This is a genomic window from Rubrivirga sp. SAORIC476 (genome assembly GCF_002283555.1).
Lineage (GTDB): Bacteria > Bacteroidota > Rhodothermia > Rhodothermales > Rubricoccaceae > Rubrivirga.
In genome coordinates, this window is the sequence record NZ_MVOI01000006.1 from 912,636 (window position 1) to 970,306 (window position 57,671).

The 57,671-nt window shown below is 71.2% G+C and carries 40 protein-coding genes (2 of these 40 cut by a window edge); 24 read left to right on the plus strand and 16 right to left on the minus strand.

The features are described from left to right. The 12 genes from B1759_RS15340 to sdhC all read right to left on the minus strand — a co-directional run. Window positions 1–1,610: the 5' portion of an ABC transporter ATP-binding protein gene (locus B1759_RS15340; protein ID WP_095515927.1), read on the minus strand. 283 nt of this gene lie to the left of the window's left edge; 1,610 of the gene's 1,893 nt are visible here — the first part of the coding sequence; it begins with the start codon at window positions 1,608–1,610; its stop codon lies beyond the left edge, outside the window. A 96-nt stretch (window positions 1,611–1,706) separates the two neighbouring features. After that, the gene (locus tag B1759_RS19815; RefSeq protein ID WP_158225296.1) at window positions 1,707–3,593 is read right to left on the minus strand and encodes a choice-of-anchor I family protein; all 1,887 of its coding nucleotides are present in this window, start codon (window positions 3,591–3,593) and stop codon (window positions 1,707–1,709) included. Window positions 3,594–3,693: 100 nt separating this feature from the next. Next, complete coding sequence (locus B1759_RS15350; protein WP_095515928.1) at window positions 3,694–4,455, minus strand: creatininase family protein; 762 nt, start codon at window positions 4,453–4,455, stop codon at window positions 3,694–3,696. A 2-nt stretch (window positions 4,456–4,457) separates the two neighbouring features. Next, window positions 4,458–5,378, minus strand: a complete 921-nt coding sequence (locus tag B1759_RS15355; protein WP_095515929.1) for a ribonuclease Z — start codon at window positions 5,376–5,378, stop codon at window positions 4,458–4,460. Window positions 5,379–5,636: 258 nt separating this feature from the next. Beyond that, window positions 5,637–8,426, minus strand: a complete 2,790-nt coding sequence (locus B1759_RS15360) for a hypothetical protein (protein ID WP_143537419.1) — start codon at window positions 8,424–8,426, stop codon at window positions 5,637–5,639. A 149-nt stretch (window positions 8,427–8,575) separates the two neighbouring features. Next, window positions 8,576–11,350, minus strand: a complete 2,775-nt coding sequence (locus B1759_RS15365; protein ID WP_143537420.1) for a T9SS type A sorting domain-containing protein — start codon at window positions 11,348–11,350, stop codon at window positions 8,576–8,578. Window positions 11,351–11,509: 159 nt separating this feature from the next. Next, window positions 11,510–14,062, minus strand: a complete 2,553-nt coding sequence (locus tag B1759_RS15370; protein WP_095515932.1) for a T9SS type A sorting domain-containing protein — start codon at window positions 14,060–14,062, stop codon at window positions 11,510–11,512. Window positions 14,063–14,208: 146 nt separating this feature from the next. Further along, window positions 14,209–15,900, minus strand: coding sequence for a T9SS type A sorting domain-containing protein (locus B1759_RS15375; RefSeq protein WP_095515933.1), 1,692 nt, complete (start codon window positions 15,898–15,900; stop codon window positions 14,209–14,211). A 132-nt stretch (window positions 15,901–16,032) separates the two neighbouring features. After that, the gene (locus B1759_RS15380) at window positions 16,033–16,743 is read right to left on the minus strand and encodes a succinate dehydrogenase iron-sulfur subunit (RefSeq protein WP_095516013.1); all 711 of its coding nucleotides are present in this window, start codon (window positions 16,741–16,743) and stop codon (window positions 16,033–16,035) included. 184 nt (window positions 16,744–16,927) lie between these two features. Continuing rightward, complete coding sequence (sdhA, locus tag B1759_RS15385; RefSeq protein WP_095515934.1) at window positions 16,928–18,673, minus strand: succinate dehydrogenase flavoprotein subunit; 1,746 nt, start codon at window positions 18,671–18,673, stop codon at window positions 16,928–16,930. A gap of 78 nt (window positions 18,674–18,751) precedes the next feature. After that, on the minus strand, window positions 18,752–19,354 hold the full coding sequence (locus B1759_RS20040) for a hypothetical protein (protein ID WP_198948918.1): 603 nt from the start codon (window positions 19,352–19,354) through the stop codon (window positions 18,752–18,754). Between the two features lie 4 nt (window positions 19,355–19,358). Then, window positions 19,359–19,760, minus strand: a complete 402-nt coding sequence (gene sdhC, locus B1759_RS15395; RefSeq protein ID WP_095515935.1) for a succinate dehydrogenase, cytochrome b556 subunit — start codon at window positions 19,758–19,760, stop codon at window positions 19,359–19,361. Window positions 19,761–19,930: 170 nt separating this feature from the next. Here sdhC and B1759_RS15400 point away from each other — a divergent pair, with 170 nt between their 5' ends. The 3 genes from B1759_RS15400 (at window position 19,931) to B1759_RS15410 (ending at window position 26,056) form a co-directional block, all read left to right on the plus strand. Next, entirely contained in the window at window positions 19,931–20,485 is a 555-nt protein-coding gene (locus B1759_RS15400) for a sigma-70 family RNA polymerase sigma factor (protein ID WP_198948920.1), read from the plus strand. Window positions 20,486–20,536: 51 nt separating this feature from the next. Continuing rightward, a complete protein-coding gene (locus tag B1759_RS15405; protein WP_095515937.1) occupies window positions 20,537–23,008 on the plus strand; it encodes a serine/threonine-protein kinase in 2,472 nt (823 codons plus the stop codon). Window positions 23,009–23,092: 84 nt separating this feature from the next. Beyond that, window positions 23,093–26,056, plus strand: coding sequence for a binary toxin-like calcium binding domain-containing protein (locus tag B1759_RS15410; RefSeq protein ID WP_158225297.1), 2,964 nt, complete (start codon window positions 23,093–23,095; stop codon window positions 26,054–26,056). A 73-nt stretch (window positions 26,057–26,129) separates the two neighbouring features. Here B1759_RS15410 and B1759_RS15415 read toward each other — a convergent pair whose 3' ends face one another. Next, window positions 26,130–27,281, minus strand: coding sequence for a citrate/2-methylcitrate synthase (locus B1759_RS15415; RefSeq protein WP_095515939.1), 1,152 nt, complete (start codon window positions 27,279–27,281; stop codon window positions 26,130–26,132). Window positions 27,282–28,021: 740 nt separating this feature from the next. Between B1759_RS15415 and B1759_RS20045 the strand changes: the two genes are divergently transcribed. From B1759_RS20045 to B1759_RS15455, 7 genes are all read left to right on the plus strand, one after another. Continuing rightward, window positions 28,022–31,180 carry an Rne/Rng family ribonuclease gene (locus tag B1759_RS20045; protein ID WP_198948922.1) on the plus strand — a complete coding sequence of 1,053 codons (3,159 nt, stop codon included), beginning with the start codon at window positions 28,022–28,024 and terminating at the stop codon, window positions 31,178–31,180. Between the two features lie 62 nt (window positions 31,181–31,242). Beyond that, window positions 31,243–31,560, plus strand: coding sequence for a hypothetical protein (locus B1759_RS15430; RefSeq protein WP_198948924.1), 318 nt, complete (start codon window positions 31,243–31,245; stop codon window positions 31,558–31,560). Beyond that, on the plus strand, window positions 31,557–32,372 hold the full coding sequence (locus tag B1759_RS15435) for an MBL fold metallo-hydrolase (RefSeq protein WP_095515940.1): 816 nt from the start codon (window positions 31,557–31,559) through the stop codon (window positions 32,370–32,372). Before B1759_RS15430 ends, B1759_RS15435 begins: the two co-directional genes overlap by 4 nt. Then, window positions 32,369–32,872, plus strand: coding sequence for a GNAT family N-acetyltransferase (locus tag B1759_RS15440; protein WP_198948925.1), 504 nt, complete (start codon window positions 32,369–32,371; stop codon window positions 32,870–32,872). Before B1759_RS15435 ends, B1759_RS15440 begins: the two co-directional genes overlap by 4 nt. Window positions 32,873–33,010: 138 nt before the next feature. After that, a complete protein-coding gene (gene aroQ / locus B1759_RS15445) occupies window positions 33,011–33,454 on the plus strand; it encodes a type II 3-dehydroquinate dehydratase (protein ID WP_095515941.1) in 444 nt (147 codons plus the stop codon). After that, a complete protein-coding gene (gene murJ / locus B1759_RS15450) occupies window positions 33,454–35,361 on the plus strand; it encodes a murein biosynthesis integral membrane protein MurJ (protein ID WP_198948927.1) in 1,908 nt (635 codons plus the stop codon). Before aroQ ends, murJ begins: the two co-directional genes overlap by 1 nt. A 139-nt stretch (window positions 35,362–35,500) precedes the next feature. Continuing rightward, window positions 35,501–36,262 carry a M48 family metallopeptidase gene (locus B1759_RS15455; RefSeq protein WP_158225298.1) on the plus strand — a complete coding sequence of 254 codons (762 nt, stop codon included), beginning with the start codon at window positions 35,501–35,503 and terminating at the stop codon, window positions 36,260–36,262. Between the two features lie 64 nt (window positions 36,263–36,326). Here B1759_RS15455 and B1759_RS15460 read toward each other — a convergent pair whose 3' ends face one another. Together B1759_RS15460 and B1759_RS15465 are read right to left on the minus strand one after the other, a co-directional pair. Continuing rightward, the gene (locus tag B1759_RS15460; RefSeq protein WP_095515943.1) at window positions 36,327–37,025 is read right to left on the minus strand and encodes a hypothetical protein; all 699 of its coding nucleotides are present in this window, start codon (window positions 37,023–37,025) and stop codon (window positions 36,327–36,329) included. Window positions 37,026–37,056: 31 nt separating this feature from the next. After that, complete coding sequence (locus B1759_RS15465; protein ID WP_143537422.1) at window positions 37,057–37,284, minus strand: hypothetical protein; 228 nt, start codon at window positions 37,282–37,284, stop codon at window positions 37,057–37,059. 246 nt (window positions 37,285–37,530) lie between these two features. Here B1759_RS15465 and queA point away from each other — a divergent pair, with 246 nt between their 5' ends. The 7 genes from queA to B1759_RS15505 all read left to right on the plus strand — a co-directional run bounded on the left by queA (window position 37,531) and on the right by B1759_RS15505 (window position 47,088). Next, window positions 37,531–38,580, plus strand: a complete 1,050-nt coding sequence (gene queA, locus B1759_RS15470) for a tRNA preQ1(34) S-adenosylmethionine ribosyltransferase-isomerase QueA (protein ID WP_095515945.1) — start codon at window positions 37,531–37,533, stop codon at window positions 38,578–38,580. Window positions 38,581–38,842: 262 nt separating this feature from the next. After that, window positions 38,843–41,500, plus strand: coding sequence for a polysaccharide biosynthesis tyrosine autokinase (locus B1759_RS15475; protein ID WP_095515946.1), 2,658 nt, complete (start codon window positions 38,843–38,845; stop codon window positions 41,498–41,500). A 66-nt stretch (window positions 41,501–41,566) separates the two neighbouring features. Continuing rightward, window positions 41,567–42,097, plus strand: coding sequence for an SLBB domain-containing protein (locus tag B1759_RS15480; RefSeq protein ID WP_095515947.1), 531 nt, complete (start codon window positions 41,567–41,569; stop codon window positions 42,095–42,097). A gap of 76 nt (window positions 42,098–42,173) precedes the next feature. After that, window positions 42,174–43,526 carry a hypothetical protein gene (locus tag B1759_RS15485; RefSeq protein WP_095515948.1) on the plus strand — a complete coding sequence of 451 codons (1,353 nt, stop codon included), beginning with the start codon at window positions 42,174–42,176 and terminating at the stop codon, window positions 43,524–43,526. Beyond that, a complete protein-coding gene (locus B1759_RS15490) occupies window positions 43,517–44,929 on the plus strand; it encodes an O-antigen ligase (RefSeq protein ID WP_095515949.1) in 1,413 nt (470 codons plus the stop codon). Before B1759_RS15485 ends, B1759_RS15490 begins: the two co-directional genes overlap by 10 nt. Window positions 44,930–44,966: 37 nt before the next feature. Continuing rightward, complete coding sequence (locus tag B1759_RS19395; protein ID WP_158225299.1) at window positions 44,967–46,139, plus strand: glycosyltransferase family 4 protein; 1,173 nt, start codon at window positions 44,967–44,969, stop codon at window positions 46,137–46,139. A 1-nt stretch (window position 46,140) separates the two neighbouring features. Beyond that, on the plus strand, window positions 46,141–47,088 hold the full coding sequence (locus B1759_RS15505) for a glycosyltransferase family 2 protein (protein WP_158225300.1): 948 nt from the start codon (window positions 46,141–46,143) through the stop codon (window positions 47,086–47,088). Window positions 47,089–47,092: 4 nt separating this feature from the next. Here B1759_RS15505 and B1759_RS15510 read toward each other — a convergent pair whose 3' ends face one another. Next, entirely contained in the window at window positions 47,093–48,127 is a 1,035-nt protein-coding gene (locus B1759_RS15510) for a hypothetical protein (protein WP_095515951.1), read from the minus strand. A gap of 122 nt (window positions 48,128–48,249) precedes the next feature. Here B1759_RS15510 and B1759_RS15515 point away from each other — a divergent pair, with 122 nt between their 5' ends. The 7 genes from B1759_RS15515 to B1759_RS15540 all read left to right on the plus strand — a co-directional run. Next, entirely contained in the window at window positions 48,250–49,227 is a 978-nt protein-coding gene (locus B1759_RS15515) for a stage II sporulation protein M (protein ID WP_095515952.1), read from the plus strand. After that, on the plus strand, window positions 49,220–50,275 hold the full coding sequence (locus B1759_RS19400) for a hypothetical protein (RefSeq protein ID WP_143537424.1): 1,056 nt from the start codon (window positions 49,220–49,222) through the stop codon (window positions 50,273–50,275). Before B1759_RS15515 ends, B1759_RS19400 begins: the two co-directional genes overlap by 8 nt. A 200-nt stretch (window positions 50,276–50,475) precedes the next feature. Continuing rightward, a complete protein-coding gene (locus B1759_RS15520; protein WP_143537425.1) occupies window positions 50,476–51,156 on the plus strand; it encodes a DUF4129 domain-containing protein in 681 nt (226 codons plus the stop codon). Next, entirely contained in the window at window positions 51,153–52,457 is a 1,305-nt protein-coding gene (locus B1759_RS15525) for a DUF4350 domain-containing protein (RefSeq protein ID WP_095515954.1), read from the plus strand. Before B1759_RS15520 ends, B1759_RS15525 begins: the two co-directional genes overlap by 4 nt. 49 nt (window positions 52,458–52,506) lie before the next feature. Next, window positions 52,507–53,709: a MoxR family ATPase gene (locus tag B1759_RS15530; RefSeq protein WP_198948929.1), complete on the plus strand. Its 1,203-nt coding sequence runs from the start codon at window positions 52,507–52,509 to the stop codon at window positions 53,707–53,709. Window positions 53,710–53,869: 160 nt separating this feature from the next. Next, complete coding sequence (locus B1759_RS15535) at window positions 53,870–55,165, plus strand: DUF58 domain-containing protein (protein ID WP_198948931.1); 1,296 nt, start codon at window positions 53,870–53,872, stop codon at window positions 55,163–55,165. Between the two features lie 277 nt (window positions 55,166–55,442). Further along, window positions 55,443–57,671, plus strand: partial view of a M4 family metallopeptidase gene (locus B1759_RS15540; protein WP_095515956.1) — the 5' portion only. It continues 198 nt past the right edge of the window; the window shows 2,229 of its 2,427 coding nt (coding positions 1–2,229); its start codon is at window positions 55,443–55,445; its stop codon lies off the right edge, out of view.

Below are 57,671 nucleotides of genomic sequence, written 5' to 3' on the forward strand. Positions count from 1 at the left end.
AGGGTGCGGACGAACGACAGCAACTGGCGCTGGCCGAGGGAGAGCGTCGCCCCGCGCTCTCCCACGTCAGACGCGTAGCCCTCGGGCAGGCGCTCGATGAATCGGTCGGCCCCCACCAGACGGGCGGCCTCGGCGACGCGCTTGACGGACACGTTGGGGTCGCCGAGCGTCACGTTCTCGGCGATGGAGCCGGAGAACAGGAACACGTCCTGGAGCACGAGTCCGACCTGTCGGCGGAGCTCGGCGAGTGGGAGGTCGCGCACGTCCACCCCGTCCACGGTGATGCGTCCCTGCTGCGGCTCGTAGAAGCGGAGCAGCAGCGACAGGATGGTCGTCTTGCCGGAACCCGTCGCGCCTACGAGCGCCAGCGTCTGCCCCGGCTCGCACGTGAACGAGACGTCGCGCAAGACCCAGTTCCAGTCGGGGGGAGAGGCGGAGCCTGGGGACCCTGCCAGAGGGCCGCGGTCGCTCGGCGCGTCCTGCATCCCGCGTCCCTCGTCCTCGCTCTTGGCCTCCGGAAGCCGCTCGTACGCGAACCAGACGTTCTCGAATGCGATGCGACCTGCGGCACGGCCCCCGGCGAGGTGCGTCGGCGCCTCCGGATCGGGCAGCGACTGGTCGTCGTCGAGGAGGTCGAAGACGCGCTCCGAGGCGGCGAAGGCGGCCTGGATCGAGTTCAGCTGGTCCGACAGGTTGCGGACGGGCTCGAAGAACAGCCGCACGTACTGCACGAACGCGATCAGCGTGCCGATCGAGACGGCCTCGCGCATCGCCTCGGTGCCGCCGAACCAGATCACAAGCGCCAGCGCCGCCGACGCGATGATGTCTACGACGGGGTAGAAGAGCGCGTAGTAGTACACCGTCTGGACATGCGCGTCGCGGTGCGCCGCGTTGACCTCTCCGAAGCGGCGCTGCTCCTCGGGCTCGCGGCCGAAGATCTGGACCACGCTCATGCCCGTGACGTGCTCCTGGAGGAACGCGTTCATGCGCCCGACCTGCTTGCGGGTCTCGCGATAGGCCGCCCGCATCTTGCGCCGGAAGACCTCCGTCGCCAGGACCATCGGCGGGAGCGCGACGAGAGCCATCAGCCCCAGCTCGAGGTCGAGCGAGAGCATGAAGTAGCCGATGAACATCAGCCGGGCGAGGTCTCCCAGCATGGTCACGGCGCCCGCCGAGAGTAGGTCGGCCAGGGCCTCGATGTCGCTGGTGGCCCGCGTGATGAGCGTCCCGATGGGCGTCTTGTCGAAGAACGCCAGCCGCTGCCGCTCGATGAACCGGAAGACGCGCGTCCGCAGGTCATACAGCGCGTGCTGCCCGATCCACTGGGTGAGGTAGCCGAGCGCGAAGTAGGCCAGCCCCTCCGCCACCAGCACGGCCCCGATCAGCCCGACGATCCGAATCAGGCCGGGTACGTCGCCGGGGATGATGAAGTCGTCGACGGCGGTCTGGACCAGCCGCGGCCGGAGCGGCCCCAGAAACGCGACGACGAACGTCAGCGAGAGCGCCGCAGCGACGTGCCAGCGGTACGGCCACAGCAATGCCCCGAGGCGTCGGACGAGGCCGCGCGGGGGGCGCCAGGCGGGAGCGGTCTGGGAGGGGTCGTCGGCCACGGCGCAAGCTACCCCGCCGCACCCGGCCGCGGTTCCTCGCGGGAGCGGTCCAGGGGCGCCCGCCTCGTCGCCGCAGCCGAGGCGGGCGCCACCGGACTATCGGACGAGCGTGAAGCGGCTCGTCTGCGTCTCCCACACGTCCCCCACGCGGGCCGTCACGCGGGCGTGGTAGACGCCCGAGGCCAGCCCAGCCGTCGGGGCGTCGACGGTGGAGAGGCCCGCGGGGAACGCCTGCGTGCGGCGCCCGACCTCGCGGCCGAGCGCATCGACGATCACCACGTCCACCTCGGCGGGCGCGTCGAGGGTGAACGCGAGGCGGGGCGTACGGCCGGGGTTCGGACGGGCCGGGGCGAGCGCCAGCAGGGCGTCGGAGGCCGGGGCGCCTGCGCGGTCGGTCCCGCCGGAGCCCAGCCCCCACACGGTGACGGTGCCGCTGATCTCGTTGGAGGTGACGAGGAGGGCCTGCCCGGTCGGGCTCTCTGCGGCCGAGATGAACGCCAGGCCCTCGGGGCCGAGATCGCCCGCGGCCGGGTTGATCGAGCCGTCCGGAAGCTGCACGTCGACGCCGAAGTTGCGGTTGATGAGGAGGCCCGCGTAGGTCGGCGCGAGCGGATCCGACACGTCGTAGAGGATGACGGCGCTGACGCGCTCCAGCCCGACGAAGGCGAACGTGCGGCCGTCCACCTCGCCCACCACGACGCCCTCCGGCTCGGGGCCTTTGTCGTCCGAGCGGTTGTCGAAGGTGTCGTTCTCGTCGTTGGTCGCGTTGAAGGCGTCCTCCGGGAGCACCTCCTTCGAGATCAGCAGCGCGATCTGGCGCTCGATGTCGTCGCCGGAGTCCCAGACGCGCACGCCGTCGGCGGCGTGGATCGAGAGCGAGCGGGCGCCGAAGGCGAAGAAGGACTCCACGTCGCCGTCACCGTCCGAGTCGCCCATCGTGGTCGTGGTGGTGAGGCGGCCGAGGCGGGCATCGTCCTGGAGGAACGCTGCGTCCGGGATCGCCACCGGGTCGGCCGCGAGGTCCTTGATGCGGGTCTCCTCCGAGTAGCCGTCGTAGTCGCGGGCATCGCCCTCGTTGGCCGTGAACACGTACGTCGCGCCGCCGATGCTGTACGCCGCGATGCCGTCGGGCTGGTACATGCCGTAGACGGGCCACGTCGAGATGGCGATGTCGTCGTCGCGGTTGGACGGGTCGAGGGCGTTGCCGGCGAGCGCGTGGTTCTTGTAGCCGAGCGGCAACAGGTCGACGGCTCCGGTCGCGAGGTCGACGACCGCGAGCGCGTTGTTTTCCTGGATCGAGACGTAGGCCGTCGTACCGTCGGGGCTGACGGCGGCGAACTCGGGCTCCAGGTCCTGCGCCACCGAGGCACCCGGCCCGAAGATGCGGATTTGCGGATCGAGCGTTCGCGTGCCGCCCACGTTGAAGTCGGCGAAGCCGACCGTCGTCACGGCCGCGCCCGCGACGCCGCTGGACAGGTCGATGAGCGAGATCGAGCCCTCGGGGTCGACGGTGTAGTCGTCGTTCGGCTCACCCTCGTTGGCCACGACGACGGTGCTGCCGTCCGGGGAGAACGCCACCGCATCGGGCAACGCACCCACACCGACGGTTCCGAGGAAGGCGCCGCTCACGTCGAAGAAGGCGACGACGCCAGGGTCGGTCTTGGGGGCGGCCTCGACGGCGACCGCCACGATGCCCTTGGCGACGGCGACGCTGTTGGCAGAGGCGCCGTAGGGCGTCACGTCGAGGGTGAACGCGAGCGTGAGGTCGGCCGGGTCGGAGGCGTCGAGCACGACCACCTGCGCCTCGGCGGCGTTGACGAAGAAAAGCCGCTGGGTGGCGGCGTCGAAGGCGACGATCTCTGCAGCGCCTTCGTCGAAGAGACCCGTGGCGTAGGTACCAAGGCGGGTGGCCTCGAGCGGCTGGGCGGCGACCGGAAACAGGCCGGCGGTGAGGACGAGGAGGAGAGCGTAGCGGACGAGCATGCGGGCGGGGGACAGGGGAGCCCTGAGCCTATCCCGCCCTGTCGGATCGTCCAGTTATCCAAGCGTTATCCAGTCGTTACTGGACCGTGACTCCCCTGCGCTACGCGTACGGGTCGACCGGGTCCATGGCGGCCAGTTCCACCAGGTAGTCCGCGATGCGTCGGGCCGCCGCGTCGACGAACGCCGCGCCTCGCTCGGGCGTCGCGGCGCGCGGGTCCCCGACGCCTGTGTCGGCCGTCATCTTGCGCCAGTCGCGGGGCGACCACGCCCAGCCCTCGCGGAGGGCAGCCACACGGAAGGGCCGCTCGGCGCCGTCGCCCGCCTCAGCGAGGGGCCGGACGAGGTCGGGGCGGACGTGCATCATCGCGCTCGTCTCCAGTTCGCCGGCGTGGTCGCCCGGCGTGTCGAAGTAGTTGTCGGCGGGTACGGTGCGCCACCAGTCGAGCGCGCTCAGGAAGACCTCCGTCTGCCCCTGGATCTCCCGCAGGATCGGCTTGAAGTCGTTGCCGCCGTGTGCGTTGACGATCACCAGCCGGGCCACGCCCGCCGCCTCCAGGCTCCGCACCACGTCCGCGATCACGAGACGCTGAGTCGGTGGGCTGAGGTCGATCACCGGTCCCAGCCCGAGCTGCATCGCGTTGGCGCCGAACGGGATCGTGGGGAGGACGACCACGCGTGCGCCGCGTGCGGACGCCAGGCGTCCCGCCTCCAGGGCCAGCGCCTCGGCGAGGAGGGTGTCGGTGGCATACGGGAGGTGCGTGTTGTGCGGCTCCGTCGCCCCCCACGGCAGCACGGCGACCTCGAAGGCCGCGTCGCGGGCCTGGGGCCACGTCAGATCGGACAGGCGAAACGGCGGGACCATCGTCAGCGACGCACCTCGTAGCGGGCCAACTCCTCGGCGGCCTCCGTCACCGGGAACACCTGCCGCGCCTCGTCGACGAGCAGGCCGGTGTCGGCGTAGCGGGCGGAGAAGTGGGTCAGCAGGAGGCGCTTCGCACCGGCGTCGCGGGCGACCTGGGCGGCCTGCCGAGCGGTGGAGTGGCCCACCTCGGCTGCGCGGGCGGCGTGCTCGTCGGTGAACGTGGCCTCGTGGAGCAGAAGGTCCGCGTCGCGGGCGAGAAGGCGCCCCCCCTCGCAGGGGACCGTGTCGAGCACGTAGGCGAACGCCGCGCCCGGCCGCTCGGGCCCCACGAGCCCGTCCGGGGAGACGAGCGTCCCGTCGTCCAGCGTGACTGCCTCGCGGCGCTTCAGCGCCTCGAACTGCCAGCCCTCGGTGATGCCCGCCGCGCGGGCGCCCTCGCCGTCCAGCGAGCCCGGCCGGGTCCGCTCCTGGTAGCGGAAGCCTGCGCAGAAGACGCGGTGCTCGATGGGCCGCGCCTCGATGGTCACGTGCTCGTCCTCGTACACGACCTCGTGCTCGAAGCCGTCCGCCAGTTCGCGGTACGTGACCTCGAACGGCAGCCCGTCGGTACGGATGCCCGGCATGGCGTGCAGCATCTCCCGGAGCCCGGTCGGCCCGACGATCAGGAGCGGGTCGGTGCGCTCCAGCAGCGCCAGCGTCGTCACGAGGCCGGGGAGGCCGAACACGTGGTCGCCGTGGAGGTGCGTGATGCAGATGGCGCTCAGCGTGCCGCGCGTCAGCCCGCCGCGCACGAGCTGGAGCTGGGTCCCCTCGCCACAGTCGAACAGCACCATCTTCCCGTCCCGGCGGAGGAGGGTCGCGGCGAGATGCCGGGTGCGGGTGGGAACGGCAGAGCCGACGCCGAGCGGGATGACTTCGAACACGGACCGAGGGGTGTGGGAGGCGCGGTCAACCCGGCGCGAGCGGAGGGGTTCGGGGCTGGCCGCGCTCGCGCCGATGCGGTTCCTCGGCGTTCGCCTGACGGCGCGGCGTCACAAAACAACCCGCCCGACGGTTTCCCATCGGACGGGCTGGCAAGCAGGGAGGTCCCTGTCTTAAGAGTCACCGGCGGGGCCGGTGCTGCTCCACAATACGACCGACCGGCGGCATTCGTGCCCGACTTGCCACCGAGGCGGACGAACTCATCGGAGGACGGTGAGCGTCTGCGTGAGGCGCTGGTCGTCGGCGTCGAGCACGAGCACGTAGACGCCCGCAGCCAGCGAGGACGCGTCGAGGCGAGCCTCGTACGGACCTGCCTCGTAGGGGGCCTCGGCCAGGACGGCGACCTCGCGGCCGAGCACGTCCACCAGCCGAAGCCGGACCGTCGCGGAGATCGGGAGGGCGAACGGGACGGTGGCGGCACCCACGACCGGGTTCGGCTGGACCGCCAGCGTCGGCTCATCGATGGGCTCTGGGACAGGAGTCGGCTCGGGGGACGCCTCCTCCGGTGCGGGCGACGGGTCGGTGGTGTAGAACCGGATCACGGTCCCCGCCAGCCCGTCGATGTCGACGCCGCCGGCATTCTGCTCCAGCACGAATCGCTGGAGGGGGCGCCCGCGGTCGAAGTCGATCTCGCTCGATGCGGCGGCAGTCGCCGGGTCCGTCGGACACTGGTTCGGGTCGGCCGCGACGACCGGCGCGATAGCCTCCTCCCACGCCGCGTAGTCCTCGACGGCGTAGTAGGCGTAAATGCGCTGGGTGGTGGGACCTGTGCCGTTTTGCGACGGGCCGCCGTACTCGAACACGCACTCGTCCGGGCCGTCGGCGAAGAGGACGGGCACCATCTGGATGTCGTCGTCCGGGTCATTGTCTGTACCCGGCGGCGTCACGCCGATGTCCCAGACCTCGAACGGCACCGGGACGGCGACGCCGGACGTGAGGCCGTAGTAGGCGACCGAGCCTGCCTCGGTGAAGCGGATCTCGTAGTCGCGTGGCGCAAACGCAGGGAGCGACGCTTCTGGCCCCGTCCCGATCGCGGTGCCGATGTAGTCGCCGGTGCTGTTGTGCGACTGGTAAATCCCGTTGGCCCCGATCTGGGCGCAGCCGACCGTGGACTGGGCCTCGGTTCCGCATGGGTCGGCTCCGCCGGGGCCGACGACCTCCACGAACGCCAGCCCGAGGCCGGCGACGGTGAGGGCCTCGGGGATGTACACGTAGCGGAAGTAGGAGAAGCTGCGCGCCGGAGGGGCCGGGCCGTCACCGCCCCAGTTCGTCGCCTGGACGGTCCAGTACGAGGTTCGCATGTTGAAGGGCAGCCCCTGGGCGGGCACGGTGTGGCTGGTGCCTCGCGTATAGATCGAGCGCGTGCTGTCCGGCATCGCACCGAGGCGGAGGTGATAGCCTTCTGCGCCCTCGACGGCGGTCCAGGAGAACATGAGGCTGTCCGGCAGGGCCTCGTCGTAGTCGGCGCCGTCGTCCGGTGCGAGGAGCATCGGCGAGGCGGGCAGCGGCGGCGGGGGCGTGTAGGCGACGCTGGCGGAGCGGATCGCCGTCGTACCGCCCGCGTCGTAGGCGGCCTGGACCGCGTCGCTGATGTCGAACAGCCGCGCGACGTTGTGGAAGCGGGTGCGGTCGGGGCTGCCTGGTCCGTCCCGGAGGCCGCCCTCCGCGAAGAGCAGGGCGAGGTCCACGCGGCGGCTCTCGCCCGGCGCGAGCGTCTGGGCGGGGGTGTTCAGCAGGGACGACATCTCGGAGCGCGTCCCGGAGGGCGACCGCGGCTGCTCCTGCGTCCAGTAGCGTCGGCGGATCACGTCGCCGTCGAAGCGCCAGCGCGTCACGTCAGTGCTGTCGGGGTTGTAGCCGAAGCCGCCGCGCGTCTGGGGCGTGCCGTCGCTCCAGAGGCTCGCCTGGGCGTTGCGCATGGCCGACGGGCGGTCCAGGTCGGGCGCGTTCGGGAAGTCGAACATCTCGTCGTCGACCCAGACGGTGCCGTACGCGCCGCTCAGGAGGTCCAGGCCGAGGGCGGGCGGCGACGTGCCGTAGTGTTTGTCGATCTCGGTTCTGTTGTACGAGATCAGCATCTCCCGGTCCGCGTCCGAGGCGAGGAAGTCATCGCCGTAGGCCCCGATCTGGGGGACGAGGAAGAAGGACACGCGGGCGTCGTCGATGGGCACCGGGCTCCGGTTGATGACCGTGAACTCGTAGACCGTCGACTGAGAGATCGCGAGGTCGGAGGCGTCGAACGCGACCGCGAGCACCTGGACCTCGATCTGGAGCGGATCGCCCTGGGACCGGATGTGCGGCCCTGCGTTGTCGTTCATGACCCACCACGCCGCCTGATCGCCGACCAGGTCGGGCCGTTCGCCCGCCGCCAGGTTCAACGTCGCTCCCTCGCCCGGAGTGAGGCTGTAGCCGAGGTCGCCGGGGCCGAGTGTCAGGCGCGGCTCGGACGCATCGCGCCGGTCGTTGCCGTTCACGTCGACGAAGTAGGGCGCCCCGTGGGCGATGGGCCAGCCGATCAGGTCGGGGTTGGTGAGCGGACCCACCCCGTCGGCCGTGACGCTGCGGAGGTCGTCGAAGGACACGCGCCAGATCCGGTCGAAGGCGGCGCAACGCTCGGGCGTCGTCTCGCCGTCGCCGTCGAGCGGGCCAGGCCAGAACTCCCAGTTGCCGTACGTCGCGCCTGCGATGTGGGCGGCGCCCTCGACCTCGCCACCGACCCACAGGTTGAGCGAGAACAGCGCGCCCGCCGACTCGACGCCCGGCGTGTAGGGGACGGTGTACGTCGCGGTGCTCTCACGGCGGAACAGGGTGCCGGTCGTGTAGAGCGCCGCCCGCACGTCGCCGACGTCGAGGAACTGCTCGGCGGTGCCGTACGCGCAGTCGCCGGCCGCGAGAGCCGCGGGAACCGCCGATGGCAGCGTCCGCTCCTGCGCCCGCGCGCCGCTGGCGATCCAGGCGGCGACGAGCGAGAGCAGAAGAAGTCGAGTCATCGAGGTCATCGGCCGACGCGAACGTCTGTGCGGACAACGTACGATGTCTCTAAATCCCCTGAGGGAAGGGCACCCATAGATGCACCGCGCCCCGCCCGGAGAGACCGGGCGGGGCGCGGGAGTCGGTCGGCCTCGGGGCCGAGGCGGCGCTAGCGGACGACCGTGATCGACTGCGAGGTCCGCTGCCCGTCGGCGTCGAGGACGAGCACGTAGACGCCCGCCGCGAGGCCGGTGGCGTCGAGCGTCGCCGAGTGATCGCCGGCGGCCTGGAGGCCGTCGGCGAGGACGGCGACCTCACGGCCAAGCACATCCACCACGCGCAGGCGCACCGGGCCCGCCTCGGCGAGCGTGTAGGGCACCGTCGCGGTGGTCGTGACCGGGTTCGGGTGGGTGGCGACCCGCAGGGCCTCGGCCCGGGCCAGGCTCGGCGCCACGAGCGGCGTCGGGTCGGTGGTGTAGAACCGGATCACGGTTCCCGTCAGGCCGGAGATCTCGGCACCCGCCTGCTCCAGCTTGAAGCGCTGGAGCGGGCGCCCACGGCTGAAGTCGATCTCGTTCGATGCGGCGGCAGTCGCCGGGTCCGTCGGGCACTGGTTCGGGTCGGCCGCGATGACCGGCGCGATGGCCGCGGCCCACGTCGCATAGTCGCCGACCGGGTAGTAGGCGTAGATCCTCTGGGTGGTCTCCCCGATGCCGAACACCGTCGGGTCCTGGTAATCGAACGTGCACTCGACGCCGCTGTCGGGGAAGAGGTTGGGGATCATCTGCACATCGTCCAGCGGGTCATTGATGGCCCCCGGCGCGGTCACGCCGATGTCCCAGACCTCGAAGGGCACCCAGATGGCCACGCCGGTCGTGAACGGGTAGTAGGCGTAGGAGCCCGCCGCCGTAAACCGGATCTCGTAATCGTTCGGAGCGAAGTCCGCAAGGCTGACCTCGGGGCCGGCGCCCACGGCCGTTCCGATGTAGTCGCCGGTGCCGTTGAACGAACTGAAGATGGCGTTGCCGCCGACCTCGCTGCACCCGAACGTTGAGCCCGCGTCGGGCCCGCACGGGTCGGCGCCGCCGGGGCCGACCACCTCGACGAAGGCCGGGGAGCCGTTCGACAGCAGCAGGACGCTCGGGTTGTAGATGTTGTAGGTGTAGGTGAACGGGAACGAGGTCCGGCTCTCGCCGCCCCAGTTCACCGCGCGGACGCCCCACCGGGTCTGCGCCTCGCCCTGCGGCAGCTGGGTGGCCGCGTCCAGGGTGAGGGAGGTGGCGGGCGCCGCGACCGTATACTCGGTCCCGTTGCCGAAGTCGAGCACGTAGGCGGCCGCGCCGGGGACCGCGGTCCACTCGAAGGTGACCGAGGCGGGCTGCGTGGTCTCGAAGTCGGTGCCGTTGGCTGGGGAGACCAGCGTGGGACGGTCCGGACGAGCCGGGGCGGCGCCGTACGTCACGGAGGCATCGCGGATGCCGCGCGTGCCGTCCGCGTCGTAGGCCGCCTGGACGGCGTCGCTGATGTCACGCAGGCGCGAGACGCTCGCGAGACGGGTCCGCGCCCGCGCGCCGGCTGCGAACAGGATCGCGACATCGACCTGGCGGCTCTCGCCGGGCGCCAGCGTCAGGGCGGGGGCGTTGACCACGATCCGGCGGTCTCCCGCTTCGCGCTGCGGCTCGCCGACGACGGGCTGCTCCTCCGTCCAGAACTCGAAGCCCAGCGGGTCTCCGTCGAAGGCCCACGTGGTCACGTCCGAGCTGCCGGGGTTGTAGCCGTCCCCTCCTCGGGTGATGGGCTCGCCGTCCTTCCAGAGACTCTGCTGCGCCAGCCATGCGGCGACGCGGCGGTCGTCCTCCACGCTCGGGTCGCCCGTCACACCACCGTTGTTGGTGAATGCGATGGTGCCCGCCGCGGAACTGAGCAGGTCGATGCCGATCGCAGGGGTAAAGGCGCCGTAGCCCCCGGCGCCTTCGTCGTCCTCGTCGGCGTTGTAGGCGAAGCCCATCCCGCGGGCGGCGTCGGAGCCGACGTAGTCGTCACCGAAGTTGCCGATGTCGGGGTCGCTCCAGAGCGACACGCGCGAGTCGATGATCGTGTTCGTGCCGCGGTTGTGGATGGTGTACTCGTAGACGGTCGCCGTCGAGACGGCCACATCGGGCGTGGTGAAGCCGTAGGCCAGGACCTGGACCTCGATGCCGAGCGGCTGGCTTCCCGACCAGTTGTGGAGGTTGCCGTTGTCGTTCATGACCCACCACGCGGCCTGGTCGCCGACGAGGTCGGGGCGCTCACCGGCGGCGAGGTCGAGGACGGCGCCGCCGCCGAGGGTGAGGCTGTAGCCTGCGTCGCCGGGGCCGAGCGCGATCCGCGGCTCGGAGGCGTCGCGGCGGTCATTGCCGTTGGTGTCGACGAAGTAGGGCGCGCCCTGGGCGATGGGCCAGCTCAGCAGGTCCGGGTTCGTCTGAGCGGTGATCCCGCTGCGGCCGTACGCGGCCAGGTCTCGGACGGAGACCCTCCAGATCTTGTCGAAGCTCGCGCAGCGGCTCGCGGTGGTCTCGCCGGTGGCGTCGAGCGGGCCGGGCCAGAACTCCCAGTTGCCGTACGTCGAGCCTGCGAATCGGGGGGCGCCATCGACCTCGCCGCTCACCCAGAGGCCCGCTGCGAACAACGCATTGGGCTCAGCGGTTGCGTTCCGGGCGTCGTACGGGGCCTCGTAGATGGCGCCGCCGCCTCGCCAGAAGAGGCCGCCCATGTTGTAGACCTGAGCGCGCACGCGCCCGATGTCGAGATCCGCGGTCGCGGCGCCGAGGTTGCAGTTCGCTGCCGCGGAAGCCACGGAGGCTGAGGGCGCGGCGCGGTGGACCGTCTTCTGCGCGCGAGCGGGGAGGGCGATCACAAGTAAGAATCCAAGCCCCCAGAGGGCGAGGCGTAGCGTGTGTGTCATGGTGAGAAGCGTGTGGATGAGTGGGCGCTTCAACCTATGTGGCTGGCTTCCGGGTGGACTGGTACAAACAGACTGTTCCCCGGATGGGGCAGCGGGTTCTGCCCTCCACGCCTACCCCACGCGCGTCACCCCGGTCGCCTCGGTGCCGAGGTGGCCGGATCAGCGCACGACCGTGATCGCGCGCGAGACCCGCTGGCCGTCGGCGTCGAGCACGAGCACGTAGGTGCCGGGCGCCAGCGAGGCCGCGTCGAGCCCAGCCCGGTGCTCTCCCTCCGGTTGCGTCTCGTCTACCAGCACCATCACCTCGCGGCCGATCACGTCCACCACGCGGAGGCGGACCGCCCCGGCAGTGGCGAGTCGGTAGGCGACCGTCGCACGGACCGTCGCCGGGTTCGGGCGGAGTTCCAACGTCAGCGTTCCCGGGACCTCGGGCTCAGCCACCGGGAGCGCCTGCGCGCTCGACTCGAAGCGGAACACGGTCCCGGCCTCCGGGGAGAGCGCGAATCCCGATGCGAGGTCGAACGACATCCGGGGCAGGACCAGCCGTGACGAGTCCGGCAGCGTGCGGTCGGTCGGCGTGGTCCAGGCGCGGTAGCCCCGCGAGCCCGGGGCCATGTCGGTGGGGCGGTACCACGACACGGCATCGTAGTACGCCTCGTAGCCGTCGCCACCCTCGTCGTGGACGACCGGCACGAGACGCACGTCGTCGGCCGGGTCGTCGGGGGTGCCGACCCCGATGTCCCACAACGAGAACGGAACGCGGATGCGCTCCCCGGTCGAGTGCCGGAGCGCGATGTCGTCCGGGTGTGGAGGTGCTGAGAACCGGATCTCGAAGTCGCTCGGGTACGCCGCTGCGGCGTTGGTGCCACGCAGGCCGCCCTGGAAGAACACGTTCCAGGTCATCTCGGTGGTCTGCTGGCGGTCGGCGCCTGCGAGGCCGGAGAACACGCCGGTGGACGAGACCAGCGGCGGATCCAGGGGGCCGCTCGCGTTGGCCACCACCGAGAACCGGTCGAAGCCAGGGACGACGTATGCGAACGCCTGGAGGGCCGTCGGCGCGCTCTCCACGCCGAACCGAACCGCCCGAACGCGCCAGTAGAGCGGGGCCCGCCGGTTGACCGGGAACGCCTCCGCCTCCTCTGTGAGCGTCGTCTCGACGGTGGACCGCTCGAAGAGGAGGTCGCTCCCGTCGGCGTCGCTGAACACCTCCACCACGTACCGCTCCGCGCCGGGGACACCCTCCCACGCGAACGTCGCCGCGTCGCCCTGGGCCGGGGCCTCGATGGACGGGCCGAGGGGCTGAGGAGAGGCGGGGGCGGCCGGGTCGGCGACGGGCGCCGTCAGCGCTCCGGTGTCGTAGAGGGCCTGGGCGCGGTCCGAGACCGCCAGCATTTCGTTGATGCTGTCGAGCCGCGAGAGCCCGGTCGCGAACACAATGCCGACGTCGAACACCATCCGCTCGCCCGGGGCGAGGTCGGCGGGGAGGCTGGAAATCATGCCGCGCTTGTCGTCCGGGGGGGACTGGGCGCCTTCCCCGTCGAGGTTCTCCTGGCTCCAGAATTCCTGGGAAGCGGCCCGGCCCGAGAACATCCAGCGTGTGACGGGGCCATCGGTGTCGAACCCGGGGCCACCGACGCGGATCGGCGAGCCGTCGCCCCATAGCCCCCGGAGGTAGTTGTAGCTGTGCAGCGCCCCACGAGGCTCTCCGTACGGTCCGCTGGACTTGTTCGGCGTGGTGCCGGTCCAAGCGCCACTGAGTGCATCGACCCCGATGGCGGGTGGGGGCGTGCCATAGCCGCCCTGGCCCTCGTCGGTGTCGTCGCCGTTGTAGAAGTACACCATCTGGCGCGTCGAGTCGGTGCCGACGCGGTCGTCGCCGAAGTTGCCGAGGTCGCCGTCGATCCAGAGGCCCGCGTGAGCCGCCTCGATCGTCGTGGCGCTCCGGTTGATGACCTCGTATCGGTAGAACGTCGACTCGAACAGGTCGGGCTCGGCCTCGCCCCCGTGGACCCACGCGGTCGCGCGAACCTCGATGCCGAGGGGAGCCGCGTACTCCGGCCCGGACCTCGCGCTGAACGAGTGGGGACCGCCCACGTCGTTCATGATCCACCACGCCGTCTGGCGGCCGAAGAGGACGGGCCGCTCCCCGGCCGCGAGGTCGAGCATCCGGGAGCCGTAGCCGGGGTCGCCGGGGTCGAGGGAGTTCGTCGGCTCTGTCGGGTCCTGGCGGCCGTCACCGTCGGCATCGACGTAGAAGGGCGCTCCGACGCGGACGGGCCAGTCGGCGAGGTCGGGTGTGACGGCGCCGGTCGCGTCGTACGCCTCCAGGTCAGCCGTCCGGACGACCCAGATGCGGTCGTAGGCTGCACAGGTCGCGGGCGTCGTGGTGCCGTCGGACGTGAGTGGGCCCGGCCAGTACTCCCACGCGCTGTAGGTCGAGCCTGCAAACCGGACCTGCCCCTTGACCAGGCCACCGACCATCAGGGACGCGTTGAAGAGAGGGGTCTTTCCCGACCCGTTCGGCACCTCGTAGAGGGTGCCTCCGCCTCGCCAGAACAGTCCCCCGAGGTTGAAGAGCCCTGCGCGGACGCCCGCCACGTTCAACTCGGCTGCGGCCTCACCGGTCTGGCAGCCCGGCGTCGGGATCTCCTGCGCGGCGGCGGTCGAGAGGAGGAGGACGGCGAGACCTGCGAGGAGCGTACGAAGGGGCATGCTGCGAGGGAGGAGAGGGATCGGATCAAACTAGCCGCGCCGTCCGGCGGCCTCCCTCGGGGGAGCCTTTTTGCCTGTCGCCCTCGCGCCCCACCTGAAACCGCCGGACGGGGCGCGAGTCGGCCCGCCTCGGCACCGAGGCGGGGCTAGCGGGCCACCGTGACCGTGCGCGCGACGCGCTGGCCGTCGGTGTCGAGGACGAGCACGTAGACGCCTGCCGGGAGGGAGGACGCGTCGAACCACACGTCGTGCGGGCCGACTCCATACACACCCTCTGCCAGTGTCATCACCTCGCGACCCAGCACGTCCATCACGCGGAGACGCACCGGTCCGGGCGAGGGGAGGGTGAACGGCACCCGCGACCCTCCCCGAACCGGGCTGGGGTGGACCTCCAAAGCCGACCTGTCGAGGGAGGACTCGGGCTCTGCCGCGACCGTGAACGGACCGTCCTGGAGCGCCGCGAGCCCGCCGAAGTCGTAGGCATTCTGGATCGTGTCGCTGCCGAACCGGACGCCCTGGATGCCTCCCATTCGTCCGGCGCTTCCTCCGAATCCGTACAGGATGGCGAGGTCCACGGTGGTCGTCTCGCCTGGGCCCAGCGTCGTGGATGGGGTGTTGAGGACCACCGCTCGCTCTCCCGGGGTTTGGCTCGATCCAGACCCGTCGATGTTCTCCTCTGTCCAGAACCCAGAGGTCACGGGATCACCGTCGTAGATCCATGAGGTCACGTCGGTCTGGCCCGGGTTGTAGCCATCTCCACCTCGCGTGATCGGAGTGCCGTCGATCCAACGGTTCCGCTGGGCATTCTGGACGGCGGAAAGCCGGTCGCCCGTGACCGCATTCACGTCGAACGGGATGGCTCCAGAAGCCCCTGTCAGAAGGTCGAGCCCTACCGCGTACGAGGCACTTTCGTTGGCGTTGTACCCGACGAGCATGCCACGGTCCGGGTCAGAGGCGACGTAGTCGTCGCTGCTCGCTCCGATGTCCGGGTCGGCGAAGAACGAGAGCCGGAAGTCCGTGATGGGCTCCGGGCTCCGGTTGACGACCGTGTGCCGGTAGAACGTCGCATCCTGCACGGCGAACGACGGCGATGTCAGGGCGTAGGCCGAGACGTGGACCTCCACCCCGAGGCCCTGCTGGCCGCTCCACACGTGCTCGTTGCCGACGTCGTTGAGGATCCAGAAGGCGACCCTTCCTTCCGCTGAGCGAGTGCCCGCGGCAGACAGCACCGCAGGGCGTTCTCCGGCGGCGAGGTCGATGGTCCGAGTCCCGTACCCGGGGTCCGCCGGGGTCAACTCGATGAGGGCTTCCACACCGGGGTCTAGCTTCGCGTTGTCGTTGGCGTCCACGAAGAACGGCGCGCCATAGCCGATCGGCCACTCCCGGACATCGGGGCTCGCGATCCCAGACGTCCGGTAGGACTCGAGATCCTCGGCCTTCACGACCCAGATCCGGTCGTAGGCGGCGCATCTCGCCGCATCGGTCGCACCGCTCTCATCCAGCGGCCCCGGCCAGAACTCGCCGACTGTGTACGGCGCTCCAGAAAACCGCGGCTGCCCGTCCACGTCGCCCCCCAGCCAGAGCGACAGGTTGTACATCGTCGTTGCGCCGTTGACGGTGTACCGGCTGGGGCCGATGCCCGGCCAGAAGAGCATGCCTGCGTTCGACAGGTAGGCGCTCACCGACAGACTGCTCAGGGTCGTGCGGACCGATCCGATCTCACAGTCCGCGGAGGTCGCAGACGTGCGGGAGGGAGTGGGAACCGTCTGGGATCGGGCGGGGAGCGCGAGCGCGAGCACGGCCAGTGTGCAGAGGCCGGTGGAGAGCAGGCGGGGCATAGAGGTGTGTGGGGCGTGTAGCAAATCTACCATGTCATGCAGGGCCTTCTCTGAACGAGCCGCGCCCCGCCCGGAGCATCCGGACGGGGCGCGTAAGTCTGTCGGCCTCGGGGCCGAGGCGGGCGCGGTCGGCTAGTAGCGCGTCGTGACGGCCTTGCGCTTGAGCGCCGAGAGCCAGCGCGTGATGTCGATGCCCTTGGGGCACGCCTGCACGCAGTTGAAGATGGTGTAGCACTTCCACAGGCCGTCCTTCGAGTCGACCACCTTGAGGCGCTCCTCGGCCTCGGTATCGCGGCTGTCGAACACGTAGCGGTACGCCTTCAGCATGGCCGCCGGGCCGAGGTAGTCGGGGTCGGCCCAGGTGGACGGGCACGAGTGCGTGCACGCGCCGCACATGATGCACTTGGTGGCATCCTCGATCACGGCGTGCTGCTCGGGGCTCTGCGTCCGCTCCTTGACCGGGACGGCCTCGTCGTTGATGAGCCACGGCATGACCGCGCGGTACTTGTCGAAGAACCGGCTCTGGTCGATCACGAGGTCCTTCAGCACCGGCGCCGCCGGGAGCGGCTCGAAGGTGACCGTGTCGCCGTCCTTGAGGCCGAGGTCGTGGACGAGGACCGAGCAGGCGAGCTGGTTCTCGCCGTTGATCTTCATCGCGTCCGAGCCGCAGATGCCGTGGGCGCACGACTTGCGAAAGGTCAGCGTGCCGTCGAGGTGCCACTTCACGTAGTGGAGCAGGTCGAGGGCGCGGTCCATGGACTCGGCCGGGACCTGGAACTCGTCCCAGCGCGAGCGCTCGTCGGTCTCCGGGTTGAAGCGGCGGACCTTGACGGTGAGCGTCATCGTGGGCGCCTCGCCGCCGGGGCGGCGCCGGGGCTTGTTCTGCTCGGCCGCCTCGACGCGGTCTTCGATGGTGTCGGCGACGGCGATGGTGTCAGACATGGGGGAGGGAGGGATGCGGGATGGGTGAGGGAGGGCGGGACGAGGGGGCGTCTGCCCGTGCCTCCATCCCGTGCCCCTCATCCCTCTAATACTTGCGCTCCTTGGGCTGGAACTGCGTGATGATGACGTCCTTGTAGCCGATCTCGGTCTGGCCCTGCTGGTCGCTCCAGAAGAGGGTGTGCTTGAGCCAGTCGCCGTCGTTGCGCTTCGAGAAGTCCTCCCGGAGGTGCGCGCCGCGGCTCTCGGTCCGGTTGCGCGCCGACACCGTGATGGCCTCGGCGTAGTCGACCATGAACTGGACCTCGACGGCGTCCATGAGGTCGGTGTTGAAGCGCTTGCCCTTGTCCTGGCACGTCACCGAGGCGGCCCGGGTGCGGAGGTCCTGGAGGTCGGTGAGGGCCTCGCCCAGCGTGTCGTCGGTGCGGTACACCGAGACGTTCTTCATCATGGTCTCCTGGAGGTCCGTGCGGACCGTGACGGCCTTCTCGCCGGTCGTCCGGGCCATGATGCGGTCGAGGCGCTCGCGGGTCTCGGCCTCGGGGCGCTCGGGCAAGCCCTGGCGCTCGGCGCCCTCGCGGATCTGCTTGGCCATCTCCATGCCCGTCCGCCGCCCGAAGACGACGAGGTCGAGCAGCGAGTTGGTCCCGAGCCGGTTGGCGCCGTGGACCGACACGCAGGCGGCCTCGCCACAGGCGAAGAAGCCGTGGACGGTGTCGGTGCGGTCGGACGACTTGACGACCTGCCCGTCAATGTTGGTCGGGATGCCGCCCATCGCGTAGTGGCACGTCGGCGCGACCGGGATCGGCTGCTTGACCGGGTCGATGCCGAGGTAGACGCGGCTGAACGTCGAGATCTCGGGCAGCTTGTGCTCCAGCACGTCCTTGCCGACGCCCGTCATGTCCAGCACGACGTGGTCCTTGCCGTTGACGCCGCGGCCCTCACGGATCTCCTTGTAGATGCACTGCGAGACCATGTCGCGCGGCGCGAGGTCCTTGACCGTCGGCGCGTAGCGCTCCATGAACCGCTCGCCCTCCGAGTTGCGGAGGATGCCGCCCTCGCCACGGGCGCCCTCGGTGATGAGGATGCCGAGGCGGTAGAGGCCGGTCGGGTGGAACTGGATGAACTCCATGTCCTCCAGCGGGAAGCCATGCCGGAGCGCGAGCGCGAAGCCGTCGCCGGTGCCCGCGTGGGCGTTCGAGGTCGTCTTGAAGGCGCGGCCGTAGCCGCCCGTCGCAAAGCACGTGATCGTGCTGTGGAACGTGTGGACCTCGCCGGTCAGGATCTCGTACGCCACGCAGCCCGAGACCGCGTCCTGCGTGTCGTCCGGGCGGATCAGGTCGAGGACCTGGTACTCGTCGTAGAAGGTGACCTTGTTCTTGACGCACTGCTCGTAGAGCGTGTGCAGAATCATGTGGCCCGTCCGGTCGGCCGCGTAGCACGCCCGGCGCACCGGCGCCTCGCCGAAGTTGCGGGTGTGCCCCCCAAAGCGGCGCTGGGCGATCTTGCCCTCGCGCGTCCGGGAGAACGGCACGCCGTAGTGCTCGAGCTCGATGATGGTACGCGGGGCGTCCTGGCACATCTGCTCGATGGCGTCCTGGTCGCCGAGGTAGTCCGAGCCCTTGGTCGTGTCGAACGCGTGCCAGAGCCAGTGATCCTCCTCCTCGTTGCCGAGGGCCGCGCCGATGCCGCCCTGCGCCGCGCCGGTATGGCTGCGGAGTGGGTGGAGCTTCGAGACGACGGCGACGTCGGCCCCGCCCTCCGAGGCGTAGAGCGCCGCCATGAGCCCGGCGCCGCCCGCGCCGACGATGACGATGTCGTGAGTGTAGGTCATGGGTTCAGGGGACGTGGTAGAAGGGACGGAGTACGTGGTGGCTCGCAGCCAGGCCCCGTACCGAGTACCCCGTACCGATCAAAGGCCAGCGACGATGACGGAGTAGGCGCCGATGATGAACAGGACCAGCGCGAGCGTCCACGAAAGCGCCGTCGCGCCGACGCGGGCCATGTCATTGCGGATGTAGTCCGTCAGCACGTTGTTGAGGCCGTAGAAGCCGTGGTGCAACGCGAACATGAGGAAGAGCAGGTTGAAGCCCTTCCACAGGACGGCATAGACGGGGTCGCCGAGACGCAGCATGAGCACCTCGTAGGGGGTCGGGCCCGCGGTGTCGGCGACGGGCGGCGTGGGCTGGAGCGGCGCGTCCTGGACGACGGCCACCGGCGCGTCGCCGCCGCTGCGGAGGTCGCCCAGCGCACCGCCCTCGGTAGGCGCCGGGCCTGCCTCGCGGCTCTGGAAGGCGCGGACGGCGTCGGCCGCCTCTTGCCGGTACTCGGGCATTTCGCCGCGCTCGGCCTCCTCGGCAGTCACCACCGAGTGGGAGATCGACGCCGTGGTGCGGTTGTAGTGCTGCACCCAGAAGTGGGTGATCAGCAGGAAGATCAGGAAGGTGCCCGTAATCCTGTGGGCGAACCACTGGAAGGCGCTGGAGCGAGCCGTGCGGCCGTACTTGGAAGCCATGGGATCAGCTGAAGTGGTCGACGAGGGCGAGGATCGACGGCAGGCCGCCGACGACGAGGAGCACCAGCGCGACGGCGCCGAGCGTCCAGAAAAGCCGCTTCTGGTTCGGGCTCCACCCGACGAAGTCGATCAGCACGATCCGCAGGCCATTGAGCGCGTGGTAGATGCAGGCGCCCAGGAGACCGAACTCGGCCACCTTGAACAGCGGCTGGTGGTAGCTCGTGATGAGCGCGTTGTAGGCCTCGGGGTTGGTGATCGCCTTGAGCCCCCAGATGTGGAGGACCAGGTAGGCGACCAGCCCGAGGCCAGTCAGGCGGTGGAGGATCCACGCGACCATGCCCGTCCGCAGCTTGTAGCGCTGGACGGGCTGGGCGGGGGCGGCGGCGGGGTCGGCGGCGACGGCCATGGGAAGTCGGGGGGCGGGAGCAGGCTACAGGCCGTCCCGTGCTAGGTTTCACTCGTGAGTGAAAGTACGGGGGCCTCCGACCCAAAAGTACGGCCGCCCGGGTCGTCCGCGGGGTCTTCGCAGAGTCCTCGGACCCCCGAGCTACTTTGCCCCACCGCGCTATGCCTGACATGGACCTCACTGCCCTGCTGGCCGAGTGGGGTGGCGACGCCGAAGCTGCCGACCAGCTCCTGGACGCCGTCTACCCCGAACTCCGGGCTCTCGCTCGGCGCCACCTCGTGGGCGAGCGGGCCGACCACACGCTCGACACGAGTGCGCTCGTCCACGAGGCGTATCTCCGTCTCGCCAGTCAGGACACCCGGTGGGCGAACCGCGCTCACTTTTTCGGGATCGCCGCGCTCGCGATGCGGCGCATCCTGGTCGACTACGCAACACGGAAACAGGCTCAGAAGCGAGGGGGCGGTCTCCAGGCCGTGACGTTCCACGACGGCGAGGTCGCCCGCGAGACGCGGGCCGAGGACCTGATCGCGCTCGACGAGGCACTCGGTCGCTTCGCCCGGGTCGCGCCGCGTCCGGCGCGGGTCGTCGAGCTCCGGTTTTTCGGCGGCCTCCGGGTGGAGGAGATCGCCGACATCCTCGGGATCTCGCCCGCCACGGTCGGCCGCGACTGGCGGCTGGCGCAGGCGTGGCTCACCCGCGCCCTCGGCGAGGCGTCGCCGGCGTGAGCGATTCGGCCGCGGGTTCCCGCGTGTCCAGGCAACCGTCTCTCCCTCTGCATGGACCCTGCCCTCTGGACCCGCATCGAGACCTTCTTCGGCCAGGCCCTCGACCGCCCGGCCGAGGAGCGGACGGCGTGGCTGCGCCATGCCTGCGGCGACGACCCGGTCCTCTACCGGGAGGTGGTGTCGCTCCTCGACGCGGACGCGGCCCCGGCGGAGCTCCTGGGTGGCCTCGCCTTCGAGGCCTTTGACCCCGGCGACGTCGACCGGCTGCTCGCGACCGTGCCGGAGACGGTCGGGCCGTGGCGCGTCGGAGACGTGCTCGGGGTGGGGGGGATGGGAACCGTGTACCGGGCCGAGCGCCGCGAGGGCTTCGCGCAGACCGTCGCGCTGAAGCTCGTCAAGCGCGGGATGGACACCGACGCCGTGCTGGCCCGCTTCCGCAGCGAGCGCCAGATCCTGGCTTCGCTCGAGCACCCGGGCATCGCGCGACTCGTCGACGGCGGGCTGGCCGACGACGGACGGCCCTACCTCGCCATGGAGTACGTCGAGGGCGAGCCGATCACCGACTACTGCGACCGCCACGGGTTGGGCATCTCGGCCCGCCTCGGGCTCGTCGCCGAGGTGGGCGAGGCCGTCGCGTTCGCGCACCAGAACCTGGTCGTCCACCGCGACCTCAAGCCGTCAAACGTGCTGGTCACGCCGGAGGGGCGCGTCAAGCTGCTCGACTTCGGCATCGCCAAGGTCCTGGCCGACGACGCCGACGCGCTCCACACCCGGACGGGGCAGCGCGCGTTCACGCCCAGCTACGCCGCGCCCGAGCAACTCCGCGGCGGGCGCATCACGACGGCCGCCGACGTCTACGGCCTGGGTGCCGTGCTGTACCGGCTGCTGACGGGAATCCGCCCGGTCCCCACCGAGGGGCGCTCGCCCGCCGAGGTCGAACTGGCGATCCTCGCCGACGACCCGGCCCCTCCCAGCACGGTCGTCCGGCGAAGCGAGGAGGTCGCAGCGGCGCGGGGAACGACGCCCGGGCGGCTCCAGAAGCGGCTCCGAGGCGACCTCGACCAGATCGTGCTCCGCGCCCTCCGTCGCGATCCCGCCGATCGGTACGAGACGGTCCGCGACCTGCTCGACGACCTGCGTCGCCACCGAGAGGGGCTGCCCGTGGCCGCGCGGGCGGGCACGAGGGGCTACCGGCTCCGGCGGTTCGCGGGGCGGCACCGGGGCGCGCTCGCCGGGACCGCGGCCGCGCTTGCGGTCATCGTGGGGGTCTCCGCGGTCGCGTTCGCGCGCGTGGCCGCGGAGCGCGACCGAGCCGAGACCGAGGCCGAGACGGCGCGCGAGGTGGCGGGCTTCCTGGGGAGCGTGTTGGAGGAGGCCAATCCCGCCCGCGCCCTGGGCGACACGATCTCGGTCTACGCCGCCCTCGACAGCGCCGCCCTGCGTCTCCGCACCGACCTCGCCGACCAGCCCGCCGTCCAGGCCCGGCTGCTCACCACGATCGGCGACATCTACCTCGGCCTCAACAACCCCGAGGCCGCCGAGGCGGCGCTCGGCGAGGCGGTCCGCCTCGCGCGCTCTCTCCGCCCGCCCGACCCGGCCATCGAGATCGCCGCCCTGACCACACTCGGCGCGACGCGCGACGTGTACCGGCGCCTCGACGACGCCCTGCCCCTCCTCCTGGAAGCCGCGGCGCTGGCGCGCGATCACCTCGATCCGTCGGACCCGCTCTACGCTCGGGCCATCGAGCGGCTGGCGGAGGTCCATCGCAACAGGACCGAGTACGCGCTCGCCGAGCCGCTCTACGACGAACTCCTGACCCTCCAGCGACGCTACCGGGCCGGGACTCCCGAACTGGCCACGACCACCAACAACCACGCCCTGTTCGTCGCCGAGAGCGGGGATCATGCGCGCGCCCTCGCACTCCACCGCGAGACGCTGGCGCTGCGGATCGAGCTGCTCGGCGCGTTTCACCCGAGTGTCGCCAACAGCCTGGCCAACCTCGCGCACGTCTCGGAGGCGTCCGGCGCCTACGCCGATGCCGTCCGCTGGGGCTGGCGGGCTGACTCGCTCAACCAGGCCATCCACGGGCCCGAGCACCAGCGCACGTTGCGCAACCGGCGCACCATCGCCGAGGCCCTGGTCGGACTGGGCGACGTGGACCGGGCCGAGCCGCTGATCCAGGAGGTGCTCGACGCGACGGAGGGCTCCGGCTCCGGGAACACCAACCGGGCCCGCACCCTCGTCATCCAGTCGCAGGCGTTGCAGGCCCGGGGGCTGTGGGCCGAGGCCGAGGCGAGCGCCATCGAGGGGGGGCGGATCTACGCGGCGGCGGCGGGGCCGGAGAGCTTCGGCGTGGCCCGAGCGCTCGCGACGCAGGGCCAGGCGGCACTGGGACGGGGAGACACCGCGCGCGGACGGGCTCTGCTGAACCAGGCCCGGGACCTGTACCTGGCGGGTGTGTCCGCCGATCATTTCCACGTGCGGGCCCTGGACACCCTCCTCGGCCAGACGGAGGGCCGGTAGGTCGCCAGAGAAAAGGGGAGAGGGCGTGAGCGATTCCGGCGGACTCTTCCGCGTGAGGGGATGAGAACCCATCCCCCACAGCCCATGCGTCTCGTTTCTCTGTTCCTCTTTCTCGGCCTCGCCGTCGGCGCGTCCGCTCAGGACTCCGACGGGGACGGCGTCCCCAACGCGCTCGAGGCCTCCGGCTTCCGGTTCGACATCGGGTCGGGCGCTCCCGTCGCGTGCGACCCCGCCATTGAGTTGCCCTGCTACGTGACCGACCCGTTGACGTGGTCGTCGGACGGGGACCCGTACTCTGACCTCCAGGAGGCGAGCGGCGTCAACATGGACGCGACCGTGGAGGCCCCCTACAACAGCCCGCTGGTCGCGGCCTACCCCGTCATCGAGGTCACGCTGGGGTCGTACACGTTCACCTCGAACGCGACCATCACCGACGCGCGCGGCGCCGCCCTGACCGAGGGGATGTCGTTCTCGCGCAACGTCGAGGAGACCGCGAGCGCCTCCGTCACGGTCGGCTCGGAGTACAACGTCGTCACCGGCCCGACCATCAGCGGCGAGGCCACGGCGGGCTACTCGTACACCGAGTCCTACGGGAGCGAGGTGACGTCGGGGAGGGAACTGAACTGGGAGACGGCCACCAGCACCGAACTGGACAACGCCGGGACGCTCTCGCTCGCTCTGTTCGCCCGCAACACCGGCGGCGCGACGGCCCTCGCCATCCGGCCGACCTTCAACATCACCATCGGCGGTGAACTCGTGGCGACGGTCGTGCCCGACGAACCACTCGCGCTCAGCCTGGCGCCGGGCGAGTCGGGCGTGCCCGTCGTGCCCATCGTCGGCGGCGAGCCGCTGGCGATCCAACTCACTCTGGAGCGCCTCCTGGCCCTGGAGCGGGGCGCCGCCGTCGCGATCCGCGTCGTGGGCATCGAGGCCAACATCCAGCGGTGGCGCCCCGGCGACAGCAACTGGGCGTGCGGCTCAGGGGAGACCTGCACCTGGACCAGCTTCGAGAACCAGATCCGGCCTCGCACGACGCGCCTGATCGTGGACTTCGGGTACTCCGGCGATCCGGAGGCGACGATCCCGGCTCCGTTCCGAGGCAACCCGTTCGACTTCCGCGTCTATGCGGGCTCGCCGAGCGTGTCGGCGAACCTCACCCTGGAGGCGATGCTGGAGATCATCGGCTTCGACGTGACGGGCGCGGGTGCCATCGAAGGCCGACCCTACGCATCCTGGATCCTGTTCGAGCAGCCCGATGGCGACGGCCTCCGGCCGGTCTACGAGGCGTGGCAGGCCGTCGGCGGGCCCCCCAGCATGCTGGACGTGGTGATCCCACGGGAGGCCACGCTCGCGCTCTCCAGCCCCGACCCCGCCAGCCCGGGCGCCGCCATCCGGGCCGTCGCGGCGACCGTCGACCTGCTGCACGTCCGGGCCGCCATCGCGGCACGCGGCGGGATCCCCGTCGAGTCGGCCCGGGCGGTGCTGTTCCAGGACGGCGTCGCGCGCACGGTCCCGCTCTCGCCGGTCTTCGGCCGCGCGTACTGGTCCACGGAAGGCGCCGCGTTCCCCACGTCGCCGATCGGCATGGCGTCCTCGTACATCGAGGTCACCGACGTGTCGGGGGCCGTCCGGCGGAGCCCGCTCGAACTGCCCATCGAGCAGGCCAGCACGTGCGGCGAGGTCCGCGACGAAGACCTGTTCGATGTCTACAACGGCGGGGGGCGGACGGTGATCTTCCCGACGGGCATCCTCGACGGTCCGGTGGAGGTCCACTGCGAGGTCGGCTCGGATGAGACGCGGTACTGGGTGCCGCAGTCCGTCAACGCACGGCCTCTCCCGCTCGTCGACGCCGTCCTCCTCGATGATGGGACCGCCATCGCTGTGGCCGAACCGCCGGGAGACCGCTCGTTCGTGATCTACCGCTCCGCCGATGGTGGGCGGACGTGGACCCGGGACACCTCCGTCCGCGCGTCTACGATGCGGGGGATCGCGGTGCGGCCGGACACGCAGACGCTGATCGCCACCGGCGTAGACATCGAGGGCGGCGGCGACTACATCCGCTCCGAAGACGGTGGGGCGACGTGGGAGGCCCGCTCCGGTCCGTCCGACCTGGCCTGGGTGTCGCACGGCGGCGGCGGCACGTGGTTCGCGGCGTCGGGGAGCGCCGTCTACAGATCCACCGACGACGGCCGGACCTTCACCGCCCTCACGCTCCCGGAGGCGCCGGAGCGCATCGTCGACGTGGCGTTCCGGAGCGCCACGATCGGGATGTACGTCGACACGGGCAACGGGGCCTCGGGCTCGGGTCACGTGTGGCGCACGCGAGACGGCGGCGCGACCTGGACCGAGGCCGTCCGCGCGCACAACACCGTCGCCGTCGCGTATGGCGGGGACGGCACGTGGTTCGTGACGGGCGGGCGGCGCGAAGTCTCGGGCGACGACCGGGTGCTGCGCCTGACCGGCGACGGCGACACCTGGGACAACATCCCCCTGAGCCCCCTCGGCGCGGAGAACCTGGGCCGGGCCGCTTTCGTGACGCCCGAGATCGGCTACATCCCGAGCGAGGCGGGCATCCTGAAAACGGAGGACGGCGGCAGCACGTGGTCGTTCGAGCCGGCCGTCCCTCAGACCCGTCCCCGGTTCGTGCTCCCCTTCGACGCCCGCCGCGCCGTCGTGCTCGGATCCGACTTCCGGGCGAGCGGGACGGGCGCCGGGCTCGTGCAGGTCACCACGTCGGGCGGGACGGGCACCGTCGTGGCGACCGCCCAGGACCCGTCGCCGACGGCCTCGACGGCGCTCGATCCCGCCTCCCCCAACCCGGTCCGCGACCGCACCACGTTGACCTACCGGCTCGACGCGCCCGGCGACGTGGAACTGGTCGTGTTCGACCTGCTCGGCCGCGAGGTCGCCCGGCTGGCCGACGGCCCGCAGCGCGCGGGCGAGCATGGGGTGACCTGGATGCCCCAGGGGCTGGCCTCCGGCGTCTACGTCGCCCGGCTCCGCGTCGGCGACGCCGTGTCGTCGCGGACGCTCACCGTCGTGCGCTGAACGCAGCGCGCCCCGCCAGCCAGAGCCAGCGGGGCGCGCGAGGTCGTCCGCCTCGGTGCCGAGGCGGGGCGGGCTAGCCGCGGTCGGCGATGGGCGTCACCGTGAGGTCCTTCGGGCCGACGTACTCGGCGCGCGGGCGGATCAGCCGGTTGTCCTCCCACTGCTCCAGCAGGTGCGCCGTCCAACCCGTCATGCGGGAGATGGCGAAGATGGGCGTGTAGAGGTCGATCTCGATGCCGAGCAGGTAGTAGACGCTCGCCGAGTAGAAGTCCACGTTGGCGTCGAGGCCCTTCGTGTCCTTGACCGTCGTACGGATCGTGTCGGACATCTCGAGCCACTTCGTCTCGCCCTTCTCCTCGGAGAGGTCGGAGAGCATGTTGCGCAGGATGGTCGCGCGCGGGTCGAGCGTCTTGTAGACGCGGTGGCCGATGCCCATGATCTTCTCCTTGTTCGCCAGCTTGCGGTCGACGAACTCCTGGGCTGTCTCACCACTCTCGTCGAGGGCGATCAGCGTGCGCATCACCTCGATGTTGGCGCCGCCGTGGAGGGGGCCCTTCAGCGCACCCATCGCGCCGACGACCGCCGAGTACATGTCAGACAGCGTCGAGCCGATGACGCGGCAGGCGAAGGTGGAGGCGTTGAGGCCGTGCTCGGCGTGGAGCACGAGGGCCGCGTCCATGATCTGGAGGGCCGCCGGGCCGGGCTCCTCGCCGTTGAGCATCGTGAGGAAGTCGAACGCGGTCGAGCCGGTCTGCGTCGGCGCGACGGGGTCCTTGCCCGCGCGGATGCGCGAGAACGCCGCCAGGAGGGTCGGGAGCTTGGCCGTCAGGCGGACCGCCTTGCGGTAGTTCGCCTCGGGGTCCATCACGTCCGCCTCCTCGTCATAGGCGGCGAGCATGGAGAGGGCCGTCCGCATGGCGGCCATCGGGTTGGCGTCCTTCGGCGTGTGGTGCCGGAGGTGGTCCAGCAGGTCCGGGTGGACGGGCCGCGCCGCGCGGAGCTGCTCGTTGAGCTCGTCGAGCTGGGCCTGCGTCGGGAGGGTGCCCTTCCAAAGAAGGTAGGCGACCTCCTCGAAGGAGGCGTTGGTCGCGAGGTCCTGGATGCCGTACCCGCGATAGATCAGGGTGCCTTCCTGGCCATTGATGTACGAGAGCTCGGTGTCGAGGGCAGTGACGCCTTCGAGGCCACGGGACGGGGTGGGAGCGGGAGCGGAGGTCTGAGACATCGGTCGGGGTGAGAAGCGGACGCGGGAACGGGCCGCCGGGCACAGGATGGGAGAGGAGCAGGCGTACCCGTGGCAGGCGTTCGGGTTCGCGGGCTCCACTAGAGGAACGCACTGTCGGGGTCGCCTTTCAGAGGATTCAGAGTGGAGAACGCCGTTCCGCCACCTCAGGGAGCCGGGTGTCGACTTCGGGGCCTCGGCAGGGCCGCCGAGGTGGGCGCGGTCGGCGAGGTGCGTGGGCGATGCCTGGAGCGGCGGCGATGCCTGGAGCGGCTCCGAGTCGCAGGCTGGCGACGGGTCTCCGGCACGTCCAGGTCCCGCACGCGCTATTCGCACCGGCTGCAACGGGCCAGGCTCAGACGGGGTGTATCTTCCGCGCGTGGTTCTGTGCCCGGCATCCGGTGTCGGGGCGAGCCTTCCCTTCGCTGCGCCTGCGTGGCCCCGGGCCGAGCCTCTCTCGTCCGCCGCCGCCTGCCCGACGCCCCCGCGTCCGGACCTGCGCCCCATGCTGCACGTCGTGCTGTACTTCGTCCGCCTCGTCCTCCGCTGGGTCGCCCTCCTCGCCGTACGGCCGGGGGCGCTTCCGGCCGTGGCCGCGGCGCGACCCACCGCGCCTCGCCTCCCCGCGCGCGCCCAGGCCTCCGGCACCGCCGTCCCCGTGGACGGCCGCCCGCCCGCCCGGCGCCGCGCCGCGCGTCCTTTGGACCGCGCGCCAGAGCGCGAGCGCGACGCCCCAAACCCCTTTGAAAAAGCAGATTGTCATCAACGCGAGCAAGGATCGCTCGCGGATCGCCATCGTCGAGAACGACGAGCTGGTCGAGCTCTACGTCGAGAACCCCGATAACGTCCGGACGATCGGGAACGTCTACCTCGGTCAGATCCAGAAGGTGATGCCCGCCATCCGGGCGGCCTTCGTCGATGTCGGCCAGAAGCAGGACTGCTTCCTCCACTTCTCGGACCTGACCGACAACCTTCCCCAGTTGCTCGCGCTGGCTGGTGAGGACGTGCCTGGCCTGAACGAGCCGGTCCTGTCGCTGGCCCCTGCGAAGCGCGTCGCCGACGACGAGGACGAGCCCGACGTGGAGGACGCCCTCGAGGTCGAGGCCACCGAGCCGGAGTCGTCCACCAAGAGCCGGAGCCGCCGGCGCTCCCGTGGTCGCGGCCGGAACCGCCGGGGACGCGGTCGCGGGCGTTCTGAGGAGGAAGAGGAGCAGGAGGAGCAGGGACGACGTCGCCTCCCGGGCGTGATCGACCTGAGCTCGCCTGCGCGTCGCCCGTCCCGCCAGCGCGCGCCGGAGCCCGAGGAGGAGGATGAGGTGATCGAGGACGCCCCGACCGCAGAGGTCGAGGAGGCGCCCACCGCGGAGGTGGAGGAGACTCCAGCCGAGGACGCGCCCGCCAAGCCGGCATCCCGCCGCCGCACCAAGAAGGCCGAGGCGACGGAGGAGATCGAGGCAACGGAGCAGACCGAGGTTTCGGAGTCCGATGACGAGGACGACACGGCGGAGGCCGGTCAGGAAGGCTCCTCGAAGAAGAAGCGTCGCCGTCGCCGCCGAGGCGGCAAGGGGCGCGGATCGGACGCCTCCGGTACCGACGGCGAGACTGCAGAGGAGACCTCGGGCGCGACGCCGGAAGCCGACTCTCCCGAGGCCGATTCGCAGGACGCCGAGGAGGCGCCGACACCCAAGCGCTCCCGTCGCAAGAAGGCCGACGCGCCCGTCGAGCCGGAGCCCGCCGCGGAGACGCCCGAGGCCGACGATGCCGAGGAGGCGCCGAAGCCGAAGCGGTCCCGCCGCAAGAAGGACGCCCCGGCGGCCGATGCCGAGGAGGAAGCCGACGACAAGGGCCAGCGCCCGGGCGACGTGTCGCCTACGGGCCGCAGCCGCCGTCCCACCAACCCGACGACGGCGGAGGCGACCGATGATGACAGCGAGGAGGAGTCCGCATCCAGCAGCAAGCGCCTGCCGGCCACGCTCGACCTGACCTCCTCGGCCTCCAAGCCGTCGCGGTCGCGTCGCAGCCCCGAGCCCTCCGACGACGACTCCGACGAGGAGGCTGAGCCCTCGGGGCGGAGCCGCCGCTCCCGCGGGGGCCGCTCGGCGGAGCCGAAGGCGAACGACACCGAGACGGAGGACTCCTCCGACGACACCTCGTCGCGTTCGCGCCGGGGCCGCTCCCGCTCGTCCTCCGACGACTCCAAGGGCGACGACTCCAAGGGACGCAGCCGCCGTGGCGGCCGCTCCTCCGACGACGCGGCGGACGAGAAGGACGCTGCCGACAGCGAGTCGGGCAACCGACGCCGCTCGCGGGGTGGCCGCTCGTCCAGCAACGACGACTTGCCCGCCTCGGACACGTCGAAGGGCGAGGACTCGTCCAGCGGAGGACGGCGCGGGCGTTCGTCGTCCGACCGGTCGTCCTCGGGTCGGTCCTCGGACCGGAACGCGGGTCGGTCGTCGGATCGCTCGAACGGCCGCTCCTCGGACCGCTCCTCCGGGCGGTCGAACGGGTCGCAGAAGAACGGGCCGATCCCGCCGAACGAGGAGCTGCTGCGGCGCTCCGGCAAGATCATCGTCAAGATCACCAAGGAGGCCATCTCCACCAAGGGGCCGCGCGTCTCGACTGACCTGTCGCTGGCGGGCCGCTTCCTCGTGCTCGTGCCCGCGGCCGACTACGTGGCCGTCTCGAAGAAGATCGAGAGCGCCAAGGAGCGCCGCCGCCTGCGGACGCTCGCGACGAGCCTCAAGCCCGATCGCTTCGGCGTCATCGTGCGGACGGTCGCCGAGGGGCGCGACGCGAAGAGCCTCGACACCGACCTGCGCCTGCTGGTCGACAAGTGGCGCAAGATCGAGCAGAAGCTCAACGAGAACCCCGAGCCGCCGGTGCTGCTGTACCAGGACGTGAACATGGTCTCGTCGGTCATCCGCGACCTGTTCTCGGAGGACTACGACCGGATCCTGGTCGACGACCCGAAGGTGTTCAAGAACGTCCAGGCCTACGTCAAGGCCGTCGCGCCGCAGATGGCCGACAAGGTGGAGCTGCACACCGGGCGCGCGCCCGTCTTCCGCTCGCTCGGCATCGAGAAGCAGGTCGAGGAGGCGTTCTCGAAGCGCGTCAACATGCGCGGCGGAGGCTACCTGTTCATCGAGACGACCGAGGCCATGCACGTGGTCGACGTCAACTCGGGCCGTGCGGGCCGCGGCAAGTCGCAGAAGCAGAACCTGATCGACGTCAACGTGGAGGCGGCCCGGGAGGTCGCCAAGCAACTCCGCCTGCGCGACCTCGGCGGCATCATCGTGGTCGACTTCATCGACCTCAAGTACGACCGTGACCGGAAGAAGGTCACCGACGTGCTCAAGCAGGAGTTCGCCAAGGACCGCGCGGTGACGAAGCTGCTGCCGATGTCGGACTTCGGGCTGGTCCAGATCACGCGCCAGCGCCTGCGCCCGTCGATCACGGCCAACGCGACCGACGAGGACGGCAACCCGCTCGACGCCGCCGACGCGGTCGCAGCTGCCGGCGCCGGGGAGATCCGCCGCCAGGGCCAGCAGGCCTACGTCGAGCCGGAGCCGCAGCCGCAGTCCACGGAGCCCGCTACCGAGCGCCCCGCGCTCGCGCCGGAGGATGCGTCCCCGCGCGCCCTCTCGGGGCGTCTCCGCGGCTGGCTGGACCACTACCGCCAGACGGTCGACGAGAAGTACAAGCGGCGGCCCATCGTAGTGCGCGTCCACCCGCTGTTCGGCGGCTATCTCCGAGGCGGCTTCCCGTCGCTCCTGATGCGCTGGCGCCTGTCGCTGCGCGGCATCACGTTCGTGCTGGAGGAGGACGCCACCGTGGACCCGCTCACGTTCGACGTTCGCGACCAGAAGTCGGGCAGGACGCTGCTGAAGAAGTACACCCCGTAGTGCGCGGACCGTGGAGCGTGGGGGAGACACCTTCCCTGCGCTCCGCGGCCTGCGACCCACGTATGAAGCCCCCCGCCGTCGTCGCTGCGTTGGAACAGGCCCTGCGCCAACTCGGCGTGCGGGTGCGGCGTGAGCGGGGCGGATTCCGGGGCGGCCTGTGCGTGGTCGCGGGCGAGCCGGTGCTGGTGCTGAACCGACTCCACCCGGACGAGGCGCAGGTGGCGGTCCTCGCCTCGGCGCTGCGTGAGCACGGCGGCGTGGACGAGCTCTACCTCCGGCCCGCGGTGCGTGCCGCGCTGGAGGACGCGTGGGCTCAGGCAGACGCCGGACAGGAGGCAGACGCCGGACAGGAGGCCGACGCGGACGCCGAGGCCGGATGACCGGCCCTGCGCTCACGGTCACGTTGCTCGGCACCGGCACGTCCACGGGCGTCCCGGTGATCGGGTGCGACTGCGCCGTCTGCACCTCCGACGACCCACGGGACGCGCGGCTGCGGACCTCGGCGCACGTCGTCGCGCACACCGAGGCGGGCGACGTGCACCTCCAGATCGACGCGGGGCCGGACTTCCGGGCGCAGGCGCTCCGGGCAGGCATCACGGCGGCGGACGCGCTGGTGATCACGCACGAGCACTTCGACCACGTGGTCGGGCTGGACGATCTGCGGCCGCTGTTCTTCCGCAACCGCGCCCCGATCCCGACCTTCGCGCTGCCGCGAACGGCGGACGCGCTGCGGAGCATGTTCCGCTACATCTTCGACCGGACGTATCCGGGAGCGTCGCTGCTGGACCTGGCGGAGGTGGACGGGCCGTTTACCGTGACCAGTCGCGAGCCGGGGGTGTCCGCATCGGTGGCGGTGCGGCCGATCCGGGCGCCACATGGGACGTTCGAGGTGCTGGGCGTCCGCATCGGCGGGTTCGCCTACCTGACGGACGCGGGGGCAGTACCGGAGGAGACGCGGGCGCTGCTGCGCGGCGTGGACGTGCTGGTGCTGGACGGCCTCCGGCCGGAGCCGCACCCGACGCACCTGACGTTCGCCGAGGCGGCCGAGGTGGCGGCGGACGTGGGGGCGCGCGAGACATGGCTCGTGCACGTGACCCACATGGTGACGCACGAGGCGGCGGACGCGATGCTGCCGGCGGACGTCCGGCTGGCGTACGACGGGCTGGTGCTGGAGGTGGAGGCGTCGACGTGATCGAGATTCGAACTGAGACGGCGGCGGACCGGGCGGCGGTGCGCCGCGTGAACGAGGCGGCGTTCGGGCAGGCGGACGAGGCGGACCTGGTGGACCGGATCCGGGAGCGGGCGGCGGGTTACCTCGGCCTCGTCGCCACCGAGGCGGGGGAGGTCGTGGGGCACATCGCGTTCAGCCCGGTCGGAATCGACGGGCACCCGGGCGTGTCGGTGTGGGGGCTCGCACCGATGGCGGTGCGTCCGGATCGGCAGCGGGCGGGCGTCGGCTCGCGGCTGGTGCGCGCGGGGCTGGCGGCGTGCCGGGCGGAGGGTGGGGAGGCGGTCGTCGTGCTGGGGCACCCGGCGTACTACCCGCGCTTCGGGTTCGCGTCGGCGGCGGGGCGGGGCATCGGGAATGAGTACGGGGCGCCGCCGGAGGCGTTCATGGTGCTGGAACTGGTGCCGGGCGCGCTGGACGGGGTCGCGGGGACGGCGCGCTACGACCCGGCGCTGGCGGGGTGACTCGGTCGGCCTCGGCGCCGAGGCGGGGCAGCTTCCAATGGGATGCCGCGTGCAGTGCGCCCCTCGATCCTCCATCTCCCACTCTCCATCCTGCCCTGCAACCGGCCGGGCTACCTTGGCGGGCCTGCCATCGCACCCATGTCCGACTCGCCGCGCCCCGGAGTCCTCGTCCTCAACGGGCCCAACCTGAACCGCCTCGGCGTCCGCGAGCCGGACGTGTACGGGGCGCTCACGCTGGCCGACATCAAGGCCGACCTCCGGAAACAGTTCCCGGGCCTCACGCTGACATTCGCGCAGCACAGCGGCGAGGGAGACCTGATCGACGCGCTCCACGCCGCCGACACGGTGACGACGGCGGGCGTCGTGTTCAACCCCGGTGGCTACGCTCACACGTCGGTCGCCCTGCGGGATGCCATCGCGTCGATCTCGACGCCGGTCGTGGAGGTCCACATCTCGAACGTGTACGCGCGGGAGAGCTTCCGCCACACGTCGCTGCTGTCGGCCGTCTGCGCGGGCGTGATCACGGGCTTTGGCGTCGCCGGGTATGCGATGGGCGTGGGGCACTTCGCGGGGCACGGCTGATGGCGGAGCGCCCCGAGGACGCCGACGAGCCGTCCGCGCCGGAGCCGGAGTCGGTCGCCGAGCCGCAGAACGAACCGTCGCCGGACGACGCCCTGCGCCCGGCCGGGCTGAGCGCGCCCGCCGAGGGGGCCGAGATGCTCGCCGAGGCGGACGCGGCGCCGGACTCGCCCGCCGAGGAGGCGCTGGAGGCCGAGCGGATCCAGGATGCGGCGGAGAAGGACCCGTCGGCGTCATCGGGCGGGTCGGGGGCGCTGCTGGTGGCGGCGGGCATCTTCGCGAGCCGGGTGATCGGGCTCGTGCGCGACCGCGCCGTGGCGTACTACTTCGGCTCGGGCGCCTTCGCGGACGTGTACCGGCTGGCGCTGCGGGCGCCCAACTTCCTCCAGAACCTGCTCGGCGAGGGCACGCTCTCGGCGTCGTTCATCCCGATCTACAGCCGGATGCTGGAAGAGGGGCGGGAGGAGGACGCCGGTCGCTTCGCAGGCGCCATCTTCGGGTTGCTGGCGGCGGTGGCCTTCGGGGCGGCCATCCTGGGCGTGCTGCTGGCCGAGCCGTTCGTGGCCGTGATCGCGTCGGGCTTCCTGGGGGACGCCGACAAGGTGCAGGCCGGGACGCTGGTGGTCGACCGGTTCGACCTCGCGGTCCGGGTGGTCCGCCTGACGTTCCCGATGACGGGCTTCCTCGTGCTGAGCGCGTGGTGCCTCGGCGTGCTCAACAGCCACCGGCGGTTCCTGCTGTCGTACTTCGCCCCGGTCGCCTGGAACGTGGCGCTGCTGGCGGCGCTGTTCGGCGGTGCGTACCTCTACCTCGACGACCCCTTCGGGGTGGGCCGGGTGGATGTCGTGCCGGCCGACCAGTTGAGCCAGCTGCTCATAGCCGTGTTCGTCGGCGGCATCGCGGGCGGCATCCTGCAGTTCGGCGTGCAACTGCCGCTCGTGCTGAAGCTGCTGACGGGCTTCCGGCCGAGGCTGTCACTCCAGGTGGAGGGCGTCCGCGAGGGCATCAAGGCGTTCGTGCCGGTGGTGCTGGGGCGCGGGGCGTACCAGCTCTCGGGGTACCTGGACTTCTGGCTGTCGACGTTCGTGGCGGCGGGTGCGCTGGGGGCCATCGGCTACGCGCAGACGCTGTACCTGCTGCCGATCTCGCTGTTCGGGATGAGCGTCGCCGCGAGCGAACTGCCCGAGCTGAGCCGCATCTCGCGCTCCGAGTTGGGCGCGTTCCTGACGCGCGTGAACCGGTCGGTCCGGCAGATCTTCTTCCTGATCGTCCCGACGGTGGTCGGCTACCTGGGCTTCGGGTCGCTGGTGGTCGGCGCGTTCTACCAGACGGGCCAGTTCGCGGCCGACGACACGTGGCAGGTGACGCTCGTGCTGGCGGCCTACTCGCTCGGCATGGTGGCGACGACGGCGGGGCGGCTGCTGCAGAACGCGTTCTACGCGCTGAGCGACACCAAGACGCCCGCCAAGATCGCCGTCTGGCGCGTCGCGGTGTCGGCCGTAATCGGCGGCGCGCTGATGTTCGTGCTCGACCGATACAGCGTGACCGACGTGGTCGGGATCGCGTCCGAGGGCGACCCTCTCCGCCTCGGGGCCGTCGGCCTCGCGCTCGGCTCGGCGGTGGGTGCGTGGGTGGAGTTGTGGCGACTGGTGGCGGCGCTCAAGACGCACGACCCGGCGTTCCGGTTGCCGTGGGGACGCGCGGTGCAGATGGTGGGCCTCGCCGGTCTGGCCGCGATCCCGGCGACGCTCGTGATGGGGTTCGTGCCGTCGACCCCGTTCCCCGTGTGGGCGTATGGAATCGGCGTGATCGGCGTGTTCGGGATCAGCTACATGGCGCTGGGCCACCTGTTCGGCTTCGAGGAGTCGGACGCATGGGTCGGGCGGTTCCTGCGCAAGCTGAAGCGGTAGGGGAGAGGCGCAAACGGCCTCGGTCGAGCCCTGAGATGTGAGAGGCATGTGACGCCGTCGGGCTGGCCCGCGGCCGAGGGGCGGGAACGCGCCGGGGCGGTGCGTGCGTTCTCGCCCTCCCACCACCTCTGTTCTCATGATGTCTCGTCTTCTCTTCGCCGTGCTGGCGCTCGCGCTCAGCAGCTGCGCCACGCTCGGCGGCGCCAACTACTACTCTGTCGACGAGGAGTGGCAGGCTGGCCGTCAGCTGGAAGCCCAGCTTCGGACCCAGCTCCCGCTCACCAACGATGCCACGCTGACTCGCTACGTCGACCAGATCGGGCAGGCGATGGCCCGCCAGACGCCCCTCGGCAACCGCCAGTGGAAGTTCTTCGTCGTCCGCGACGACGCGATCAACGCGTTCAACGTGCCCGGCGGGCTGGTGTACGTCAACACCGGGCTGATCGCGAACGTCGGCAGCGCGGGCGAGCTGGCGGGCGCCATCGCGCACGAGGTGGCCCACGGCGCCGCGCGCCACGGCACGAGCCGTCTCTCGAAGGCGCAGGAGGCCAACATTCTCGCGGGCGTCCTCGGCGGCGGCGGCGGGGTGGAGGGCATCGCGGCCCAGATCGCGGCCCAGGGCGCGTTCGCGTCGTTCTCGCGGTCCGACGAGCGCGAGGCCGACCGTCTCGGGGTCCAGATCATGGCCCGCACCGGGTACGACCCGGACGGCCTCGGCGACCTCCTGGAGCGCCTCGCGAGCCAGGAGCGAAGCGGCGGCACGGCGTTCTTCCGCACCCACCCGCTCTCGTCCGACCGGATGCAGACAGTCCGCCAGCTCGCACGCCAGTATGATGGCCGGGGGCTGCGGATGAACGACTCCCAGTTCGCCTCGGTCCGCCGCCGCGCGGCCCAGCTCTAACGCGCGCCGCCCGCGCCGAGGCGTCTCGGCGCGGGCGGAGGCTGGGAGGAGCCGGTCGTCACGGCTACCCCTGGGCGAGCGCGGCCAGCGTACCGACGGCGTCGCTCACGGCGCGGCGCTTCCCGTCGGCGTCCGTCGACGCGTCGGCGACGGGCGCGGTGGCGCGGCGGGCCGGCTCGGTGCAGTCGGCGCACGAGCGGGCCAGCCACTCCGTGGCCGCCTCGACCGCCACCCCGGCGGCGTCGCGGCGCTGCGCGGCGGTCCAGCGCTCGTCGAGCTGCGGGAGGGCCCACGCCACGAGGTCGGCGCTCGGGTTCTCGGCCTCGATCAGGATGGCGGTGTAGCGCTCGATGGCGTCGAGGTCGTCGGAGCCGTTGCGGGCATGGAGGTTGAGGAGCTGGGTGGCCACCATCTGGCGCAGGTGGAGCCACTCGATGCCCTCGTGAGCCGCGAGCAACTCGGCGGCGGCGCGGTCCTTCTCTGCGAGCGGACGCTCGGAGCGGAAGAACCACATGTAGGCGGTGTCCGTGCCGGGGACGATCTCGTCGAGGGGCTCGAAGTTGCGGCGGATGAGCGTGTTCAGTTCGTCCACCGTCCGGCCCTCCTTTAGGGCGTCCGGGTTGCCGTAGATCGCATGGTTGACCGCGTGGACGGACGCGCCCGGTGTGATCTGGGAGGTGGGGTCGGCGTCCAGTACCGTCTCGCAGGCGGTGAGGGTGAAGGCGAGCGCGGTGAGAGCGCTCAGTCGGAGAAACAGAGTCATGGGTTCGAGAGATGGGTTGGAGAAGGGAGCGCTAGCTGCAGGAGCCCGCGCCGTAGTGGGCGCTGAGGAGTTCGCCACCGCAGTAGTAGCCTGCAATGCCGTACCCGGCGTTGCCAGGATCCTCGCTGAAGACGATCTCACAGCCTCCGCCGAGGTCGAACGTACAGGTCTCGCGAGCGAGAGCGGCAGGCGTGAGAGCCGTCAGGCCCAGAAGCCCGATGAACAGGGCGGTCACCGCCCGTCGTAGAGAGTGTTGCATAACACGTTGTGGGTTACGAGGGGTTAAAGAGCGGTGGGGCTGGAGAGATTATAGGGGGCAGGCAGTGGGTCACAAATTTTTCTTTCTACGTCGCTGTGGTGTCACGTGTGTGGATGTCTGTGTACAGACGCGGGGTCAGGATGGAGCACGGCACCGGGCGGACAGTGGGCGCGCGTCAGATTCACCGCCCGGCCATCCCCTGAGAGTCGAACCACGGGCATCTTTCCGTCCCCTCCAGATCCTCCCGTGCCCCACGCCCTCGCCGACTACGCCTTCGACCTGCCCGACGGCCTGATCGCCCAGCGCCCGGCCGAGCGGCGCGACGGGTCGCGGATGCTCGTGCTGCACCGCGCCACCGGCGCCCTCGAGGACGCCCGGTTTGCCGACCTCGGGCGGTACCTGGAGCCGGGCGACGCGCTCGTGTTCAACGACACACGCGTGGTCCCGGCGCGGCTGGTGGGGAAGCGGCCGACCGGCGGACGCGCCGAGCTGTTCCTCGTGGAGAAGGCCGCCGATGGCACGTGGTCGGCGCTCGCCAGGCCGGGGCGTCGGCTCACGGCGGGTGGGGAGGTGGTCTTCGGCGACGGGCTGACGGCGGTCATCGAGGGCGTGGAGGACAGCGGCCGGCGGCGCATCCGGATCCTCCGCGACGGGGAGCCGCTGGACGCCGCCGCCGAGGAGGCCGCGTTGGAAGCCATCGGCCGGATGCCGCTGCCGCCGTACGTCGACCGCGAAGCGGACGCGACCGACCGCGAGCGCTACCAGACCGTCTACGCACGCACGCCAGGCGCCGTCGCCGCACCGACGGCCGGGCTTCACTTCACGCCCGGCACCGTCGACGGCCTGCGTGAGGCGGGTGTGGTGACGGCCGAGGTGACGCTCCATGTGGGGTACGGCACCTTCGAGCCGGTCCGCGCCGAGGACCTGCGGGACCACCGCGTCGCCGCCGAGCGGATCGAGGTCTCCGCGACGACGGCGGCGACGCTGAACGACGTGCGGGCGGCCAGGGGGCGCATCGTCGCCGTCGGCACCACGTCGACGCGTGCGCTCGAAACGGCGGCCGACGCCGAGGGACGCTTCCACCCGGTCTCCGGCCCGACCGACCTCACGGTGACGCCGGGCTACCGCTTCCGCGCCATCGACGGCCTGCTGACCAACTTCCACCTGCCGTCGTCCTCGCTGCTGGTGCTGACGGCCACGTTCGGAGGGCGCGAGGCGGTGATGGCGGCCTACCGTCACGCAGTCCGCGAGGGCTACCGGTTCTACTCGTATGGCGACTGCATGCTGATTCTCTGAGGCCCGCGACCCAGAAGCTGAGGGTTTCCCCCACAGGGCGCGAACCGAGGGGGAGGCGGGGAGAGGTCCAGTGCTCCGTTTCTGCCTCCTGGGTCCGGATTGCAGCGATCCAATTAGCGGAATAGGCCGATCGCATGTAGGGCCGGCGTGCCATTCGGCAGGGGTCAAGTGGCGGGTGGAGGGACGCGGAGCGGGGCTTGTACGCGGGGGGGCTGAAGCCGCCTCCCCTCCCCGCCGATACCCCGGGCCCCCCGCCGTACTCATGCCCGATCGTCCCCCTCACTCCCGCCCCGTCCCGCCGCTCAGCGGCGCGTACGCCTCGGCCGAGGACGCCGTCTTCGAGGACCTGTCGTTCTCCCGAGACCCCGCCTCGGGCGACGGGTCGGCCCGCACAGGGCCCGAGGCGCCGCCCGAGGCGCCACGCTGGGAGACCGTGCACGAGGCGCCCTCGTCCGATGCCTACCCCGTCGAGCCGCCCCCCCCGGCTGCTGTGCCGCCGGTGACCCAACTCGGCGACCCGTTCCGCGACAGCGGCGATGGGGCCGCCACGCTGGGGTACGACCCGGACGACGGCTTCCGGATCGACTTCGACGAGGCGCCGTCGACCGCGCTCGCGCCGATGCGGCCGTCCGTGCCCGCGCACCGCCCCGCCAGTCTCCCTGCGCTGCCTCCCACCACCCCGCCGCCGCCCGCCGCGGCGCCGCGCGACGAGGCCCGAGATTCCGTCCGCCGGACGCTGCGGATGCTGCGGCGCCACTGGCCGCTCATCCTCGGCCTGACGCTGCTGGGGCTGCTCGCGGGTGCGCTCCACGCGTTCCTGACGCCCCCCACCTACAAGGCTCACAGCGTGCTCCTGATCGCCCCGGGCGACGGCGAGCGCGTCGGGGGCGCGGCGATGGCACCGGGCGAGGACATCTCCCGCGTCGTCAACCAGGGGCTGGTGCTTCAGCAGGCCCCCCAGATCGCCGAGCGGACCGCCGAGACGCTGCTCCGCCAGCCCAACGCCGAGGCCCTCACCGTGGTCCAGGCCGCGGGCGCGTCCTACGGTACCCCCGTCACCGCCGACGCCCTGGCCGACTTCCTCCAGGAGGAGGTGGTCACGATCGGGCAGGCCGCCGACCAGGCCGACGCGATCCGCGTGGAGGCCGAGGCAGGCGGTGCTGAGGAGGCCGCCCTCATCGCGCGCCTCTACACCGCCGAGTATGAGGCCCTCACGCAGTCCACCTCCCGCGAGCGCTCCACGCGCACCCGCGAGGTGCTCGACGAGCAGATCGCCCGCCGCGAGGGCGAGCTCTCCGAGATCGAGAGCCAGTTGCAGCGCTACATGACCTCGCAGAACGCCGCCGGGCTCGACGAGCAGACGCGCGTCACCGTGAGCCAGATCGGACAGCTCCAGAGCCAGCTCGACTTCGCGCGCGTCGAGGCGCAGACCAACCGCGCCCGCCTCGCGCAGCTCCGCGCCGACCTCGCCTCGATCCCGGAGCGCCTGGAGCGCAGCGCTGACGTGCCGTCCGTGGTGGAGACGACCGACCTCGACACCGAGATCGCACGTCTGGAGCGGCTCCTGGAGCAGATCTACGAGCAGAACCCCGACCTCCGCGGCGACCCGGCGGGCCACCCGGACGTGGCCCGCATCGACGGCCGCCTCCGCGACCTCCGCGCCGACCGCCGCCGCCGCATCGGCAACCAGACGGACGCCGCGGTGGCCGCGGGCGGCCTTGATCTGTCCAGTGAGGGCTCTAACGGCCGCGCCTACGTCGCCGAGCTGCAGCGCCAGATCTCGTCCGTCCAGGCCGACCTTGCGGGGGCCGAGGCGCGTGCGTCGACGCTCTCCCAGCGCCTCGGCGAGGCCCGCGGGCAGCTCCGCGCCGTGCCCGGGCAGTCGATGGAGATCGGGCAGCTCGAGCGCCAGCGCACCACCACCGAGACCACGCTCACGCAGCTCCGCCAGGAGTATGACCGCGCCGAGCTGGCCGAGACCACCGAGTTCGGCTTCGCCCAGGTGATCCGCGAGGTGCAGGTCCCCCGCGACAAGGCGTCTCCGAAGCCGCCGCTGTCGCTCGCGCTCGGCGGCATCGCGGGCTTCCTCCTCGGGCTGGGCCTCGCCTTCCTCCGCTTCCAGACCGACACCCGCGTCCGCACCCCCGACGAGCTGAAGGAGAAGGGCTTCGCCGTGATCGGGACCGTGCCAGACGTGACGGCGGCCCTCCGGGGCGGTCGTCAGGAGATCGAGGGCACCGCCATCCACCCGGGCCTGGTGACGCTCACGCACTCGTTCGGCCCCGAGGCCGAGGCGTTCCGCCACATCCACGCCGGTCTGTATGCCGGCGGCGGGGCCCACCCGCAGGTGGTCCTGGTCGGCGGCCCGGAGACGCACTCGGGCAAGAGCCTCGTCGCCGCCAATCTCGCCGTCGCCGCCGCCCAGGCGGGCCGCCGCACGCTCCTCGTCGACGCCGACCTCCGCCACCCGGCCGTGGGCGACCTGTTCGGTCTCGGCGCGCACGCGCCCCTGGGCGAGGGGCCGCCCGAGTCCAACCTCGTCTACTGGAGCACCGCCGTCCCGAGCTTGCTCGCGATGACGCCCCGCGAGATGGCGACCTCGCCCGACCAGATGTGGGCGCCCCACAAGATCGGCGCGCTGCTCCAGAACCTGCGCGAGGCGTTCGATCTCGTCATCGTCGACACGCCGTCGGCGCTCGCCACCGCCGACGCGACGCTGCTGGCGCCTCACGCCGACGCCGCCCTGCTGGTGGCCGAGGCGGGCAAGACCGACCTCGACGCGATGACCCAGGTGGCGACCGAGCTCTCGGGCGTCGGCCTGACGCGCGTCGGGGCCGTCCTCAACCGGTTCGACCCGCGCGGCGCGGTCGGCTTCAAGGCCACGGCCGGGATTCGCCACGCCCCGCCGACGGGCCGCTGAGCCCACCGGGCTGAAGCGTGCCGCGGTCCCGCCGATACCTCCCGTCCCCTGACTTCTTCCGTCCCCATGCGTCGCCTCGTTCTCCTCGCCGGCCTGCTGCCGGCTCTCGCCCTCGCCCAGCCCGTCGACCCGTACGGGCGTCCGGATGCGTCCACCGACCGGCCGGTCACCCGGATCGGCCAGAGCGAGCAGACCGTCAGCAGCGCGCCGGGCTACTACCGGCACCACCTGCCCGGCGAGGCCACGATCCAGGTCCGCGTGGAGGGCTCTGTCGTCAACCCCGGCCTCTACGAGGTCGCCGACGAGACCAACCTCGGCGACCTGCTCGCGCTGACCGGCGGCCCCCGCATCGACGTGCGCGACCGGCAGAGCGACCGACGCGTCGAACTGCGCCTCATCCGCCCGGGCACCGGGCAGGTCTACGGCGCCCTGCTCGTGGACGCGGTCGCCAACCCGTCGGTGATCCCGCCTCTGCTCCACCAGGACGCGCTGCTGGTCGAGGTCATCGACCGCCGCCGGTTCGGATGGCAGGACGGCGCCACGCTGATCGGCGCCGCGGGCACGGTCGCGTTCCTGTTCCAACTCCTGACCCAGTAGGTCGCTGCTGGTTACCGCACGACGACCGAGGAGCCCCCGGGGTCGGTCTGACAGCTCGGTGACGGTTCCCCCATCGATGGCCCTCTCGATCTCCTCTGTCCGTCAGGCTCTGCACGGCTCCTGGCTCCGCCAGGGGGTATGGTCTGTGCTGGATCAGGGGTTGTTCGCAGGAGCCAACTTCCTGGTGAATGTGCTGTTGGCTCGCTGGCTGACGCCCGACGCCTACGGCGCATTCACAGTCGCCTTCGTGGTGTTCTTACTTGCAGGAACCGTCCACGGCGGTCTCCTGATTGAGCCCATGCTCGTGTTCGGGCGCGGGCAGTTCGAAGGGCGCACCGCGACCTACCTGCGCGAGCTGTTGCGCGCACATGCTGGCTACGCGCTCGTCTCCGGCGGCGTGCTCATGGTGGTGGCACTGGTTTGCTGGATCGTCGGCTCTCCTGGCTTCGCGGCGTTGTTCGGTACCCTGGCTGTGGCGCAAGGGGCCATCCTGGGGCTGTGGCTCTTGCGGCGTGCGTGCTACCTGGTGTCCCGGCCGGCGTGGGCGGCGAACGCAGGACTCCTGTACCTGCTCCTGCTGACGGCCAGTGCCGTTGGGCTTTACCAGGTCGACGCGCTGACCGGGGTGACGGCCCTCTGGCTGATGGCGGGGGCCTCCCTGGTAGCCTCGGTGCTGCTGGCGTTCCGGCTCGGAGTCTTCGGTGCTCGTCGCGAGGCGGACCTGGCCAGGCAGGCCCGCGCATCCCACATCGAGTATGGCCGGTGGGCGGCGTCCACGGGCGTGCTGGAGTGGGCGCAGCTCGCCGTGCCCTTTCTCGTCCTCCCCCTGTTCGTCGGCCTCGACGGCAGTGCCACCCTCCGGGCCTTGTTCAACCTCGCCATGCCCGCCGCCCAGGGCTTCGCGGCGCTCGCTACGATGTGCCTCCCGCTGTTGGTCCGCGCCCGGTTCGAAGGCACGTTCCGGCAAAAGCTGATCGTGCTCGGGAGCGGGTTTGCCGGCCTCGGCCTGCTGTACGGCCTGCTGGTCCTCGGCTTCGGCGGGCCCGCCGTGCTGTGGTTGTACGACGGAGCCTACGTCGCTACGCCTGGAATGCTGATCTGCCTCGCGCTCGTCCCCGTGACGGTCTCGATTGCCAACGTTCTCACGACTGCCGTGCGGAGCGCCGAGCGGCCGTCGGCTGTGTTCCGTGCTCGCACTCTGGCCCTCGGCGTGACCTCGACGGTCGGCGTCGCACTGACGGCGGTCCTCGGGGTGCTTGGCGCGCTCATCGGAGAAGTCGTGATGCTCCTCGCGGAGATCGTGGCTCTCGTTCAGCCCGCTCGTGCCGTTGCCGCGCACCCGGATCCGGTCGGACTGCCGATCACCGAAGACGGCCCCGACACGGCCGCCGACGCTCAGGTAGCCTCTCTCGAGTCGGCATGGATCTGACCTACGCCCCCCCTGCGGACCTACAGGCCCGTCCTACGATCGCGACGCGCTACGTCGGCGCGCTGGGGGTCTGCCTGCTCGGCTACGCCCTTCTCGGAAAGACGTTCGCCTACGTCGGGGTGGCACCGGTGTACATCGGCGAGGTGATGCTGGCGATCGGGATCGGGGTCGCGCTCACCATGGGACGGATCGGTCAGGCCTTCAGCGCGTGGCCGCTCCGACTGTGGGCGCTTCTACTCGTCTGGACCCTCATCCGGACTGTGCCATATGTCGCGATCGAGGGCATCGACGCCCCTCGGGACGCGATGGTGGTCGTGTACGGGCTGTATGCCGTCGTGGTCGCCTCGGTGCTTCTCTCGGAGCCGGAACGGCTCCGGGACCTGATGGCCAAGTACCGCTCGCTGGCGGTCGTGATGCTCCTACTGGTCGGTGCCGTATATGGCGTCACCAAGTTGCTGGGTGGTGGCATGCCGACGCTTCCCTGGGCTCCGGAGGTGGCGTTGCTCAATGCAAAGGGAGGTGACCTGATGGTCCAGATGACGGGCATCGTCGCGTTCCTCATGCTCGGCGGGATGCGCCTGTCCCCCTGGGCGGTCGCGCTGGCCGTGTTCAACGTCAGCGTCATCATGGTCAGCAATCGCGGAGGCATGGTGGCCTTCGCCCTGGGCATGGGGCTGGTGTGGCTGATGCGGCCGTCAGGCACAGGAGCCACACGGTTCGTGTACGCCATGGCTCTCCTCGTGATCGTGGCGGCGCTCGTCGGCCCCATGATCGACGTCAAAATCCAGGGCGGCACCCGGTCGATCTCCATTGAGCAGGTCGTCGAGAACGTCCGCAGCGTGTTCGGGAACTCCGGCTCGAACGCGCTCGATGGCACCAAGCGCTGGCGACTCCTCTGGTGGGGCAAGATCGTCGACTACACCTTCTCGGGGCCGTACTTCTGGACGGGGAAAGGCTTCGGGCTCAATCTCGCAGAGTCGGATGGCTTCACGCTCGGTGAGGTGGACGAGGGGCTCCGGAGCCCCCACAACGGTCACATGACGATCCTCGCGCGATCCGGTGTGCCGGGCCTGGTGCTCTGGACAGCGCTCCACCTGTCGTGGTTCGGCATGGTGCTCTTCGCATGGGGACGCGCGCGACTGCAGGACCACCGGCGCTGGATGGCGCTCTTCGCGTGGTTGGCCGGCTTCTGGGTCGCGGCCCTCGTGAACGCGTCCTTCGATGTCTACCTCGAAGGGCCGATGGGCGGCATCTGGCTCTGGTCGGTCATCGGTGCGGGAGTCGCCGCCGTCCGCCTCCACCGCACCCGTCCTGAGCTGCTCGACCCGCTCGACCTCACGCTTCCTCGAACCTCCGATGTCCACAACGCTCGCTCCGCCGCCCCGTCGTTCTCGTGGTTCTGACGTCGTTCCGGGTGCGAAACCACCCGGCGATGTGCCCGTGACGGTCCTGCTCGTCCACAACGTCTACCAGAAGCCTGGAGGCGAAGACGCTGTGTTCGAGCGCGAGGGTGCCCTGCTCGAGGAGCAGGGGCACCGCGTCCTGCGCATGAGGCTCCACAACGATGCTGTCGAAGGCATGAGTCGCGTCGCCCTCGCCGGGCGGACGCTCTGGAGCCGGGACGCCTACGCAGAGGTCCGTCAGATCGTCGAGGCGGAGGGGGTGGACGTGGTCCACGTCCACAACACGCTTCCGCTGGCGTCGCCCTCGGTGTTCCATGCGGCGCACGCGGGAGGGGCGGCTACGGTCCACACCCTGCACAACTACCGCCTCGTATGCCCCGGCAACCTGTTGCTTCGAGAGGGCGCGATTTGCCACGACTGCGTCGGCAAGGCGTTTGCCACCCCTGGGATTCGGCACGGGTGCTACCGGGGAAGTCGGCTCGAGACCGCGGCGGTCGCGGCCACGACGGCCGCCCACCGCGCACTCGGAACGTGGGACCGAGCCGTCGACCGCTACATCGTGCTGAGCGAGTTCGCCCGCGACCTGTTCTGTGAGGGAGGGCTGCCGGCAGACCGCATCGCGGTGAAGCACAACGCCCCCGAGATGGACCCTGTATCGGCACCAGGGGGGGCATCCGTGCTGTTCGCGGGGAGGCTCGCCAAGGGCAAGGGGATCCCCGTGATTCTGGAGGCCTGGGCCGCCGACCCGACGCTTCCAGGGCTTCGGATCGCGGGCGACGGAGAGATGGCCGACGAGGTGCGTCGCGCCGCTGAGGCCGATCCCAGAATCGAGTGGCTGGGGTGGGTCGGTGGCAAGGATCTCCTTTCCGTAATGGCCTCCTCGGCTGCGCTGCTCGCGCCGTCGGTCTGGTACGAAGGCTGGCCCCTCGTCGCCGTCGAGGCAATGGGGATGGGCACGCCGGTGATCGCGACCGGTCACGGTGCGTTCCTCGAGATGATCGTGCACGGCGAGACGGGCCTGCTGATCCCCCGTGGGGATGCCCATGCTCTCGCTGCTGCCGTCCATGATCTGCTCGGGGACCCCAGCCGCCTCGCGGAGATCCGGCGGAAGACGGCCGCCGAGTTCACGAATCGGTTCTCCCGGGAAGTCAACTACTGCCAACTCCGCGACATCTACGCCGACGCGATCGCCCAGTTTACCGCCGGCTGACGTGCCTGACGACGCCCCCCGCATCGCCTTCGCTGTGCCCGTCTACAATGGCGCGCGGTACCTGCCCGAGGCGCTGGCCGCGCTCCAGGCCCAGACCGAGACGCGCTGGGTCGCCGTCGTCACCGACAACGCGTCGACCGACGACACGGCTGCCATCGTGCGGCGCGCGTCGGTGGAGGACCCGCGGATCCGCTACCACCGCAACCCGACCAACCTCGGGGCCAACGGCAACTTCAACCGGTCGATGGCGCTCGCCGTGGAGACCGGAGCTCCCGCTGTGAAGTGGGCGGCCCATGACGACCGCCCCCGGCCGGAGTACGTTGCACGCTGCCTTGATGCCCTCGACGCCCGCCCCGAGGCCATCGGGGTCCACACCGCGATCATGCTCGTCGACGACGACGGCGCGCCCTACCCGTACGACGCCACACGTGGCGGCTTCGCAGACGGTGAGGGCGTCTGGGCATGGACGCGGGAGACCCAGGTGGCCTTCGCCGACCCGGACCCCGGTGTGCGCCTGCTCCGGTTTCTCCGGGACAAAGCGGGCCAGTGGCTCATCTACGCCGTCTTCCGCTCTGACGCCGTCGCCGCGACGCGCCCTCTCACGATGCCCGGCGTTGAGGATGCGTTCTGCGCCGAACTCCTGTTGCGAGGGCCGCTGGCGTTTGTCGAGGACCCGTTGTTCGAGCAGCGCCACCATGCCCGGAGCGCGCGGCACCTGTCGCGGCGCGACTACATCGAGTACGAGACGGGCGTCCGCCCGACGGGCCTGATGCTGCCGTCGGCAGGGCGGGCAGTCGAGTTCGCTCGTGCGATCCAGCGCGCCCCGCTCGCAGGGGCTGGCCGACGCTCGGCGTGGAGCGCGCTCGCACGCTTCGCGGTGGGGCCGGAGCGTCTCCGCAACCTGGTGGTCCCCGGACCCAACAACTACTTCGGCCTCGGGGCGGGGTAGGGGCCTACGCGGGACGCTCCACCTTGTCCCGCACCGCCCGCCCGAGATCCAGCAGCCACTTGGTCGGCGTCCGGCTGGGAACGCCGAGGGTGCGCCCGAGTCGGTCCCGCCACGCGTCGGCGGGCAGGATCCAGAACCAGGACGCCTCGTCGCGGACGGCGCGAAACAGCCGCCGCAGTCCCAGGCGCTTCTCGTTGGGCAGGTGCCAGATCATCATCCGCTCATGCCCGGGCCGGACGTTTGCGCCAGTGAACCAGGTATAGATGCGGTCGATGAACGGGTCTGCAGTCCCGACCGAATACCCCAGCCGGTGGTAGACGAAGCTCAGCAGGTGCGCCTCCTCGTTGAACTTGGGCAGCCCGGCCTCATGTCGGCGCAGCATCTCCGGCCAGAGAGACGCCGCCTCGTCGGTGACGGCGCGAAGTGCGTCCCGCGTGCCCGCGACGATCTCGCCGCCGACGTACGCCGGGATCGGGTCGGCACCGTCACCCGAGAAGCCGCCGAGGTCGGCGTAGATGCGGCCCATCTGGCGGGGCGTGAGGCCGTTCTGCTCCTCGTCCGGCCCAATGCGGGCGTCGAAGGTCAGCGCGCCGTGCGTGCGTGCGGCCTCCACGAGCGGCCCGACGGGGCGCGTGAATACACAGTCCGAGTCGAGCAGGATGCCCACCGCGTCCGCCTCGGGCAGCGTGTCGGCGAGGTGCGTCGCCACGTCGAGGACGTAGAACTGGTTGGCCCATGCGCCGAAGTAGCCCGCCGGGGGCTTGGACGCATACGGGAGCACGATGTGCTCGACGCCGTGCCGCTCGAGAAAGCCTGCCGTGTCGAACCCGTCGATGTCGGGGATGGTCGGCTCGTTGGTGTAGAGCCGATGCACCGCGTCCGAGTTGACGCGCACGCTGGCCGCGAAGAAGTCCACGACGCAGCGCCAGTAGACGGCCTGGAACCAGGTCGAGGACGAGCGGCCGCCGACCTGCGGGTAGATGCTCTCCTCGCCCTCGCGCTCGGCGTAGAACCAGGTGGAGATGATCGGGGCGGACATGGACAGGGCGCTGGGAGTCTCGGGTATCGGCCAGGTGGCGAAGGTCTGAAATCTGCACCCGGACCCGGGGCGTGATCGGGGACGCTACCTTTCGGCCCGTCCCGTAGCCCCGCCGCCGCCCCGTGCGCGAAGCCGTCTTCGTCCGCCGCCGCGCCCCCACGTGGCGCGCGATGGAAGCCCTCCTCGACGCCGACGCCCCGGCCGACCCCGACGCGCTGGCCGACGCCTACGTCCGCCTCGGCGACGACCTCGCCTACGCCAAGACGTTCTTCCCCGGCTCCGCGGCGGCGGCCTACCTGAACGACCTCTCGGCGCAGGCCCACGCCCGGATCTACCGCAACCGCCGCGAGGAGCGCGGGCGGCTCGTCCGCTTCTGGACGCACGAGGTCCCGCTGGCCGTCTATGAGGCGCGCGGTGCGCTGCTGGCGTCGCTGCTGCTGTTCCTGGGCGCCGTCGGCGTCGGCATTCTCTCCTCGATGGGGGATGGGTCGTTCGCCCGCCTCATCCTGGGCGACGCCTACGTCAACATGTCCCAGGCGAACGTCGAGGCGGGCGACCCCTTCGCGGTCTACAAGGACGCCCGCGAGCTGGACATGGTGCTGGGTATCGCGTTCAACAACGTCCGGGTGTCGTTCGTGGCCTTCGCGGGGGTGCTCCCGGGGGCTCCCGTACCCGGCGCGTCGGTGGGCACCGGCTGGATCCTGATCTCGAACGGCATCATGGTCGGCACGTTCGCCCACCTGTTCGGCGCCGAGGGGCTCACGCTGGAGTGGCTCCGCGTGGTCATGATCCACGGCACGCTGGAGCTGGCCGCCATCGTGATCGCGGGCGGCGCCGGACTGACCATGTGGAACGCCCTCCTCCTGCCCGGCACCTACCCCCGCATGACCGCCCTCCGGCGCGGCGCCAGGCGGGGCGTGACCATCATCGTCGGCCTCGTGCCCGTCTTCCTGATCGCGGCGCTCCTCGAAGGCGTCGTCACCCGGCGCACCGAGATGCCGCTCGCCGCGAGCCTGTTCGTGATCCTGGGCTCGCTCGCCGCGCTCGTCGGATATTTCGTCGTCCTCCCGGCCCTCCGCGGCCGCGCCTCCCATGCCTGACGCCTACCCCGACCGTGGCGAGATCCGCTTCCGCGCCCACCGCGACGTAGGCAGCGTGATGAACGCGACCGTGGCCTTCCTCCGGGGCAACGCCCGCGAGTTGCTCACCAGCTACGTGGCTCTCGTCGCCCCGGTGGCCCTCGCGGGAGGCATCGCCCTCGGCCTCTACTTCCACCAGATGGGGGGGATGTTCGCCGACCCGATGGCGATGGAGAGCGACCCGTTCGCGATGTTCAACCTGACCTACGCGGGGCTGATCGTCTTCAGCCTGATCGGCACCGCGCTGACGACGGCCGCCGCGGCCGCGTACGTCCGCCTGTACCGGGAAGGGATGGCGGGCGAGATCACCGCGGGCCTGCTCTGGGAGGAGGCGAAGGGGCTCATGCTGCCCGTCGTCGGGCTGTCCGTGGTGTACGGCCTCGTGGTCTCGTTCTCGGCCGTGATCGCCATCGTGCCCTGCCTCGGCATCCTGGCATGGTTCGCGTTCGTCGTCTGGTCGATCCCTTACTTCGCGGTCACCCTGGCCGCGCGGATGCTCGATGAGCCGACGCTCCTCGACGCCTACCAGCGGGCTCGCGACCTCGTCAAGGGCTCCTGGGGACCGACGTTCGGCGCGCTCTTGCTGGCGTTCCTGCTGTTCTACGTCGTCATCATGCTCGTCTCGATCCCGCTGTACGTGGCGCTGATGGTGATCGGGATCAACACCGTCGAGACCGACCCGGCCCAGATGTTCTCGCTCATGGGCGCGGTCATGGCGCCGCTGCAGGTGATCTCGTACGCGGGCTACCTGATCCCCCTCGTGGCCATGTTCTTCGTCTACGGCCACCTGGCCGAAGAGATGGACGGCACCAGCCTCTCCGACGACCTCGACGTGCTCGCGGGCGACGCACCGCTCGACGGCTGGATCGCGTCCGCCCCCGCCCCCAGCCGCCCGGCCCCGCCCGCCTCGACGCCGCCGTCGGACCTCCCCGATGCGCCCGAGGCGGACGGGCCCGACGCACCGGACGACCCGCCCGGCGGCTTCCGGGGGGGCGGCTTCCGATCGTGACCGGACGGGTTCTGCGGCGTCCTCGGTTCAGCGCGGGCGGGCTCGCGGTGTCCCATCGGTCAGGGCGAGGCCTCCGTCTACGAGGCCTCGCCCTGCTCCTGCTCGCCGTCCGTGCCACCGCACAGGCGCCTCCGCCGCCACCACCCGCGCCGCCGCCGCCGACCTCGGAGCCTCTACGGAAAGCCCCGCCGGGCGTCGACTTGGACCTCTCGGAGCCCGGTCCCGCGCCACTCCAGCCCGCCGTGCCGCTCGCGGCCGACACGCTCCGCCCGAGTCCCGCCCCCGCCATCCTCGACGCGTACCGCGCCGACCCCGACTTTCAGTACGACCGCCCACAGGCCGAGGGGCCGTCCCTCTGGGAGCGGTTCTGGCGCTGGGTCTACCGGACCGTTCTGGCGCCCCTCTTCGAGAACACGTCCGCCCGCGCCCGCGAGTGGGTCCTGATCGCGCTCGCCGTCGGCATCCTCGGGTGGGTGCTGTCGCGCCTGCTGCAGGCCGAGGGCAGCGGCGTGTTCGGCCGGAGCGCGCCCGCCGGCGGCGTCGGCGGCCCGCTGCTCGACGCCGACGACATCGCGGAGGTGGACCTGCACACCCGACTGGCCGACGCATTGGCGCAGGCCGACCACCGCGAGGCCGTCCGCGTGCGCTACCTGCTGCTGCTCCAGGCGCTCGACGCGGCGGGCGCCATCGCATGGCGCCGCGACAAGACCAACCGCCAGTACGTCACCGAGGTGGCCGCGGCCGACGCCGACCACGCGCCGCTGTTCACGCGCGCCACCCGCGTCTTCGACGCCGTCTGGTACGGCGAGCGGCCCGTCTCGCCCGCCCTCTACGCCGAGCTGGCCCCCCTCTTCGACGGCGCTTCCCCCCGAGCCGCGTGAGCGTCCGAGGCTACCTCCTGCTCCTCGCCGCGCTCGTGGCCGCGCTTGTCGCGGTCCAACTGGCCCAGCCGCAGCCCCTCGACCTACGGGTCCGCCTGGAGCGCAGCGGCGACGCGCCGTTCGACGCCGAGGTGTTCTTCGCGTCCCTGCCCGAGTGGCTCGGCCAGCCCGTCGAGCCGGTCGGCGTCCCGGCCTTCGAGCGGCTCGAAGACTCCACCCTGACCGGCCTGACCTACCTCGTCCTCGCGGAGTCGGTCCAGCCCGACGCCGCCGAGGCCGCGCGCCTGCTCCGGTTCGTGGAGGCCGGCAACACGCTCGTCGTGCTGACCCACCTCCTCGAGGGGCCCCTCGCCGCCGGACTCCTCCCCCCTGACACCACCCGCCGCGGGCCCGAGGCAGACCTACCGGTGCCCGACGGCCTCGACCTCGACGTGCCGGAGAGCGCCGTCCTCGTCGACTCCTACTACGGCGACTACAGCACCTTCGAGGGCTTCGCCCAGGGCGTCACCCAGGGAGCCCTCGAGCCCGACACGCTCCGCCTCGGCGCCCCCGGCGTCCGCGGCGACTACGTCTTCCCGGTCGAGGTGAGCGGCCACGAGGTCGTCGGCCTCGACCCCGCCCGCAGCGAGATCCTCGGCACCGCCGTCTGGTCCTGGGAGAACGGTGACGTGGACGAGATGGTCACCCTCGCCCGCATCCGCCACGGCAGGGGAGAGGTCCTCGTCTCCTCGACCCCGCTGGCCCTCTCCAACGCCGCCCTCACTGGCGACGGCGACGGCCCCGCCTACGCCGCGGCCCTGGTCGCCGCCCTCCCCGACCAGCCCGTCCTCTGGGACGATTACCAGAAGCCCTACCGCGAGAACGCCCAGACGCCCCTCCGCTTCGTCCTCCAGACGCCCGCGCTCCGGGGCGCGTACCTGCTGCTGCTGCTCGCGGGCGTGCTCTACGTCGCCTTCCGCGGGCGCCGCTGGCAGCGCGCCGTGCCCGTCGTCGCGCCGCCGCCCAACGCCCAGCGCGAGTTCGCGAGGACCGTCGGCCGCCTCCACTTCCTCCACCGCGACGACCGGGCCCTGGCCCACCGCATGGACGCCCACGTCCGCGACCGCCTCCGGTCGGACCTCCGACTCACCGAGCCCGCCCTCGACGACGAGACCGCCCGCCTGGCTGCCGCCCGTGCGGGCGTCCCAGAGGCCGAGGCCCTCGCCCTCTTCGCCGCCCTCCGCCGCGTGCGCCATCGCCCCGACGCCGACGACCTCGTCCGCCTCGACGCCCGCGTCGCCCGTTTCTTCCGGCACGTCTGACCGGTGCGCCTCCCGTCCGCCGGAGCCCGCACCCCACCGCGATCCCCTCATGTCCGACCCCACCGACGACACGTCCCGTCCCTCCGACGTCACCCCCGATCCCTCCGCCGGGGCTCCCCGTGCCTTCGGCGAGGCTCCCCACGCCTCCGCCGAGGCTTCCCGCGCCTCCGCCGAGGCTTCCCGCGCCTCCGCCGAGGCTTCCCGCGCCTCCGCCGAGGCTTCCCACGCCTCCGGCGAGGCTCCCCATGCCTCCGGCGAGGCTCACCATCTCCTTCACAATGCCGACCCGTTCGCTTCCACCGCCGACCTCGCGCCCGTCGCCGAGGCCGTCGAGAAGCTCCGCGCCGCCATCGGGACCCTCGTCGTCGGGCAGCACGGACTGGTGGACGAACTCGTGGCGTGCCTGCTCGCCGGCGGCCACGCGCTCATCGAGGGCGTCCCCGGCGTCGCCAAGACGCTCACCGCCAAGCTCCTCGCCCGCGCCTCCGGCCTCGACTACGCCCGCATCCAGTTCACGCCCGACCTGATGCCCGCCGACGTGCTCGGCACGAGCGTGTTCTCGCCCGCCACGCGCACCTTCGAGTTCCACCCCGGCCCCATCTTCGCCCAGCTCGTCCTCATCGACGAGATCAACCGCGCGCCCGCCAAGACGCAGGCGGCGCTGTTCGAGACGATGGAGGAGCAGCAGGCGACCATCGACGGTGTCACGCACCCGCTTCCGGACCCGTTCATGGTGGTCGCCACCCAGAACCCCATCGAACACGAGGGCACCTACCGCCTGCCCGAGGCTCAGCTCGACCGTTTCCTGTTCAAGGTCGTCGTCGACTACCCGTCCGAGGCGGAGGAGGTCGAGATGCTGACCCGCTTCCAGGCCTTCGGTGGCGCCCTGGACGAGGACCGCGTCTCCGCTGTCGTCGACGCCGACGCGCTCCGTGCCGCCCAGGCGGCCGTGCGCGAGGTCCGCGTCGAAGAGCCGGTGCTCCGCTACGCCGCCGCCATCGTCGCCGCCACCCGCCGCCACCCGGCCCTCACGCTCGGCGGTAGCCCGCGCGCCACGCTCGCGCTCGTCCGCGGCGGAAAGGCCGTCGCCGCCATGTCCGGCCGCGACTTCGCCACGCCAGACGACCTGCGCACCATCGTCGCCCCGGCCCTCCGTCATCGCATCCTGCTCACCGCCGAGCGCGAGATCGAGGGCGTCCGCCCGGAGACGGTCCTGAAGCGGATCGTGGAGGAGATCGAGGTGCCGCGATAGGCAGAGACTCGCCGAGGACCCGGAGTGCGTCGGTCGGCAGATCCCGGCCATCTCCCGCGCCCGACGCTCCAGGTCCCCGTCGTCCTCCCGCTCCCACTGTCCCCGTAGCGCCCTGAGCTTCCTTCGCTCCCTGTTCCTGACCGCCCGCCCGTTCTGGGCGATGCTCGGCCTCGCCGTGGCTTTCGTGGTCGCGTTCTTCTGGGCGCCGCTGCTGCCCGCGGTCCAGGTCGGCGTCGGCGTGCTGGGCGTGCTCGTCGTGGCCGACACGCTCCTGCTGTGGGGCACCCGCGGCGGCGTCGAGGCGGACCGGGCCGTGCCGGACAAGCTGTCGATGGGGGACCCCAACGAGATCGCGGTCACCGTGCGGAGTCGCTACCGCTTCCGGCTCTCGGCGCGCGTGATCGACGAGGTGCCGGTCCAGTTCCAGGAGCGCGGCGACGGCGCCGTGCTGGCCGTCCCGCCTCGGGGCGAGGCCCGGCACACCTACACGCTGCGCCCGACCCGGCGCGGGGCGTACGGCTTCGGCCGCCTGCTCGTCTACGCGTCCTCGCCGCTCGGCCTGCTCGCGCGGCGGTTCGAGGCGGTGGAGGGCGGTGAGGCGGTCGTCTACCCGTCCATCCTTCAGATGAAGCGCTACGCGTTCCTGGCCGAGAGCGACCGGCTCCGGGAGGTCGGCGTGAAGCGCGTCCGGCGCCGCGGCCACACCATGGAGTTCGACCAACTCCGGCCGTACGTGGCGGGCGACGACCGGCGCTCGATCAACTGGAAGGCGACCGCCCGGCGCAGCGCCCACGAGCCGCGCCTGATGGTCAACACGTACCAGGACGAGCGCGAGCAGCCAGTCGTGGTGGCGCTCGATATGGGGCGCACCATGCGGTCCCCGTTCGAGGGCATGACGCTCCTCGACCACGCCGTCAACGCAGCGCTCGTGCTGCTCAATACGGCCCTCCTCACGTCCGACCGCGCAGGGCTGGTCGCGTTCGACAAGGAGGTGGGAGCGGTGGTCCGGCCGGACCGCAAGCGCGGCCAGCTGGCGGCGCTCCTCGACGCGCTCTACCGCCTCGACCCCGGCTATCAGGACCCGTCGTTCGAGGGCCTCTACGCGACCCTGCGCGGGCGTCTCGGCCAGCGTTCGCTGGTCCTGCTGCTCACCAACTTCGACACGGTCACCGGTCTAGAGCGGCAGCTTCCCTATCTCCGCCGGATCGCGCGGAGCCACCGCCTCGTGGTGGTGCTGTTCGAGAACACCGGCATCCGCGGCCTGCTCGCGGCGAAGGCCGAGCGACTGGAGGACGTCTACGTCAAGGCGACGGCCGAGGCGCTGGCTGTGGAGAAGCGCGAGATCGCCCGGGTGTTGGAGCGCCACGGCATCGGCTCGTTGCTCACCACGCCCGAGCACCTCACGGTCGACGCGGTCAACAAGTACCTGCAGATCAAGGCTCAGGGAACGTTCTAGACGACCGCCGAGGGACTCCTGCACTAGTGGTCGGATGCATGGTTCATGTTGTCAGATTTCGTCCTACGGTTCATTATTTCTTGACAAAACGGAGGTCATGCCTCCTCTTTCTGGCCTGTGTCATGCGAAAGCGGTTCCACATGCAGTCGCACCGCCTGAGGAATGGGTGAGGAGCCAAAATGAACGAGCTGTGGTGGTTGGATGAAGGGATGATGTGCCCCTACCGTGCGGACCTCGCCTCCGACTCCTGGGAGGCCTCCCACCATCTCCCCCGCACATGCCTGTTGCTCTTCGTCGCCGGACCCATGTGGTTCTGGCTGCCCTCCTCGCCCTCGCCCTGACGCCGCTCGCGAGCGCTCAGGATGCTCGCACGACCGCGCTCAACCACGCCTTCCCGTCGGTCGACGCGGCCACCTTCCAGGCCGACGCCGACCGGCCCCTGTTCCTCTCCGGCGACCTCGGCTCAGTCGCCTCGCCAGAGGCCTTCTTTCGCGACCATGCCGGGGTCTTCGGCTTCGACGCCGCACCGGACGTCCGCGTCGTGCGGACCGAGTCCGACGACCTCGGTCTGACGCACGTCCGCGTGCAGCAGACGGTCGGCGGCGTGCCGGTCTTCGGCGCCGAGAGCGCCCTCCACCTCCGCGACGGCCGCGCCTACGCCTGGGGCGGTGACCTGCACCCCGGCGCCGTGAACGTCCGCACCACGCCCGCGCTCGACGCGAACACGTCGATCCAGGCCGCGCAGCGCGCCCTCGGCCCGGTCGAGTACCGCCGCGCCTCCGGCGACGCCCCGATCACCGGCCGTGAGGCGGCCCCCGACTGGGCGCCGCGCGCCGAGCTCGTCGTGCTCCCCCACGACGGCGACTACGTGCTGACCTACCACGTCCGCCTGTTCGTGGAGTCGCCCGCTCCCGCCAACTGGGAGGTCTTCGTCGACGCCACGACCGGCGAGGTCGTCCACCGCTTCAACTCGATCCACACGTTCGACCCGCGCGCCGAGGCCGATGTGGCCGCGTGGCCCGGCGTCCCGTACGCCGTCCCCTCCGCCTCGATGATGATGGCGGGTCCGACGACGGGCACCGGCTCCAGCCTCTACAGCGGCACGGTCACGATCCCGACCTACCTCTCGGGGTCGAGCTACTACCTCTACGACACGACCCGCGGCCCGTCCTACATCCGGACGATGACCGGCAACAACGGGACGAGCCTGCCGGGGAGCTACATCACCGACAGCGACAACAACTTCACCGCCACGGCCGCCCGCGCCGGTGTCGACGCCCACTACGGTGCCGTCGCCACGTTCGACTACTACAAGAACACCCACAACCGGAGCAGCTACAACGGCAACAACGCCTCCATCACGAGCACCGTCCACCACCGGAGCGGCTACAACAACGCCTTCTGGAACGGCTCGCAGATGGTCTACGGCGACGGCGACGGCAGCCAGTTCGGCCCGCTGGTCGAGCTCGACATCGCGGCCCACGAGTTGAGCCACGCGGTCACGGAGTACACCGGCGGCCTGATCTACCAGAATGAGTCGGGCGCCCTCAACGAGGCGTTCTCCGACATCATGGCCATCATGGTGGACCGGAACGACTACCGCGTCGGCGAGAACTCGTACACGCCGGGCACCTCTGGCGACGCGCTCCGCTACCTGGACAACCCGCCGGCGGGCAACCAGCCGGACAACTACGCGGACCGCTACACCGGCAGCCAGGACAACGGCGGCGTCCACATCAACTCGGGCATCGCCAACAAGCAGGCCTACCTGATGATCGCCGGCGGCACCTTTCGCGGCGTCACCGTGGGCGCGGTCGGCCGGAGCGTGACGGAGAAGGTCTGGTACCGCGCCATGGCCAACTACTTCACGTCCTCGACCAACTTCGCCGGGGCCCGTGCGGGCACCATCCAGGCGGCGACGGACCTCTACGGCGCGGGCTCCTCGCAGGTCGCCTCGGTGACCAACGCCTGGGCTGCCGTTGGCGTGGGCTCTGGGAGCACCGGTGGCGGCGGTGGCGGTGGCGGCGGCACGCCCGAGTGGCGCTATGAGACCATCACGTACCAGTCGCCTCACAACTACCCCAACAACTACAACAACACCCAGACCTACTCGAAGCCGGGCGCTCAGCGCGTCGCGATGTACTTCGAGCAGTTCTCGACGGAGAACAACTACGACTTCGTCTACATCAAGAACAGCTCCGGCGCGACGACGGCCACCTACACCGGCAACAAGTCGGCATTCTGGGCCATCGTGGACGGCGACGCGATCTCGGCCAACCTCGTGACCGACTACTCGGTGACGGCGTACGGCTACCGCGTCACGACCGTCGCGTACTTCTCGGACCAGGTCCTGCTCGCCGCCGACCCCAACCCGGTGCTGGGCTACGAGCCGGAGGCGCAGCCGAGCGACGTGCTCCCGGCCGTCTTCTCGAAGGCCGAGGTGGCCGAGCTGGCGCTGGGCGTCGGCCCGAACCCGGCCGGTGCGACGACGACGGCGACGCTCTCG

Excerpts from the sequence above, each read along its gene's own strand:
- B1759_RS15435 (WP_095515940.1), top strand. The coding sequence starts at position 31,557 with ATGACCGGCCCTGCGCTCACGGTCACGTTGCTCGGCACCGGCACGTCC.
- B1759_RS15485 (WP_095515948.1), top strand. The coding sequence starts at position 42,174 with ATGGCCCTCTCGATCTCCTCTGTCCGTCAGGCTCTGCACGGCTCCTGG.
- B1759_RS15410 (WP_158225297.1), top strand. The coding sequence starts at position 23,093 with ATGCGTCTCGTTTCTCTGTTCCTCTTTCTCGGCCTCGCCGTCGGCGCG.
- B1759_RS20040 (WP_198948918.1), bottom strand. The coding sequence starts at position 19,354 with ATGGCTTCCAAGTACGGCCGCACGGCTCGCTCCAGCGCCTTCCAGTGG.
- B1759_RS15400 (WP_198948920.1), top strand. The coding sequence starts at position 19,931 with ATGGACCTCACTGCCCTGCTGGCCGAGTGGGGTGGCGACGCCGAAGCT.
- B1759_RS15360 (WP_143537419.1), bottom strand. The coding sequence starts at position 8,426 with ATGACTCGACTTCTTCTGCTCTCGCTCGTCGCCGCCTGGATCGCCAGC.
- B1759_RS15415 (WP_095515939.1), bottom strand. The coding sequence starts at position 27,281 with ATGTCTCAGACCTCCGCTCCCGCTCCCACCCCGTCCCGTGGCCTCGAA.
- B1759_RS15480 (WP_095515947.1), top strand. The coding sequence starts at position 41,567 with ATGCGTCGCCTCGTTCTCCTCGCCGGCCTGCTGCCGGCTCTCGCCCTC.
- sdhC (WP_095515935.1), bottom strand. The coding sequence starts at position 19,760 with ATGGCCGTCGCCGCCGACCCCGCCGCCGCCCCCGCCCAGCCCGTCCAG.
- B1759_RS15380 (WP_095516013.1), bottom strand. The coding sequence starts at position 16,743 with ATGACGCTCACCGTCAAGGTCCGCCGCTTCAACCCGGAGACCGACGAG.
- B1759_RS15465 (WP_143537422.1), bottom strand. The coding sequence starts at position 37,284 with ATGCAACACTCTCTACGACGGGCGGTGACCGCCCTGTTCATCGGGCTT.
- B1759_RS19400 (WP_143537424.1), top strand. The coding sequence starts at position 49,220 with ATGCCTGACGCCTACCCCGACCGTGGCGAGATCCGCTTCCGCGCCCAC.
- B1759_RS15370 (WP_095515932.1), bottom strand. The coding sequence starts at position 14,062 with ATGCCCCTTCGTACGCTCCTCGCAGGTCTCGCCGTCCTCCTCCTCTCG.
- B1759_RS15350 (WP_095515928.1), bottom strand. The coding sequence starts at position 4,455 with ATGGTCCCGCCGTTTCGCCTGTCCGATCTGACGTGGCCCCAGGCCCGC.
- sdhA (WP_095515934.1), bottom strand. The coding sequence starts at position 18,673 with ATGACCTACACTCACGACATCGTCATCGTCGGCGCGGGCGGCGCCGGG.
- B1759_RS15510 (WP_095515951.1), bottom strand. The coding sequence starts at position 48,127 with ATGTCCGCCCCGATCATCTCCACCTGGTTCTACGCCGAGCGCGAGGGC.
- B1759_RS15455 (WP_158225298.1), top strand. The coding sequence starts at position 35,501 with ATGTCTCGTCTTCTCTTCGCCGTGCTGGCGCTCGCGCTCAGCAGCTGC.
- B1759_RS15460 (WP_095515943.1), bottom strand. The coding sequence starts at position 37,025 with ATGACTCTGTTTCTCCGACTGAGCGCTCTCACCGCGCTCGCCTTCACC.
- B1759_RS15490 (WP_095515949.1), top strand. The coding sequence starts at position 43,517 with ATGGATCTGACCTACGCCCCCCCTGCGGACCTACAGGCCCGTCCTACG.
- B1759_RS15375 (WP_095515933.1), bottom strand. The coding sequence starts at position 15,900 with ATGCCCCGCCTGCTCTCCACCGGCCTCTGCACACTGGCCGTGCTCGCG.
- B1759_RS15430 (WP_198948924.1), top strand. The coding sequence starts at position 31,243 with ATGAAGCCCCCCGCCGTCGTCGCTGCGTTGGAACAGGCCCTGCGCCAA.
- B1759_RS19815 (WP_158225296.1), bottom strand. The coding sequence starts at position 3,593 with ATGCTCGTCCGCTACGCTCTCCTCCTCGTCCTCACCGCCGGCCTGTTT.
- B1759_RS15365 (WP_143537420.1), bottom strand. The coding sequence starts at position 11,350 with ATGACACACACGCTACGCCTCGCCCTCTGGGGGCTTGGATTCTTACTT.
- B1759_RS15475 (WP_095515946.1), top strand. The coding sequence starts at position 38,843 with ATGCCCGATCGTCCCCCTCACTCCCGCCCCGTCCCGCCGCTCAGCGGC.
- murJ (WP_198948927.1), top strand. The coding sequence starts at position 33,454 with ATGGCGGAGCGCCCCGAGGACGCCGACGAGCCGTCCGCGCCGGAGCCG.
- aroQ (WP_095515941.1), top strand. The coding sequence starts at position 33,011 with ATGTCCGACTCGCCGCGCCCCGGAGTCCTCGTCCTCAACGGGCCCAAC.
- B1759_RS15530 (WP_198948929.1), top strand. The coding sequence starts at position 52,507 with ATGTCCGACCCCACCGACGACACGTCCCGTCCCTCCGACGTCACCCCC.
- B1759_RS15405 (WP_095515937.1), top strand. The coding sequence starts at position 20,537 with ATGGACCCTGCCCTCTGGACCCGCATCGAGACCTTCTTCGGCCAGGCC.
- B1759_RS15535 (WP_198948931.1), top strand. The coding sequence starts at position 53,870 with ATGCTCGGCCTCGCCGTGGCTTTCGTGGTCGCGTTCTTCTGGGCGCCG.